The organism is Brevibacterium aurantiacum, from assembly GCF_007558825.1.
In the GTDB taxonomy this organism is placed as follows: domain Bacteria; phylum Actinomycetota; class Actinomycetes; order Actinomycetales; family Brevibacteriaceae; genus Brevibacterium; species Brevibacterium aurantiacum_A.
On record NZ_VLTK01000016.1, the window covers coordinates 1 to 57,671 of the forward strand.

Annotated in this window: 48 protein-coding genes, 1 pseudogene and 1 riboswitch (1 of these 50 running past the window's edge); of the genes and pseudogenes, 16 read left to right on the forward strand and 33 right to left on the reverse strand. The window is 63.3% G+C overall.

What is annotated here, in order from left to right; translation table 11 throughout:
• From FO013_RS22675 to FO013_RS19700, 15 genes and pseudogenes are all read right to left on the reverse strand, one after another.
• Window positions 1-279, reverse strand: a pseudogene (locus FO013_RS22675) (hypothetical protein); the annotation flags it as partial.
• 872 nt (window positions 280-1,151) lie between these two features.
• On the reverse strand, window positions 1,152-1,883 hold the full coding sequence (locus tag FO013_RS19635) for a TenA family protein (RefSeq protein ID WP_143924255.1): 732 nt from the start codon (window positions 1,881-1,883) through the stop codon (window positions 1,152-1,154).
• A gap of 94 nt (window positions 1,884-1,977) precedes the next feature.
• Complete coding sequence (gene thiD, locus FO013_RS19640) at window positions 1,978-2,844, reverse strand: bifunctional hydroxymethylpyrimidine kinase/phosphomethylpyrimidine kinase (protein ID WP_143924256.1); 867 nt, start codon at window positions 2,842-2,844, stop codon at window positions 1,978-1,980.
• A complete protein-coding gene (thiE, locus tag FO013_RS19645) occupies window positions 2,841-3,611 on the reverse strand; it encodes a thiamine phosphate synthase (protein WP_143924257.1) in 771 nt (256 codons plus the stop codon). Before thiE ends, thiD begins: the two co-directional genes overlap by 4 nt.
• On the reverse strand, window positions 3,608-4,489 hold the full coding sequence (thiM, locus tag FO013_RS19650; RefSeq protein ID WP_143924258.1) for a hydroxyethylthiazole kinase: 882 nt from the start codon (window positions 4,487-4,489) through the stop codon (window positions 3,608-3,610). The genes thiE and thiM overlap by 4 nt, the downstream gene beginning before the upstream one ends.
• Window positions 4,477-4,580, reverse strand: a riboswitch (TPP riboswitch). (Overlaps the previous gene by 13 nt.)
• A gap of 230 nt (window positions 4,581-4,810) precedes the next feature.
• The gene (locus tag FO013_RS19655) at window positions 4,811-6,022 is read right to left on the reverse strand and encodes a sugar ABC transporter permease (protein ID WP_143924259.1); all 1,212 of its coding nucleotides are present in this window, start codon (window positions 6,020-6,022) and stop codon (window positions 4,811-4,813) included.
• Window positions 6,019-6,843, reverse strand: coding sequence for an ATP-binding cassette domain-containing protein (locus FO013_RS19660; protein WP_143924260.1), 825 nt, complete (start codon window positions 6,841-6,843; stop codon window positions 6,019-6,021). Before FO013_RS19660 ends, FO013_RS19655 begins: the two co-directional genes overlap by 4 nt.
• 90 nt (window positions 6,844-6,933) lie before the next feature.
• The gene (locus FO013_RS19665) at window positions 6,934-8,043 is read right to left on the reverse strand and encodes a substrate-binding domain-containing protein (protein WP_143924261.1); all 1,110 of its coding nucleotides are present in this window, start codon (window positions 8,041-8,043) and stop codon (window positions 6,934-6,936) included.
• A gap of 120 nt (window positions 8,044-8,163) precedes the next feature.
• Window positions 8,164-9,186, reverse strand: a complete 1,023-nt coding sequence (locus FO013_RS19670; RefSeq protein ID WP_143924262.1) for a LacI family DNA-binding transcriptional regulator — start codon at window positions 9,184-9,186, stop codon at window positions 8,164-8,166.
• A 242-nt stretch (window positions 9,187-9,428) separates the two neighbouring features.
• Window positions 9,429-11,945, reverse strand: coding sequence for a GNAT family N-acetyltransferase (locus tag FO013_RS19675; protein WP_143924263.1), 2,517 nt, complete (start codon window positions 11,943-11,945; stop codon window positions 9,429-9,431).
• Window positions 11,942-13,414: a lysine N(6)-hydroxylase/L-ornithine N(5)-oxygenase family protein gene (locus tag FO013_RS19680; protein WP_143924264.1), complete on the reverse strand. Its 1,473-nt coding sequence runs from the start codon at window positions 13,412-13,414 to the stop codon at window positions 11,942-11,944. The genes FO013_RS19675 and FO013_RS19680 overlap by 4 nt, the downstream gene beginning before the upstream one ends.
• Window positions 13,411-15,093 carry a pyridoxal phosphate-dependent decarboxylase family protein gene (locus tag FO013_RS19685; protein WP_143924265.1) on the reverse strand — a complete coding sequence of 561 codons (1,683 nt, stop codon included), beginning with the start codon at window positions 15,091-15,093 and terminating at the stop codon, window positions 13,411-13,413. The genes FO013_RS19680 and FO013_RS19685 overlap by 4 nt, the downstream gene beginning before the upstream one ends.
• Before the next feature lie 368 nt (window positions 15,094-15,461).
• Window positions 15,462-16,988, reverse strand: a complete 1,527-nt coding sequence (gene guaB / locus FO013_RS19690) for an IMP dehydrogenase (RefSeq protein ID WP_143924266.1) — start codon at window positions 16,986-16,988, stop codon at window positions 15,462-15,464.
• 148 nt (window positions 16,989-17,136) lie between these two features.
• A complete protein-coding gene (locus FO013_RS19695) occupies window positions 17,137-17,799 on the reverse strand; it encodes a GntR family transcriptional regulator (protein ID WP_143924267.1) in 663 nt (220 codons plus the stop codon).
• 98 nt (window positions 17,800-17,897) lie between these two features.
• The gene (locus FO013_RS19700; RefSeq protein WP_143924268.1) at window positions 17,898-18,896 is read right to left on the reverse strand and encodes a pseudouridine synthase; all 999 of its coding nucleotides are present in this window, start codon (window positions 18,894-18,896) and stop codon (window positions 17,898-17,900) included.
• A gap of 105 nt (window positions 18,897-19,001) precedes the next feature.
• On the opposite strand from FO013_RS19700, the gene FO013_RS19705 reads away from it, so the two are divergent.
• The 4 genes from FO013_RS19705 (at window position 19,002) to FO013_RS19720 (ending at window position 23,697) form a co-directional block, all read left to right on the forward strand.
• On the forward strand, window positions 19,002-19,448 hold the full coding sequence (locus tag FO013_RS19705) for a hypothetical protein (protein WP_143924269.1): 447 nt from the start codon (window positions 19,002-19,004) through the stop codon (window positions 19,446-19,448).
• Window positions 19,449-19,498: 50 nt separating this feature from the next.
• Window positions 19,499-19,894 (forward strand): SRPBCC family protein, encoded by a 396-nt coding sequence (locus FO013_RS19710; RefSeq protein WP_143924270.1) that lies wholly within the window; start codon window positions 19,499-19,501, stop codon window positions 19,892-19,894.
• 67 nt (window positions 19,895-19,961) lie between these two features.
• On the forward strand, window positions 19,962-21,029 hold the full coding sequence (locus FO013_RS19715) for a lysophospholipid acyltransferase family protein (protein WP_143924271.1): 1,068 nt from the start codon (window positions 19,962-19,964) through the stop codon (window positions 21,027-21,029).
• A gap of 52 nt (window positions 21,030-21,081) precedes the next feature.
• Window positions 21,082-23,697: a PEP/pyruvate-binding domain-containing protein gene (locus tag FO013_RS19720; RefSeq protein WP_143924272.1), complete on the forward strand. Its 2,616-nt coding sequence runs from the start codon at window positions 21,082-21,084 to the stop codon at window positions 23,695-23,697.
• Window positions 23,698-23,755: 58 nt separating this feature from the next.
• Here the strand turns inward: FO013_RS19720 and FO013_RS19725 are convergent, their stop codons facing one another.
• The 12 genes from FO013_RS19725 to FO013_RS19780 form a co-directional block, all read right to left on the reverse strand.
• Window positions 23,756-25,177 carry an FtsX-like permease family protein gene (locus FO013_RS19725; RefSeq protein ID WP_143924273.1) on the reverse strand — a complete coding sequence of 474 codons (1,422 nt, stop codon included), beginning with the start codon at window positions 25,175-25,177 and terminating at the stop codon, window positions 23,756-23,758.
• The gene (locus FO013_RS19730; RefSeq protein ID WP_260848286.1) at window positions 25,174-26,016 is read right to left on the reverse strand and encodes an ABC transporter ATP-binding protein; all 843 of its coding nucleotides are present in this window, start codon (window positions 26,014-26,016) and stop codon (window positions 25,174-25,176) included. Before FO013_RS19730 ends, FO013_RS19725 begins: the two co-directional genes overlap by 4 nt.
• Window positions 26,017-26,272: 256 nt before the next feature.
• Window positions 26,273-27,862, reverse strand: coding sequence for a chaperonin GroEL (gene groL, locus FO013_RS19735; RefSeq protein ID WP_143924274.1), 1,590 nt, complete (start codon window positions 27,860-27,862; stop codon window positions 26,273-26,275).
• Window positions 27,863-27,898: 36 nt separating this feature from the next.
• On the reverse strand, window positions 27,899-28,192 hold the full coding sequence (groES, locus tag FO013_RS19740) for a co-chaperone GroES (RefSeq protein WP_009883265.1): 294 nt from the start codon (window positions 28,190-28,192) through the stop codon (window positions 27,899-27,901).
• A gap of 398 nt (window positions 28,193-28,590) precedes the next feature.
• Window positions 28,591-29,826 carry a resuscitation-promoting factor gene (locus FO013_RS19745; protein ID WP_143924275.1) on the reverse strand — a complete coding sequence of 412 codons (1,236 nt, stop codon included), beginning with the start codon at window positions 29,824-29,826 and terminating at the stop codon, window positions 28,591-28,593.
• A 240-nt stretch (window positions 29,827-30,066) separates the two neighbouring features.
• The gene (locus FO013_RS19750) at window positions 30,067-30,987 is read right to left on the reverse strand and encodes a TatD family hydrolase (RefSeq protein ID WP_143924276.1); all 921 of its coding nucleotides are present in this window, start codon (window positions 30,985-30,987) and stop codon (window positions 30,067-30,069) included.
• Window positions 30,987-32,582: a methionine--tRNA ligase gene (gene metG / locus FO013_RS19755; protein ID WP_143924277.1), complete on the reverse strand. Its 1,596-nt coding sequence runs from the start codon at window positions 32,580-32,582 to the stop codon at window positions 30,987-30,989. Before metG ends, FO013_RS19750 begins: the two co-directional genes overlap by 1 nt.
• A gap of 318 nt (window positions 32,583-32,900) precedes the next feature.
• On the reverse strand, window positions 32,901-33,152 hold the full coding sequence (locus FO013_RS19760) for a DUF559 domain-containing protein (protein WP_143924278.1): 252 nt from the start codon (window positions 33,150-33,152) through the stop codon (window positions 32,901-32,903).
• A gap of 1,134 nt (window positions 33,153-34,286) precedes the next feature.
• Window positions 34,287-35,321, reverse strand: a complete 1,035-nt coding sequence (gene rsmI / locus FO013_RS19765) for a 16S rRNA (cytidine(1402)-2'-O)-methyltransferase (protein ID WP_260848287.1) — start codon at window positions 35,319-35,321, stop codon at window positions 34,287-34,289.
• The gene (locus tag FO013_RS19770) at window positions 35,321-35,791 is read right to left on the reverse strand and encodes a DUF4190 domain-containing protein (protein WP_143924279.1); all 471 of its coding nucleotides are present in this window, start codon (window positions 35,789-35,791) and stop codon (window positions 35,321-35,323) included. The genes rsmI and FO013_RS19770 overlap by 1 nt, the downstream gene beginning before the upstream one ends.
• A gap of 88 nt (window positions 35,792-35,879) precedes the next feature.
• The gene (locus FO013_RS19775; protein WP_260848288.1) at window positions 35,880-36,347 is read right to left on the reverse strand and encodes a DUF4190 domain-containing protein; all 468 of its coding nucleotides are present in this window, start codon (window positions 36,345-36,347) and stop codon (window positions 35,880-35,882) included.
• Window positions 36,348-36,605: 258 nt separating this feature from the next.
• Window positions 36,606-37,238, reverse strand: a complete 633-nt coding sequence (locus FO013_RS19780) for a DUF4190 domain-containing protein (RefSeq protein ID WP_260848289.1) — start codon at window positions 37,236-37,238, stop codon at window positions 36,606-36,608.
• Between the two features lie 183 nt (window positions 37,239-37,421).
• On the opposite strand from FO013_RS19780, the gene FO013_RS23020 reads away from it, so the two are divergent.
• From FO013_RS23020 to FO013_RS19800, 3 genes are all read left to right on the forward strand, one after another.
• A complete protein-coding gene (locus tag FO013_RS23020; protein WP_260848290.1) occupies window positions 37,422-39,500 on the forward strand; it encodes a dolichyl-phosphate-mannose--protein mannosyltransferase in 2,079 nt (692 codons plus the stop codon).
• A 166-nt stretch (window positions 39,501-39,666) separates the two neighbouring features.
• Entirely contained in the window at window positions 39,667-41,046 is a 1,380-nt protein-coding gene (locus FO013_RS19795) for an acylneuraminate cytidylyltransferase (protein ID WP_143924282.1), read from the forward strand.
• Window positions 41,043-41,930 (forward strand): N-acetylneuraminate synthase family protein, encoded by an 888-nt coding sequence (locus FO013_RS19800; RefSeq protein ID WP_143924283.1) that lies wholly within the window; start codon window positions 41,043-41,045, stop codon window positions 41,928-41,930. Before FO013_RS19795 ends, FO013_RS19800 begins: the two co-directional genes overlap by 4 nt.
• A gap of 198 nt (window positions 41,931-42,128) precedes the next feature.
• On the opposite strand, the gene FO013_RS19805 is transcribed toward FO013_RS19800, so the two are convergent.
• On the reverse strand, window positions 42,129-43,958 hold the full coding sequence (locus tag FO013_RS19805; protein ID WP_143924284.1) for a polysaccharide pyruvyl transferase family protein: 1,830 nt from the start codon (window positions 43,956-43,958) through the stop codon (window positions 42,129-42,131).
• A gap of 226 nt (window positions 43,959-44,184) precedes the next feature.
• On the opposite strand from FO013_RS19805, the gene FO013_RS19810 reads away from it, so the two are divergent.
• The 4 genes from FO013_RS19810 to FO013_RS19825 are packed head-to-tail and all read left to right on the forward strand — an operon-like array spanning window position 44,185 to window position 48,980.
• The gene (locus tag FO013_RS19810; protein ID WP_143924285.1) at window positions 44,185-45,156 is read left to right on the forward strand and encodes a glycosyltransferase family 2 protein; all 972 of its coding nucleotides are present in this window, start codon (window positions 44,185-44,187) and stop codon (window positions 45,154-45,156) included.
• Window positions 45,156-46,574: a polysialyltransferase family glycosyltransferase gene (locus FO013_RS19815; protein ID WP_143924286.1), complete on the forward strand. Its 1,419-nt coding sequence runs from the start codon at window positions 45,156-45,158 to the stop codon at window positions 46,572-46,574. Before FO013_RS19810 ends, FO013_RS19815 begins: the two co-directional genes overlap by 1 nt.
• Window positions 46,571-47,728 carry a hypothetical protein gene (locus FO013_RS19820; protein ID WP_260848291.1) on the forward strand — a complete coding sequence of 386 codons (1,158 nt, stop codon included), beginning with the start codon at window positions 46,571-46,573 and terminating at the stop codon, window positions 47,726-47,728. Before FO013_RS19815 ends, FO013_RS19820 begins: the two co-directional genes overlap by 4 nt.
• Entirely contained in the window at window positions 47,715-48,980 is a 1,266-nt protein-coding gene (locus FO013_RS19825) for a DUF6716 putative glycosyltransferase (protein ID WP_260848292.1), read from the forward strand. Before FO013_RS19820 ends, FO013_RS19825 begins: the two co-directional genes overlap by 14 nt.
• A 127-nt stretch (window positions 48,981-49,107) precedes the next feature.
• Here FO013_RS19825 and FO013_RS19830 read toward each other — a convergent pair whose 3' ends face one another.
• Window positions 49,108-49,887, reverse strand: coding sequence for a TetR/AcrR family transcriptional regulator (locus FO013_RS19830; RefSeq protein ID WP_143924287.1), 780 nt, complete (start codon window positions 49,885-49,887; stop codon window positions 49,108-49,110).
• Between the two features lie 77 nt (window positions 49,888-49,964).
• On the opposite strand from FO013_RS19830, the gene FO013_RS19835 reads away from it, so the two are divergent.
• Both FO013_RS19835 and FO013_RS19840 read left to right on the forward strand, forming a co-directional pair.
• Window positions 49,965-50,945 carry an ATP-binding cassette domain-containing protein gene (locus FO013_RS19835; protein WP_143924288.1) on the forward strand — a complete coding sequence of 327 codons (981 nt, stop codon included), beginning with the start codon at window positions 49,965-49,967 and terminating at the stop codon, window positions 50,943-50,945.
• Window positions 50,942-51,724, forward strand: coding sequence for an ABC transporter permease (locus FO013_RS19840; RefSeq protein ID WP_143924289.1), 783 nt, complete (start codon window positions 50,942-50,944; stop codon window positions 51,722-51,724). Before FO013_RS19835 ends, FO013_RS19840 begins: the two co-directional genes overlap by 4 nt.
• 113 nt (window positions 51,725-51,837) lie before the next feature.
• Here FO013_RS19840 and FO013_RS19845 read toward each other — a convergent pair whose 3' ends face one another.
• From FO013_RS19845 to FO013_RS19860, 4 genes are all read right to left on the reverse strand, one after another.
• Window positions 51,838-52,200 (reverse strand): iron chaperone, encoded by a 363-nt coding sequence (locus tag FO013_RS19845; protein WP_143924290.1) that lies wholly within the window; start codon window positions 52,198-52,200, stop codon window positions 51,838-51,840.
• A gap of 68 nt (window positions 52,201-52,268) precedes the next feature.
• Window positions 52,269-52,781, reverse strand: a complete 513-nt coding sequence (locus FO013_RS19850) for a GtrA family protein (protein ID WP_143924291.1) — start codon at window positions 52,779-52,781, stop codon at window positions 52,269-52,271.
• Window positions 52,782-52,851: 70 nt separating this feature from the next.
• The gene (locus FO013_RS19855; protein WP_143924292.1) at window positions 52,852-54,399 is read right to left on the reverse strand and encodes a hypothetical protein; all 1,548 of its coding nucleotides are present in this window, start codon (window positions 54,397-54,399) and stop codon (window positions 52,852-52,854) included.
• Window positions 54,396-55,412, reverse strand: coding sequence for a glycosyltransferase (locus FO013_RS19860; RefSeq protein ID WP_143924293.1), 1,017 nt, complete (start codon window positions 55,410-55,412; stop codon window positions 54,396-54,398). The genes FO013_RS19855 and FO013_RS19860 overlap by 4 nt, the downstream gene beginning before the upstream one ends.
• Window positions 55,413-55,787: 375 nt before the next feature.
• On the opposite strand from FO013_RS19860, the gene FO013_RS19865 reads away from it, so the two are divergent.
• The 3 genes in view from FO013_RS19865 to FO013_RS19875 are tightly spaced (at most 56 nt apart) and all read left to right on the forward strand, a layout consistent with a single transcriptional unit that may run on beyond the window.
• The gene (locus FO013_RS19865) at window positions 55,788-56,783 is read left to right on the forward strand and encodes a methionine ABC transporter ATP-binding protein (RefSeq protein WP_143924294.1); all 996 of its coding nucleotides are present in this window, start codon (window positions 55,788-55,790) and stop codon (window positions 56,781-56,783) included.
• On the forward strand, window positions 56,783-57,457 hold the full coding sequence (locus FO013_RS19870) for a methionine ABC transporter permease (protein ID WP_143924295.1): 675 nt from the start codon (window positions 56,783-56,785) through the stop codon (window positions 57,455-57,457). Before FO013_RS19865 ends, FO013_RS19870 begins: the two co-directional genes overlap by 1 nt.
• Window positions 57,458-57,513: 56 nt before the next feature.
• Window positions 57,514-57,671, forward strand: partial view of a MetQ/NlpA family ABC transporter substrate-binding protein gene (locus FO013_RS19875; protein ID WP_143924296.1) — the 5' end (the start) only. The gene runs 679 nt beyond the window's last position; the window shows 158 of its 837 coding nt (coding positions 1-158); it begins with the start codon at window positions 57,514-57,516; the stop codon falls past the right edge of the window.

Below are 57,671 nucleotides of genomic sequence, written 5' to 3' on the forward strand. Positions count from 1 at the left end.
GTTGGCACCGCCAGTTTCGCGGGATCCGTTGGCTTCGCTTGATTCGCTGGCTTCTGAACCACTGGCTTCCGAAACACTTGTTTCCAAAGCGCTGGCGGCCGGCTCGACATCCTCGCTCACCTGACCACGATCATTCGACTCACGTGGATCATCCGTGGGTACGGCAGCGAGGGATTCGAATTTACCCGCGAGTGGGTGGCCGGTGAGGTCGAGGTTGGAGTCTTTGAGCTGGTCGAACAGAGACTGCTGTCCCCATGTCGACGACGACGGCTTTCCCACAGAAGACAAAGCATCAGTCGTATCTTTCCCCGCCACAGCATCATCGGGTCCGGGGCGTGGGTCACGCTCTTCTGNACTCAAAAACCGGACAGGACGCGCAACACCCCAGGTCAGGACGTAGAACCACAATCGGTCGAAGTATTATCGCGGCCACACGGTCGCTTCCGACTTGGGTGGGCGGGTGATGGCTGCAACTGCGCCCGCTCACTAAAACCATCAATGCCACTGCCAGCACCCCCATCCAGGATTGACGATTTCACCGGCATGACCGGCGAAACTTCCTGCTCCTGCTTCCAAAAAAATGGACGAAGATCTCGTGGGCAAACGTACATAAGGAACCGAGTGCGGCACGCAGGCCACTTCTTGCAAGGTGGCCCTATCTTTCTCTTCTACCCGGGTGGAAAATGGAGACATGAATTCGATACGGGCGTGAGGAGGCCGTCATGGATCTGCTTATTCTGTTTGTCATCGGGGTGTGCTTCGCCACGATTGTTTTCTTCGTCGGACGAATTGCCTGTCCGAGGCACGACCGCGTGCCCCTGATGGAAGTCGACCATGTTCTCCTGTGGACCACTCTGCGTCGCGGATGGCACGCAATGGGTTCGTTGGGTCCCACGGCCCCGGGCAGAAACGGACCGTCAGGAAACCACCCAGCCTGATCTGACTTAACGGGATTGCCGATGCCTGCTAACCGGAAGTCGACGCGCGACACCCCGCACCCGGAACCCCACAGCTTTGCAATGTGTCTTCCTCAACGAAGCCGGACCCGAGCCGACGCCCTGGAACCGCCGCCTTGCTCTTAGGAGTTACGTCGCTCTTGGTCCTCATCGGCGTCGCTTTCTGGTTCTGGTTCAACGCACCCGACCAGGTGCTCAGCACTGCGGCACGAACACTCCGGCGTCCCAGTCCTGCAGCGCATGCGCCGAGGCCCAGAAGTGAAGTTCGTACACACAGGCCTGCTCGAAGGTGGCACGCATCTGTGCGGCCACCTCGGCGGGGGCATTGGTGAGCTCCTGCTCAAGCAGCTGGACAGCTTGCCGGGTCGATTCGTCGAACTCGGGTGAGTCATAGGTCTGCACCCAGGTCCGGTACGGGTGGTCCGCGCTCATCGCTCCGGCCCGCTCGATGAGCACCTTGCCCATGTGCGCGTACACCCAGAAGCACGGGAGCACTCCGGCCACACCCTCGCCGTAGGAGCGGCTGGCGGCGGTGGCGACGAGGTAGGACACATATCCCATGGTCGTCGGTGAGGCTCGGAATCCGGCTCCGCTGTTGACCAGGTCCTCGTGGGCTGCGGCCAGGCGGGAATCGGCGAGCAGCTCTCCGTGCATCTCCTCTTCCACCGAGATCGCTTCAGCGGCGGAGCTGGCCCAGAATCGTGATTCATCACGGTCGTTGGCGCGCGCAGCGAGGAACGACATCGCCTTGGCATAGCCGTTGAGGTAGATGCCGTCCTGGATGATGTAGTTCGTGAACGCCTTCACGTCCAAGCTGCCGTCGGCCAGCTGGCCGAGGAAAGGCAGCCTCTCGATCTCCTCAACTATTGGCCGCACTCGGTCCCACAGCTGAGTGGTCTGTGGCCCTGCGGAAAAGTCTGTCGTCATTGATATCTCCCATGTTCAAGGGACCACAGCGGTCCCGAAGCGACATTGTGCGGTTCCCGGATGGCAAGCTGATCTGGGTGTGCAGCTGGTTGTTCTAGCGGCGGACGATGTCGACCTGGTGGTCGACGGGACCGTGTGCGCCCTTCGGATCCAGGCTGACCTGCCAGTTCGCGGCGGACTCCAGCGCCCGAGCCAGATAGTTCAGGGCATTGTCGACGGCTTCGTGGAGCAGATCCGAGCCCACCTCGTCAACTGCACGTTCACGTTTGAGCACAGCCACCTCGGCGGTGATCGCGGCCGACAATGTGCACCCGGTGCCGTGGGTGTTCGGGGTCGCCACTCGCGGGTGGGTGAACTCGGTGACCGTGCCTTCGGCGGTGACGAGTACGTCAGCGACGTCACCCTCGATCGCGTGCCCGCCTTTGAGCAGCACCGCGCGAGGCCCACGGTCGACAAGTTGTCTGGCCTGGGCCAACATCTCCTGCGGATTCTGCGCCACCGGCTCATCGTCACCGATCAGCAGCGCTGCCTCGGGCAGGTTCGGGGTGATGAGGTCGGAGACCGGCAGCAGGTGGTCACGGACCGCGGCCACGGCATCGACCTCAAGGAGGCGGTGCCCGGAGGTCGCGACCATGACCGGGTCCACGGTGTAGAAACCCAGCTGACTTTGGGCCGCTCGCGCGACGACGAGTTCCACGAGGGACCGTGAGCCGAGCATCCCCGATTTTGTGGCGTCGACGGGCATATCGTCCAGGACGCTGTCGAGCTGATCCGAGACGAAATCATCGTCGATTCCGTAGACCCGCGAGACGCCGTGAGTGTTCTGCGCGACCAGAGCCGTGATGGCCGTGGTGCCCAGCACCCCGCGGGCCGTGAAAGTCTTGAGGTCGGCGTGGATGCCGGCTCCCCCGCTGGGGTCGGTGCCGGCGATGGACAGTGCGATGGGTGGACGCGTAGTCATCGCGTCGCCTCCGCACGTCCGTCACCGAATTCCGCGAGCAGTTCCTCGGCTGCAGCACGCGGATCCTCGGCACGGCAGATGGCAGAGACCACGCAGATCCCCACCAGTCCCCGGCCGCGCAGTTCGGAGGCACGAGCAGTGCTGATTCCTCCGATGGCGACCGCCGGAAGTCCTGCTTCACTCACCAGTTCGCCGAGGCGGTCCGGCCCGATCCCATCGGGTGCATCGGACTTCGTCGTGGTGTCGTAGACAGGTCCGATTCCGACGAGGTCGACAACGCCGGAGTCCCGGGCAGCTGCGAACTCGGTGCTGTTGGCCGCCGAGAGCCCGATGAGCGGTTCGGAGCCGATGAGTTCGCGCACTTGTTTGACCGGAGTGTCCGACTGACCGACGTGGATGTGGACGCGCGAACCTTCGCCAAGGAGGCGCTGGGCGACGGCGACGCGGTCGTTGAGGACGACGGGCACCCAGCGGTCCGTGCCTGCCGAAGCGGAGTCGACGCTCGCACTGTCGGCCACCGCGCTGTCGACGGCAGCGATGACCTCGCGGGTCAATGTGTAGAACGCATCGTCGTCGATGTCCTTGTCTCGGACCTGCACGATCCCCACTCCCCCGGCCACGGCTTCGCGGACGGTGTCGGCAACGCTGCGTCCGGCTTCTCGGCACTGGGCCGAGTCTGTGACGAGGTAGAGCCGAGTATCGATTCCGGCCAGGCGGGCGTCGATTCCGGTCAGGCGGGAATCCACCTCGGGAATCGAGGGACTCATGACTGTGCTCCGTCGATCACGTCGGCCTCGATTCTGCCTGTAGCGGCCGCGCCTACTTCGGCCGTACCTACTTCGACGTGGAGTCCAGCCAGCTGCTCACCCATTACAGTGTGCAGCGCGTCAAGGAAGTTCACGGAGAAGCTGCCGGGTCCGCGTGCTCCCTCAGCGGCAGCTTCACCAGCAATCTTGAAGTGAGCGTGGGCGGCAACGACAGCCTCGAACCTCGCCGAGGCGGTCGTTGCGCCCACGAGGTAGGCGGCGGTGACTGCGCCGAGAGAGCACCCTGTGCCGATGACCAGTGGCATATAGGAGTAACCCCCGTTGAGACGGACGACACGATCGGCACCGTCGATGTGAGCGACGATTGCGTCCCTTGGTCCTGAGACGGCAACGATCGCACCGGTCGACCGGGCCAATGCGGCCGCGGCGGGAATCACCGCATCAACTTCGTCTGTGGAATCCACACCTCGACCGCCCAAACCCATGCCGGCCAGGGCTGCGATCTCTGAGGCGTTTCCGCGGATGGCTGTGGGTGAAGAGTTCGCTGCCCGGCGGATTCGAGTGGTGCGGAAGTCGACGGCTCCGATGCTCACCGGGTCCAGCACCCATGGCTTGGAGTCTTCGTTGGCTGCGTCGATGGCGGCGTCGGCGGCGAGGAACTGCTGGTTCGTCGCGGTGCCGAAGTTGACCAGCAGTCCACTGGCGATACGGGTGAACTGTGCGGCATCGGCGTCGTGGTCGAGCATCGCCGGAGCGGCGCCGATGGCCAGGAGCACGTTGGCACTGAATTGCTGCACGACTGTGTTCGTGATGCATTGGATGAGTGGATTGTTCGCACGCAGTCGTGCATTGGCAGAACGCAGGTCGAAGTCAACCATGACGATCCCTTCGCTAGTATGGCCCAGATCAGGTTCGATGGGTGTTCTCTCAGCCTCACGCGAATGGCGTCAGGCACCCCATGTCATTGCCCACGACTGTATCAGTTCAGTCCCAGCACCGCCGATACCGGCGCCCGAGGAGTGCCGAAGCGGCGCCCCCGGGAGCGCCGGGCTGGAACCTCGGCCCCACCTCGGCGAGGGACAGGTTTCATCGACAGCAGAGCTGAGCCTCGAGAGCAGACTCCAGGGAGTGCGCTCTCGAGGCTCAGCTCTGCTGTCGACGTTTCGCTACCGCATCGGTGAGATGTGACGAATCGCCAGCTAGCCGCGTCCGACGTAGCGTTGTCCGCGGCGGCTCAGGGCGTCGATGACGACGGCGGCGAGCAGGACGAGTGCGGTGATGATCTGCTGCGCATCGGAGTTGAAGCCGATGAGGTAGAGACCGTTGTTGATCGCGCCGACTACCAGGGCACCGAGTACAGCGGCCCAAGCTGAACCGCGACCGCCGAACAGCGAGGTACCTCCGATGACCGCCGCCGCTATGGCATTGAGCAGATCCTGGGTGGGGACAAGAGTCGATCCCGCGTTAGTCGTCACCCCCGCCTTGATGAAGCCGAAGAGCGCGGCCAAAGTGCCCGCGGCCATGAAGACACTGATGCGCACCCACGTCACCCGGATGCCGGCTCGACGAGCCGCCTCGACCTTGCCGCCGACGGCGTAGATCGACCTGCCGTAGCGGGTCTTGCGCAGCACCAGATCAATGACGACCGCGATGACGATCATGAGGAGGAAGGGCATCACGAGCCCGAAGTCCTGGTTAATGAGGATGAGGAAGCCGAACACGACTGCCGCCAGCAGTGCAATGCGCACGATCACCGAAGTCCAGCTCGGCGCATCAAGGCCCTCGCCGTGCCGACGCAGCTTCGAGTAGATGATTCCGGCGGCGAAGCCGATGACCGCGATCGCACCGAACACATAGGCCCAGATGGCTGGGAAGTAGAAATTCGCGAAATCGAAGGCGAACGTGTCCGACATCGACAGATTCTTCTGCGTGCCCAACGTCGTCAGCGTCAGACCGGTGAAGGCGAGCAGTCCCGCCAAGGTCACGACGAATGCCGGGATGCCGACGACCGCGAAGAACCACCCTTGGATTGCTCCGACGACCATACCGAGCAGCAGCATGATGACCAGCGCCACCAGTGGGTTCACTCCCTGCCTGACCACGAGTACACCGAGCAGCGACGCGGCCAGCCCACCCAGCTGCGCCAGGGACAGGTCGATCTCGCCGAGCAGCAAGATGAGGTTGATGCCCAGAGCCAGGATCGCGATGTAGGCAACCGTTGATGAAAGGTTGACGAGATTAGCCGGAGAGAGGAAGTTGCTGTTCGCCGTCTGGAAGACGATAACGATGACGACGAGCGCGAGGATCACGGGAAGCGAACCGAGCTGGCCCTCCTTGACGCGGCGGAGGAACGTGGCGAAGAGGCCCTCGTGGGAGATCCGTTCGTCGGTGATGAATGAGTTGCGGGTCATCGGCGCTCACCCCTGCGCGTGGCCCTTTGGGTCACGACATTGTCGCTGGCCCCGGTGATCGCGGCAACGAGCACGTCCGTGCGCTCGTCTCCGGGGAAGTCACCGGCGTCCTTGCCCAGGCGCAGCACATGCACCCTGTCGGCAACTGCCTGCACATCGGCCATATTGTGACTCACGAGCAGCACACCCAGATCGCGTTCCTTCAAACGTTCGATGAGATTGAGCACCTCGGCGGTCTGAGCCACGCCCAGGGCCGCCGTCGGCTCGTCGAGCATGACGATGGACGGCTCGCCGAGGAGGGACCTGGCGATCGCGACCGTCTGACGTTGGCCGCCGGACAGAGCTGCGATCGGCACCCTCACACTCGGGATCTTCGCTGAGAGGCTGCGCAGCAGTTCCCAGGATTTGGCCTCCATGGCCACCTCGTCGAGAACACCGCCGCGGGTCTTCTCGTGTCCGAGGAAGAGGTTGGCCACGACGTCGAGATTCTCACACAGTGAGAGATCCTGAAAGACTGTGGCGACCCTCGCGTTCTGCGCGTCCTTCGGCGAAGCGAACTTCTGCGTGGTCCCATTGATTATGAGTTCGCCCTCGTCGGCCGAGTGGACGCCTGCAATGACCTTGATCAGCGTCGACTTGCCAGCGCCATTGTCTCCGACGAGGCCGACGACCTCGCCACGGCCGATTGTCAGGTTGATGTCAGTCAGAGCCTGAACGGCTCCGAATCGTTTGTTGATCCCGCGCAGTTCGAGCACAGTTTCGCTGCTGTCATCCGGTGCCCGCGAGGAGGCGGGCGCCGGTTCAGGTGTCTCAGGAGTCATCTGTTCCTACTTGTCGATGTCGATTCGCGGTGCCGGAGCCCGTGCGCTCCAGATGAAACCTCACGGGTTCCGGCACTGAGCAGCGTGCTGTTATTTCACGCCTGCGTCGTCGCAGAGCTTCTTCACACCGCCGGTGCAGATGTCTTCGGCTTTGATCTGATCCCCGACGATGTCCTTCACAGTGTCTTTCGTGACGACCTTGGCCTCGACGAAGTCCGTCGGGGTGTTCTTGTAGGTTGTTGACCCTTCTGGTTCCTCGCCTCCAGCCAGGGCGACGGCAGCCTTGGCAGCGAACTCCGCCTGGGGCGGGATCGACTTGTAGATCGTGGCGTACTGGTCACCTCTGAGGATGTTCTGCAGACCGTCGACCTCCGCATCCTGACCGGTGACGACGGTTTCGACCTTCGCCTTCTTTGTGGCCGCGAGAACACCGCCAGCGGTGCCGTCATTGGCCGCGTAGATGGCGATCGGATCCTCATCAGCGCTCTGCAGCTGGCCTTCGACCCACTTACGGGCATCGTCCGGGTTCCAGTCGAGCGTGTCATGGCTGCCGGCGATTTCGACACCTGCGGCCTTGAGCGTCTCCTCGGCACCGGCCTTGAAGTCAGCGGCGTTCGGGTCCTTCGGATCGCCGTTGACCATCCACACCGGGCCTGACTTCGGGTCGACGCCCTCGGCCTTAAGCCCGTCGAGGACGGCTTGACCCTGGAGGTTGCCGATCTTCTTGTTGTCGAACGAGGTGTAGTAGTCGGCACCCTCGAAGAAGCGATCGTAGGAGATGACCGGAATCTTCTTGGCCTCGGCCTTCGACAGAGCCGATGACACTGCCGAGGCGTCGACCGGGTCAAGGACGATGGCGTCGACTCCCTCGGTGACTGCCGCTTCGACCTGCTGTTGCTGCTGGGTCGCATCTTGGTTGGCGTTGCTGTATTTGACCTTCGCTTCGGGGTTGGCCTCTGCGACGTACTTCTCGAAGTTCGGCTTGTCCAGAGATTCGTAGCGCGTGGTCTTGGACTCTGGGAGTAGCAAGGCGATGGTCACCTCGCCGTCTGAACCAGAACCGCTCTCGGCTTCGGCGTTGCCCTGGCCCTTCTGGCTCCCACAGCCGCTGAGCGCGAGAGCGCCGATGGCAACCGAAGCACCGAGGAGCGCCAGCTTCTTTCGGGACTGCTTGTTACGGGACTGCAGGTTGTACCTCATAATGAGCCTCTCAATCTTTCTGACAACGTTGTCAGGCTGAACAATATGATTCGCCCATCGACGCTCCGTGTCAACTGTTTCACCGAAAAATTCTTCTCGGAGTGATCTCAACGGACAGTCTTACTTGCCAGATGCCTCTTCGCCGCTGCCGCGCGCGATCACGTGCACCGGCACCTCGAACGATCCTCCGTCCGCACCCTGTGCGGTCGCGGAACTCGGCACCTGCCGCAGACGGCGGACCGCCTCGGCGGCCATGGCGCTGACGTCACGATCGATGACGGTCACGTCTAAGAGGTCCGCGGCGGGGAAATCGTCGATGCCCACCAGCGCCGGCCATTCATCGAGGCGCCGGCAGGCGTCGATGGCCCCCTGAGTCAGGGTCGCGGACAGGGTGATCAGTGCGCTGGGCGCGCTGCGTGAACCCAGCCAGGCCGCGACGACGTTCTTCGCGCTGGCCAGATCGTGGGCATCTTCGCGCATGTAGGCGCGCCACCCGATGTCCGAGCGTCCGGCGAAGGCAGATTGGATTCCGGCGAGCCTGGCGGTGGTGATGGGGCTGGTCGAATGATCGCCGATGACGCCGAGGCTGATATGCCCGTGATTGAGCAGTTGAGTCGCCGCCAGACGTCCGGCACGTTCCTCATCACCGGCGATGAGGTCCACGCCCGGCCCTGCTGTCGATGGGTCGAAGGACACGATCTGCACAGCAGCAGACGCCGCATCGGCGTAGAACCGTGCGGCGTCCGGATGCGATCGGATGACGCAGATTCCGGTCATGTCATTGGCCAGGCACTCGTCGAGGAAGCCTCGTTCACGGTCGAGATCGTCGGCGGTGACCGTCACGACTGGGCGCAGTCCGACCCTGCTCAGCTCGGCCTCCAACAGGGTGAAGAGGCGAGCTTGGAAGGGGTCATCTCCATCGCTCATGACCACGCCGATGTAGGGCGAACGGCCACCGGCACGCAGGCGCCTGGCCGTGGAGTTGATGCGGAATCCGAGCTCGGCGGCGGCTTCCTCCACTTTCTCAGCGGTCCTCGCGGCCACATGCTTTTCGCCGTTGAGCACTCGGGAAGCGGTTTTGATGCTGACTCCTGCGCGCGAAGCGACCGTGGCCAGGGTCGGCCGATCGTTCTGCTTCGCCATGACCACACCTTTGAGTCGGGAATCCTACGGACCGCTTGCGGTCTGCGCGCGGGCGACCGATAGGAATGATGATAGCCGCTGGCGCTCGCATGGTCGCAGACGGTCCGGCGATTCGGCCCGCACCCCACATCCACGCCGAGGTGGCCGCTGGGTTCCAGCGGCCACCTCGGTGGGTGTAGCGCACTTCGGTGGGTGCGGTGCACTTCGGTGGGTGCGGTGCACTTCGCGATCGTGCGGTGGGCTCAGCGCGCCACAGGGTTCCTCATCGTTCCTGCGTAGAGCAGCGATTCGGCCTGGTTGCCGATGTCGACCATCTGCACGGTGTTACGCAGCTGCAGACGGTTGAGGCAGGAATGGGCGAAACGTTCGGCTCTCAGGTCCACATCTCCGGCCAGACCATGGGCGAGTTCCGGATGCTCGGCCTCGTAATGATCGAGCACCTCGGCGACCAAGATCCAGAACGCCTCCGAACTCAGCACACCATCGGCATCGAGGATCCCGCCGAGGTGGCGCAGCACTCCGTCGAACATGTCCGTGAACACGGACAGGGCCTTCTCCTCGCCGGGAACCAGCGCCCGGATCCGCTCGACGTCGCCCGGCAGGTCGCGGTGGCCGAGGACGGCGACCTCCTCGCCGATGTCCTTCATGAAGGCACCGGTCACGACGTGGTCGTCCAGGATCAGGATGAGGTTCTCCCCGTGGGGCATGAACACCAGATCGTGGGCCAGCAGTGCGTGGACGAGCGGGTGCAAGTAGGCCCTCAAGTAGGACCGCACCCAGTCCTCGGGTGCCCGACCTGAGGCACGGATGAGTTCGCTGGCGAAGGCGACTCCCCTGTGATCTCGGTGCAGCAAGGACGCCATGGTGACGACCTGCTGACCAGGTTCGAGTACGGTCAAAGGGTTCTCTCTCCACAGGGCGGCAAGCATCTTGCGGTGCGGGTTCGTCTCCTGCGTTCGGTGGTAGACGTCTCCGGTGTAGCCGAGCGCGGTGCGTTCCCGCAGGACCCGGAACCCGGCGTCGCCGAAGACGGGATCGGTGCCGATCAGCTCGGCGACCCAGTCATTGATGGCCGGAGTATCGCGCATGTACTTCGGGGACAGTCCGCGCAGGAACCCCATGTTCTGTACGGCGAGCGCGACCTTCACATAGGGGGCATCGGCCCGTGTTCGGTTGAAGAAGGTGCGCAGGGACTGCTGCGGCTGATGCTCGTCGAGGCCAGCGCCCAGGGGCAGCAGATCTCCGCGGGCGATGTCAGCGGCGAAGCTGATCGCAAGTCGGTGATCGGCCTGCCAAGGGTGGACAGGGAGGAGGTGGAAGTCTTCGGGATCGCGGCCGGCTGACCGGATTCTGGTGTCGAAGAGTTCGCGCTCCTCGGCACTGAGTGCCCAGTCGGTGTGCGCGGCCTCGTCGAATCCTTGACCGAGTGAGAGCTGGCTGTGCTCGCGGGTCGCTGCCACCCATTCGATGCGGGTGGTGCGCCCGTTCTCTGGGGCCCACTTCCGATAATCGCTGAGGGAGAATCCGATGCGTCCATTGTTCGCAATGAAGCCGGGATGGCCCTCGGTCATAGCTGCCTCGGTGGACTGGAAGTCAGAGGTCAGGAGATCTGTGGAGTCCGGGCGGCGACCCTTGACCGCCTCGGCGAGCTTGAAGGCGCTGCTGGCCAGGGTCGACGCGAGCTCCTCGAGGTAGGTCGACATCAGGTTCTCCGGGATGTCGAGGGCATCCTGGAGTTCGACGACGAGTTCCTGCGCGTCGAGTCCCAGCTGCGTGTCACCTCGTCGGCGGGTGATGCTGACCTCGTCGATGACCCAGTGCTCGAGCGGCAGGACTCGGGCAGTGAACGAGTACGTGACACATCCGCCATCCGGGAACTCGGCAGCGTCCTCGGACTGACCTGCGTCCTTCGGTCCGGTGTCCTCGATCTTCAATATCCAGTCATTAGGCCCAGCATTCTGGCCGGTGGCGGGGACCGGGGCGATCAGCCGTTCGTGGGCGAACTCGGACAGTGCCTTGGCCACAAGGTGTCGTTGGGCGATCGCAAAGGTGTCGGGATTGAGATGGGAGTATGTGTCGGGAGTCGCGGCGAGCGAGGCGAGGTGTACGTCATCAGAGCTGACGACCTCGACATCCTCACGGTTGAGAAGTGCAACCAGCTCGCTGGCTTCGAAGTCCTCACGATCGCACACGCTGACCAGGGCGCGCTTCCGCTCCTCCCCCATCATGATGGTCGCCTCGCTCACCGGACTGAAACCAGCTGCCCGGTTCTTCTCGAGGATGGCGGTGTTCCGCACGTCGGGTTCGACGATGACTCGGCGACCGCCGCGGCCGCCTCGTTCGATCGGGCGCAGGCAGAAGTCGATGACCTCGGCCATGATCTGGTTCGTGAGTCCGCGGACTCCATCGCCGTCAGGTGGGGCGACGAGCAGGTGCATTCCGATGTCATCGGGTCCGGTGGGAACAACATCGTGTGGGATCAGAGTGGAGGGCAGATAGGTTTCGACGTAGAAGCAGTCGACGCCGTCGACCGATCCCACCCACCCGTTCTCGTCGGCGGAGTCGAGGACGGCGCCGAGGTAGTCGCGGACTCCGGACTCGTCGAGGTGGGTCATCTGCCAGTAGTGAGCGCGCGGGTGGGTCAGCCACACGTGGATGTTCTTGCTATCGCGGGCTGGATCCACGGCTCGGATGTCCACGGTGAGCGCTGAGCTTGCCATTGCGGGTGTGGGTGCGTCGTTGATGAGGTCGGTGGTCATACGTGTGACATCTCCCTGTCGTCTACGGGCTGGGATTCGGAATCGGTGTCGGTGTCGGCGAAGTCGAAACGCGATTCGAAATCGCCCTGAGTGCTCAGAGGAGTCGCGTCGAGGGCTCCGTCGTCGATCACCCCATCGTCGAGTGCCCCGTCATCCGGAACTCCGAAGGTCTGGAAGGCGATGGCCTTCTCGATCGGGTACGGTTCGCGCCCGGTCACGTGTGAGAGCACGACCGATGCTCGCCAGGGCCCGAAGCCAAGATCGGGTGCGGTGACTCCGTGGGTGTGCTCTTCGCCGTTGAGGACGTGGATGGTGCCTGCGTCGTTGACCGTGTAGTGGCGGCTGACCTCGAGGCGGCCCTTGGCGTCCAGGCGGATCTCGTCTCCCAGCGGCGCGAGGAAAGCCGGGACCTGGGACTTGTAACCGGTGGCAGAGACAACCGATCCGCTGCGTCGGTCGAAGCACCTGTCCAGTGACGTGTTGCGGAAGCGCAGAGCATAGTCGCCGGTGCCCGCATCGTGGTCGGCGGCAATCAGCTCTGATTCTGCGAGGAGGTTGGTGCGCAGCTTCCTGCCTCCGCGGCTGAGCCGGTAGAGGGTGTCGTGGATGTCGTCGACGAGCTCGGCGCTGATGCCCTTGTACAGGGTTCGCTGTTCACGTCCAAGCTGTTCGCGCAGGTCATCGGGCAGGGCTCGGAAGTGATCCGTGTACTCCGGGGACGTCATCTCCAAGGTCAGCTTCGTGTACTCCATCGGGAAGAAGCGCGGTGAGCGCGTCACCCAGTCGAGTCGCACGTCACGGGCTTCAGCTTCGTCGATGAGATCACGGTAGATCTCTGCCGCAGACTGTCCGCTGCCGACGATGGTGATTGATCCGCTCTCGAGCAGTGCGTCTCTGTGGTCGAGGTACTTCGAGGTGTGGATGACCGGGCCTGTGCTCTCGGCTTCCAGGTTCTGCAGGGCCTGTGGCAGGACCGGTTCGGTGCCGACACCGAGGATCAGGTGGCGGGCGCGGTAGGACTCAGTCCTCAGCGTCTGACCGAACTGATCGGCCACCTCGGCGGACACGGTGTAGATGTCATCATTCCTGGTCACCGAGGTGACCGTGCGGTTCCAGCGCAGAGTGTCCAACTGAGCGGCGACCCATCGGCAGTATTCATCGAATTCGGCGCGCAGAGGGTAGAAGGATTCGCGGATGTAGAAGGGATAGAGCCGGCCGCTGTCCTTGAGGAACTGCAGGAAGGAGAAGCGGGAGGTGGGATCGGCCATGGTCACGAGGTCAGCGAGGAACGGAACCTGGACAGTCGCGCCTTCGATCATCATGCCCGGGTGCCAGCGGAATTCCTCACGTTGGTCGAGGAAGACGGCGTCGACGTCGGGCAGGGGGTCGGACAAGGCGGCCAGTCCCAGGCCGAAGGGTCCGATGCCGATGCCGACGATGTCGTGGATGTGTGACTCGGGCGTGCTCATGCTGCGCCTCCTTCGAGGGTCGTGCTCTCCAGGTGCCGGCCGGCGAGGATACCGTGGCCTGTGGCGCGGACGAGGTCGAGCACGGCGGTGATGTCTGCGACCGTGGTGTCGGGGTTGAGCAGGGTGAGTTTGAGCCAGGGGGTGCCGTCGATGGTGGTGCGGGCGATCGCTGCGCGCCCGGAGCGGAAGAGCACGCGGCGGATCATCGGCACCAGTTCGTCGGCGGTGGCAGCCTCGGCGCTCGCGGGGGCGAACCGGAACAGGACCGTGCTCAGGTCGGTTGCTCCCAGCACCTCGAAATCCGGCTGTGCGTTGAGGAGCTCTCGGACCTCAGCGGCCAGATCGCACACGGTGTCGACCATCGAACCGATCTCTGTGGCACCGCGGGCGCGCAGAGTCGTCCAGAGTTTGAGGGCGTCGAAGCGTCGGGTGGTCTGCAGGGATTTGTCGACCTGGTTCGGTTCGGCATCTGTGCCCTGGGCCTCGGCCTCCGGGTTGAGGTAGTCGTTGTGATGAAGCGTCGGGTCGAACAGGGCGAGGTCGCGCACCAGCAGTGCGCTTGAGGACACCGGTTGGAAGAAGGTCTTGTGGAAGTCGATGGTCACCGAGGTGGCACGGCCGATTCCCTGCAGCAGGTGTTTGCGACGTGGTGCCCACAGCAGTCCCCCGCCGTATGCGGCGTCGACGTGCATCCACACGTTCGCACCTCCGCAGATCTCGGCGATGGCGTCGAGCGGGTCGATGACGCCGAGGTCGGTGGTTCCGGCCGTGGCTGCGACGGCCATGACGATGCCCCCGGTGTCGTCGATGTCACGCATCAGCTCGGTCAGTGCCTCGGCGTCCATGCGTCCGGCGGCGTCGGTGTCCACGGTCACGACAGCCTCGGCGTCGAGGCCGAGGATGTATGCGGCGCGGGATATCGAGAAGTGAGTCTGGGAGGTCGTGAGTATCCGCAGCCGAGACATGATCTCGCGGCGTGATGGCTCGCCGCAGCCGGACTGGGCACTGCCGAGCACCTGTGGCTGCTGTGCGCGCTGTGCCTGCTGTGCGCGCAGAACGTTCTCGCGGGCCAGGAACAGTGCCTGCAGGTTCGACTGGGTGCCGCCCGAGGTGAAGATTCCGTCTCCACCGGAGAATCCGACGTGCCTGCAGGCCCACTGCACCAGGCGGCGCTCCATGAGTGTGGCGACCTCGGACTGGTCGTAGGTGTCGACGGAGGTGTTGATCGCAGCCAGCATCGCCTCGGCCGCGACGGCTGGCACAGCGACGGGGCAGTTGAGGTGGGCGACATAGCTCGGGTGGTGGAACCAGACGGCGTTGCGGGCGTAGAGGTCATCGGCCTCGCGCAGGGCTGCGATGTTTCCGATCCCCTGTCCGTCGAGGTCGAAGTCTGCGACCTCGGCTTCCAGGCTGGTCCGGTCATTCGCAGAGGTGGGCGCATCGACGCTCGTGAAACGCTGGGCAAGTGCATCGACGACCTCGTGCATGAGCTCGGCGTAGGCATCGGCACTGTGCGACCCCAGCAGGGCGTCCTCAGTGCGCAGCGAGGTGTTCGGCAGTGGAGCTGCACCGGGCAGCGATCGTGCCTCGCTCGGCGGGGCATCGGGCAGCGATCGTGCCTCGCTCGGCGGGGTCGCCTCGGTCAGTGGAGTTGGGGTGTCAGAGAGCAGTGAAGTCATAGCGGTACGGTTGCCTCCTTCGGTTCAGGGTCCGGTAAGGCCGGACTACATTAGGGAAACCTACCCTAAGTAAAGAAAGAAGCAAGGCGAGTGGTGGCGCCGGAGAGCACTACACAAGTAACCTCAACCCGACACAAGGAGTGCCTTCGTCAATCCTCGCGCGGCCAAGCCCGCGATCGACTACAGGCATATACGGCCCAAAAAATCGCACGTGGCCTTCATCACATCCGGGCGATTCGTCTGACATCTTGAGACAGCGAAAACGGCCGTAGTTCCTGCCCAGGAGGCAGGAGCTACGGCCGTCGGCAGTCGTGGGACAAGCAGAGGTCGGTCGCGACGCGCTGTCAGAGAGCGGTCTCCACAGAAACCTATTTGACGACGTAGTTAGGTGCTTCGACGGTCATCTGAATGTCATGCGGGTGGCTCTCCTTGAGGCCCGCTGTGGTCAGGCGAACGAACTTGCCCTTCGCCTTGAGGTCCGCGATCGTGGGGGCGCCGACGTAGAACATCGACTGGCGCAGACCACCGGTGAGCTGGTGTGCGACCTGTTTGAGCGGTCCGCGATAGGCGACACGGCCTTCGATGCCCTCCGGAATGAGGTCGGTGTCGGTGTCGATGTCGTCCTGGAAGTAGCGGTCCTTCGAGTAGGACTTGCCCTGACGTGGGGCCATGGCACCCAGTGAACCCATGCCGCGATAGGCCTTGTACTGCTTGCCGTTGACGAAGATGAGTTCGCCGGGTGATTCGCTGCAGCCGGCCAGCAGGGAGCCGAGCATCACGGTGTCCGCGCCGGCGACCATGGCCTTGGCGATGTCGCCGGAGTACTGCAGTCCGCCGTCTGCGATGACCGGCACACCAGCCGCGCGGGCCGCCTGAGCGGCGAGGTAGACGGCGGTGACCTGTGGGACGCCGACGCCGGCGACCACACGGGTGGTGCAGATCGAGCCCGGCCCGACTCCGACCTTGATGGCGTCGGCACCGGCGTCGATGAGGGCTTGTGCACCCTCCTTCGTGGCGACGTTTCCGCCGATGATCTGGACCTTGTCGAACGTCGAATCGGCCTTGATCTTCCTGATCATGTCGGTCACGCCGCGAGCGTGTCCATTGGCAGTGTCGACGACGAGGACGTCGACGCCCGCCTCGGCGAGGAGGGTTGCGCGTTCATAGGCATCGCCGTGGAATCCGACGGCCGCACCCACGCGCAGGCGCCCTTCGTCATCCTTCGTGGCCAGGGGGTATTCCTCGGTCTTGACGAAGTCCTTGACGGTGATGAGGCCCTTGATGACGTTGTTCTCATCGACCAGGGGCAGCTTCTCGACCTTGTGCTCGGCGAGCAGTTCGAATGCCTTCTCCGGGGAGACGCCGTCCGGGGCGGTGATCAGCGGCATCCGGGTCATAGTCTCGGCTACGGTGCGGGTCGGGAATTCACTGCGGGTGACGAAGCGCAGGTCGCGGTTGGTCACGATGCCCAGCAGCACATTGTTCTCATCGACGACGGGCAGACCTGAGATCCGGTATTTTCCGCAGATCTCGTCGAGTTCTTCAAGAGTCTTCTCGGGGGTGATCGTCAACGGGTCGTTGATCATCCCGGATTCGGAGCGCTTGACGTAGTCGACCTGTGCGGCCTGGTCTTCCATCGACAGGTTGCGGTGGATGATGCCCAGTCCGCCGATGCGGGCCACGGCGATGGCCATGCGCGACTCGGTCACGGTGTCCATGGCGGCCGAGACCAGGGGGATATTGAGCTCGATCTCTTTGGTCAGACGGGTCGTAGTGGAGGCATCTGAGGGGATGACATCGGTGTCACCGGGCAGGAGGAGGACATCGTCATACGTGAGGCCCGTCAGCGAGAACGGATCGTTTGCGGCCTGTGTTTCCTGCTCGGGAATCCCCATGGGTACAGCCTTTCGACGCGGTGAGTTCGGTGGCTCAATGCTATCGAAGTCATACACCGCTTATCTAGCGTTTCAAGTACCGAGCACTGTGAGACTGCCGACATCAATACTCAGGAATGTTCGCCGAGGCGGTCCTACTGTTCCCTGGTCAGCGGCCTTCGCCGACGGAGCGTGCCAGGTCGAGCGTCGAGGCTTCCGAGTCATCGAGATGGATCCGCAGCAGGCCTTCGGCTCCGTGTCGGTCCCCCGAGCGCATCTTCTCGAGGATGTCGCGGTGCGGGTTAGCCCAATGGGAGTGGTATTTGCCTGGTTCCCGCGAGCGGGCGAACGTCGTCGACAGGCGGGCCATGAGGTTGACGTAGAACTCGTCAAGCATCGGAGAGCCGAGCAGGCCGACGATCGCCCTGTGGAATGAGGCGGAGTGCTCCTGTGCGTCGGTCCAGCTCTCGTTGTTCGGAGCAGTCTCCGCACGGACGACCGATGCTTCCACACGGTTCATCGCCGCCTCTGTGGCGTCCTGTGATTCCTGAACGGCACGGATCTCGAAGACACGTCGGGCCTGGTAGAGGTCCTTGAGTTCGTCGAGGTCGAAGGTACGGACGAAGAAGCCGCGGTTCGTCTCCTGTGTCAGCAGTCCGGCGTAGCGGAGCAGGGACAGGGATTCACGGGCAGTGTTGCGCGAGACGTTGAATTCCTTCGCCAGCGCACCATCCCGGACCGGAGAGCCGGCAGGGTACTCGCCGGTCGTGATTCGGGACCGGACCAGGGCAACGATCGCCTCTGAGGTACATCCGGGTGCGTTTGGGCTCATATCACCAGGCTACCGTGTCCCCACCGCTCGTGGGCAAAGCCTGGGCACAGCCGTCGGCGATGATACCGAGTCGAGACACACGATACGTCTGCACCGGTCTACGGCGTCGGTCCCAGAGTGAGCTCGGATTCGAAGCGTCGCGGGCGCCGCGTCAGCGGATCGTCGAACTCGATCGACGCCGCCAGCAGCTGCAGCGGTGAGCTGAAATCGTAGGGGTCCGGAGACAGATCGACAGGATAGACCGGATCACCGAGGATGGGCAGCCCGAGCGAGTTCATGTGCACCCGCAGCTGATGTGTCTTGCCCGTCAACGGATGAAGTTCGTACTCGCCGATCGACGGACATTCCTCCACTGATCGCCGAGGCGGGGGCACGGTTGCCTCGGACCGCCTCGGCGAGGTCGGGGTTCGTTCACCCAGCAGGCTGATCGTGCTGAAGGCGTTGGGCTCACCGTCGACTTCGAGGACCTGTCTGCCGCCGCGCGGTTTGACCAGCCTGGACTCCTTGCTGAGCGGGAACTCCATATCCGTCGGCGGCATGGCTGCGAGGGCGCGATAGGTCTTGGTCACCAATCGGTCCTGGAACAGACTCTGATATCGACCACGGGTCTCGGGTCGTTTCGACAGGATGAGCAGTCCCGCCGTGATGCGGTCGAGACGGTGGATGGCCACCAGATCGGGCTGGTTGAAATCCAGGCGAGCCCGGGTCACGACGCATTCGCGCACGAACCGCCCATTGGGAGTGCTGGCGAGGAAGTGGGGTTTGTCGACGACGAGCAGATCGTCGTCTTCGAAGACGACGCTGATCTCGAAGGGAATCCTCTCCTCGGCCGGAACAGGTCGGTGGAAGAAATAGAAGCCGCCGGGGATGACGGAATCATCCCAGTTCACTGGCTCTCCCGTCTCATCGCGCATATCGCCCGTGCTCAGCAGGCTACGTCGCGCTTCATCGTCGGCTTCGGGGAACTCTGCCTCCAACCACCCGCCGATCGTGTCCGGGACCGGAAGATGGTTCTTATCGTGCGTCGCCTTCCCACCAGGTGCGCGCAGCGACGTCGCGGAGATCCCTTCTCGGGGTGAAAGCGGGCTGCGTGGCATCGGATCAGTCTAACTGCCGACGTGATGGCGCACTCGGCTCTGAACTTGCGGGACCTGCCGTGGGCTTGCGAGAAATCTGGAGCGTGGAGTCCTATGGTGGGAGGTATGGACAACACCGAATTGACGGAAGAGTTCCTCCTCAACAAGGTCATCGCTCCGGTCGTTCTCGGCATGTTCGCCAACGACGAATGGGACAGCTACGGCATGAATCACGACCCGACCGACGCACGAAAGTGGATTGTCAGGGTCGTCGCCAAATGGGAAGCCGTCGACATCCCCCTCGAGTACTCGGAAGGCATCGAGTCGGTCAACGACCTCCAGCTGAAGCTCATCGCCGAGCTCCAAGCGTTCATCGACCGGTCGGAGATCGGGCAGCGCCGCGACGAGGAGTGGGAGGCCGACGAACACAAGGCTCCTCTCCCAAGTCTCAGACATGCGATTCGCCCGACCTTCAGCGGACCTCCGGACTGCGCGACGCGCCTGCTGAGGATCCGCTCGCGCAATCTCCGGCTCGATCGGCGCCGATGCCGATCCGCCCACCGCAGAGACTGACTCGACTGCGGCCTCTGGCCCGATCGTGACAGCTGTGGTGCACTTGGTGCATGAGCTTCGACGCACGCCACATCTCGCAGACGATCCACACAGACCCCTCCGACATCGCGGTCTTCGCCGGCAATCCGGCCAACCTCCCACAGTGGGCGGCCGGTCTGAGCGAAGGCATCCGCAATGAGGCCGGACGCTGGATCACCGATTCGCCGATGGGCGAAGTCGAGGTCAGCTTCCGGCCCGGAATCGAGTTCGGGATCCTCGACCACGACGTGATCTTCCCCGACGGCACCACCGTGCACAATCCGCTGCGTGTGCTCCATAACGACGATGTCAGCGAGGTCGTCTTCACCGTCTACCGCCTTCCGAACGTCAGCGATGAGGAATTCGCCCGCGACATCGAAGCCGTGCGGAAGGATCTGGAACGACTCCGCGATGTCCTCGAAGGCTGACCATTCGAATGCTCCCCTAGCCCCTGTTGCATCCCTAGGGTGGGGGCACCGGTTCATCAATGCCGCCATGCGCACTGTGTATTTCGGTCGCATCCGCGTCCACGACGTCAGTGGCGAGCCCGCCGCCCGGCACAAGTCCGCCGACCGCGAGGAATCCCCGAGCGGCACCACCACACGAGCGACCCCTCGCCCGCGCCTCATCATCTCCAGCCACCGCAATGGAGCCATCGACGGTCATCAGGTGCTCGCCGCATTCCCGCGAGCGCAGTTCCTCATCTCGATCCAGCTCATCCGCAGCTGGTTCCTGCGTCTCTTCATCGCCGGCATCCCCGTCGTCCGACCCAAGGACGTCGAACGCTACAACCTCGATCCCACATCGGTAGCCAGCCCGGTCGAAGCCGGCACTGCACACCTTCGCCGGGGCGGTGACCTGGGAATCTTCCCCGAAGCCAGCAGCGAATGGGGCCACCGACCCCAACCCTACAAATCTGGTGCTGCCCGCATCGCCTGCACCCTGCGCGAGGAGGGCATCGATCTCGAGGTGATCCCGGTGGGCCTGTTCTACTCGACTCCTGACAGGTTCCGCTCCCGCGCCGAGGTGGTCCGCGGAAAGTCGATCACGATTCCGGCCCGCAATGGCCAGGAGCGATCCGTATGGGAGGCCGAGGTCGCCTCGGCGATGGGATCGGCCCTTGATGAGATCTCGGTGAACTGTCCCGACGAAGAGACCTTCGAGCGGATCCAGGCGAAGGCGCTCAATGTCGCCCGCAGCACACCGGGCAGAGCGGCCACGTTCGCGAAGGCGTTTCTGGACCTGCAGGGTGACGCCTCCACTGCCGCAGCCGACGGGCCACCCGCCGCGGCGGGCCCTGCGATCACGGTGCTGCGCTGGGTCGGGATCGCGCTCATGTGGCTCTTCGCCCCCGTACTCGCGGCAGCTGCCCTTGCCGGATCGCGCGCGGACGGTCGCAATACTGTCACATTCTTCCGCCTCCTCGGCGGCTTCGCAGCGGTTATGGTCTGGGTACCAGCACTCATCGTTGCTGTGTTCTTCTGGCCCCTGGTCATAGGAATCGGCATCGTCAGTGCGGTCTGCGGCTGGCTGCTTCTGGGCCTGCGTCGCTTCCGTCTGTGACCCGATCGACCACCGCCCCTTCGGCCCATCTGAGACATCTCTAGGAGCTCTCGTGACACTCACCCTCGGCTTCACCGATCCTCTCGCCACCGAACTTGCGACCAGCGGCGGCAAGGGCGCCAGCCTCGCGAAGTCCGCGCGGAATCTGCCCGTGCCCGGCGGCTTCATCGTCACCGCCGACGCCTACACACAATTCGTCGCACCCCTGCAGTCGCGGATCAGTGAGCTCATGGACACAGACCACCCCGCCGAGGCGATCGGCGATCTCATCCGGCGCACCCCGGTCCCCGATGCCTGGCTCGCCGACTTCGCGGCGGCGGCCCAGGCTGCCGGCCTGAACGGCAAGGCGGTGGCGGTCCGTTCCTCGGGGACCATGGAGGATCTGCCCGGGGCGGCCTTCGCCGGGCAGCACGACACCTACCTCGGGGTTCGCGGAACGCAGTCCATCGCCGAGGCGGTGCGCGACTGTTATGCCTCCCTGTGGAATCCGCACGCCTTCCGCTACCGTCAGCAGCTCGGCGTCGAACAGCTGGAGGCGAAGATGGCCGTCGTCGTTCAGCTCATGGTCGCAGTCGGGGCTGAGGAGGCTGCCGGGGTCGCGTTCTCCGTCGACCCGGTGCGCGGCAACACGGACGAAGTCCTCATCAATGCGGCGTTCGGACTGGGCGAGACCGTCGTCGGCGGGGAGGAACCCGTCGACGAATTCCGGATCGCCCGCGCCGACGGAACCCAGATCGCGGCTGAGATCGCGGACAAGCCGAAGGCCCTCGTCATGCGTGAGCCTGCGGAAGCCGACGATGTTGACGACGACGGGCGCGGGGATCACAACGGACAGGACGAACACGGCGATGCGCGGACGAGGGAGGTCCACCTCGGCGACGATCAGCGGACCCGTCCGGCACTGACTGCGGAGCAGGCTCGAACGGTGGCCGAACTCTCCGTGCTCGCGGAGGATCATTTCGGTTTCCCGCAGGACATCGAGTGGGCCTTCAGCGGTGACGACCTCTTCCTCCTGCAGTCGCGGCCGATCACTCGCGTCGCACCCCGCTGGACCCGTGACGAATCCGCCGAACGATTCCCCACCCCGGTCACGCCTCTGACCTGGGACCTTGTCGAGGCAGGATTCCACTGCTCACTCAACCACAGCTTCGACCTCATGGGTCTGCCGCCCTTCGACGACAAGTGGTTCGTGATGCGTGACTTCTACATCTACGGCAACCAGACGGCCGTCGATCTCTACGCCGGGAGACTGCCGACGAAGATGCTCTCCAGCGTGGAGACCATCACCGAATCGCTGCCGGAGATCGCTTCTCAGTTCGGTTGGGTGCAGGAACTTCCTGTGCGGTGGATGCGGGACCTCGACACGTATCTCATGGGCATCGGCAAGCTCTCCCACGAACCGCTCGAGGACAAGTCGCTGGCCGAAGTGTGGAAGCACGTGATCGCCATCAGCGACCTCGGCACGGAGTACTTCCGCCCCAACATCGCGATCTCCCTGACTCAGCAGACACTTTACGGTGCGCTCTCGCACATGCTCGAGATGGCATTGGACAAGGAGACCGCGCGCCTCGTATTCGAGCGACTGCTGGCATCGACGGACACGAAGACCTCGCAGGTCAATGCCGAAATCTGGGAGCTCTCACGCATTGTGCGCGGCAATCCCGAACTGTCGTCGACGCTGCGCAGCCACACTGGCGAGGACGGGCTGGCGGTCCTCGGTGACTTCCCCGAGTTCTTCAATGAGTTTGCGACCTTCCTCGCCAAGCACGGCCATCGGGAACTCGACTTCGACGCCTACCATCCGACTTGGGTCGAGGCACCGCACATCGTCCTGGATCAGGTCCGTCTGCTGGCCGATCGAGCTGAGAACGCCTCGGCGGACTCCGATCTGGAGCGCAAGGTCCTGCAGGCCGAGACCGAGCGGGCCGTGGTCAATGCCGCCCCGGAGAAGCTGCGCTATCTGGTGCAGGAGGTCATCCGCCTGGCACGTTCGTACACGGCGCTCGATGATCTGGAGCACTACCAGACCACACGCCTGACGCTGCCGATGCGCAGGGCCCTGCGCGAGCTGGGTCAGAGACTTGTCGACCAAGGTGTCCTCACCGACCCCATGGACGTCTACTTCATCGATTTCGAGCCTCTCGACGCAGCGATCCGCGCCGGTGACGGGCAGTACTCCCCCGCCGGAGATTCCGCTGACCCCGGCAACGGGCAGCACTCCCCCGCCGAGGCTCTGGCCGGTCTGACTGCGATCGCGAAGAAGAACAAGGCCGGGTATCAGGAAGCAGTCGAGAGAACCCCCGAGTGGGAGCACGGACGTGCGCCCGAGGCCGGTGATGACACGGACGGCGACTTCATCAAGGGAACTGCCGGCAGTCCCGGCGAGGTCACGGGCGAGGTCTTCGTCGTCCACAGTCCCGAGGACTTCTCATCCTTCCCTGACGGGGCGATCCTCGTCGCCCGAACCACGAACCCGGCCTGGACGGCTCTGTTCTACCAGGCCAGCGGCGTCATCACGGAAAGCGGCGGTGCGCTCTCCCACGGTGCGGTCACGGCCCGTGAGCTGGGCCTGCCCGCGGTCATGGCCGTCCGGGATGCCACCAGCCGCTTCACCTCGGGACAGACGGTGAGCGTCAACGGCAGCAACGGCACAGTGACACCGAGCTGAGGCCCGCCTCGGCGAGGTCGGCTCGCGAGTGCACGACCGCCTCGGCGAGGGCCATAATCTATACCGCCTGGAGAGCGTCCACGGGGCTGATCGACGTGGCCGCGCGAGCCGGAGCACGGCTGGCGGCGAGCACGGCCAGAAGCGAGCCGGCGACGACGGAGATGATGACCCACCAGGGCACGGACGGAGCGAAGAATCCGGTCAGCGGGGACAGCAGAACCAGGGCACCGATCCAACCGAATGCGATGCCGAGGGGCACCGCGACCAGGCAGGCGGTCACGCTCAGCTGCATGCCCTCGGCCACGATCATGCGTCGGACCCATCGCGGCGTCTGACCGAGGGCCATGAGCAGACCGATCTCCTGTGTGCGCTGCCGCACGGAGAGCGTGAGCGCGTTCGCGACTCCGATGACGGCGATGATGACGGAGAAGAGGACCATGCCGAGGAAGAACATCATCGTCTGGTCGATGATGGTCTTCAGCACATCCTCGAAGCCGCCCCACCCCTCGTCCCCGAGCGATTCAGCGTAGTCGAGAAGCTGGTCTCGAAATGTCGTCATGGCCGTGGCGAACATGACGATGAGGGTGATGCCGATGACGAGACCGATCACCGTGCGCGCATTGCGAGTGGGGTGACGAGCGATCGTCGAGGCAGCCAGACGTGCGGTTGCCGTTCGGCCGAGCAGCCACCCGGTGAGCGCCTGCAGCGGAGGCAGGATCCAGGGATTGCCGACGATGACACCGACGAAGGTCAGAGCGGCACCGACGGCGACGAGGAGCACGCCGAGGACACTCACCGTGTTTCCGCTGGCACCGATGACGCCGCTGATGAGAAGGGTAATTCCCATGGACAGCAGGATGAGTGCACCCGCCAGGGCCCCCATCGATGCACGCGTATCCTCGGGCCGACGCTCGACAGCCTGCGAGGTGGCCTCGATCGGTGAGATGCCGCTGATGCGTTGGGCACCCAGATACGCTGAGAACCAGGTCACGACGATGGTCGCGGCCCCCGGGAGGAACATCATGGGACTGAGAAGATCTGGCTCCACGGTGATCTGTCCGCCGAGGAAGGCCGTCGTACCCTGCGCGAGAGCGGTGGAGACGAGGAACGCAGCGATGGCGCTGGGTATCGAAACGAGCAGCCCCTCCACCGAGGCGGCCCGGCGCAGCCGTCGCGAGGACGCTCCGATGAGACGCAGCAGTGCCAGTTGACGGCTGCGACCGGCGATGATGATGGAGAACGTGTTGGCAATGACGATGCTTGAGACGAACAGCGCGATGACGAAGAAGAGCAGCCCCACCGTTGTGAGCAGCCCCTGCGCCGTGTCTGACTCGGAGACGATCTTCGCAGAGGACATCCAGGCTGTGAGGATTTCGATGCCCTGCATGATGACGGTGCCGAAGAGAGCAGCGATGAAGACGACGAGGAAGCTGGGTGCGAACTGGCGCGGGTTGGCCCGGAGCTCCCGCATAGGGTTCATCGGCGCCCCCCGGTCTCCGAGGCATACTGCGGGGACCGTGCGGGATCCTGCAGGGACCCGGCGGCTGCGTTCTCCGCGGCCTCGGCCTTCGCGTCGAGATCGAGCATCGTCTGTGCAATCACCTCGGCGCTGATCGAGTCGTTGAGCTCTGAGACGGGAGTGCCGTCGGCGATGAACACGACGCGGTCGGCATAGGCGGCCACGATCGGATCATGAGTCACGAGCACGATCGACTGTCCGAGCTCGCGCACGGCCTCGGACATGATGGCCATGACCTCGCGCCCCGACCGACCGTCGAGGTTGCCGGTCGGTTCGTCGGCGAAGAGGATGTCTGGTCTCGTGGCCAGGGCACGGGCGATGGCGGTGCGCTGCTGCTGTCCGCCCGAGATCTCACTGGGCCGATGCTTGAGCCGCTCGTCGAGACCGAGCCGCTTGATGATGCTGGAGATCCAGGCGCGTTCATCGGAATTGGGCCTGCGATCATCGAGCTCGAAGGGCAGCACGATGTTCTCCCTGACAGTGAGGGTCGGCACGAGGTTGAAGGCCTGGAACACGAATCCGATCCGCCGCCGACGCAAGGCCGTGAGCTCGTCCTCGTGCAATGCAGTGATCTCACCCTCACCGATGTGCACTGTGCCCGAGCTCGGCCGGTCGAGTCCGGCGAGAATGTGCATGAGCGTGGATTTGCCCGAGCCCGAGGGCCCCATCACGGCCGTCAGCCGAGCGGGGGCGATATCGAGGGAGACCTGGTTGAGAGCGACCAGCGCTGCCCCGTCGGGATCAAAGATCTTCGAGACATTGCGAAGCTGAGCGATGGGCATCGGTGAGGCGGTCGTCATAAGGTCCCTACATTGCTGCGTCAAACTGTCTCATCCAGACTAACGACCCGCAACGACAAGAAACATAGGATCTGACTGATCAGTAGGTGTGAGCCGCCTGTGCAATTCGCGTAGTGTGTGAGCTTGGATGTCGACCAGCTTGCCGGCCGGCTCACCAGCTGATCGTGAATACACGTGTGGCCCGGAACAGTGTTCCGGGCCACACGTGTATCAGTTCAGCGCAGTCGCTGCGCGCCGATGCGAATCAGATGGGGACTCAGTCCTCTTCTTCTTCCTTCTTCTCGACGACCAGTGTCTCAGTTGTGAGAACCAGTGCGGCGATCGAAGCGGCGTTGCGCAGTGCCGAGCGGGTGACCTTGACCGGGTCGATGATTCCGGCGCCGATGAGGTCGCCGTAGGAATCGGTGGCGGCGTTGTATCCCTGGCCGGAAGCGAGCTCCTCGACCTTGGACACGACGACGTAGCCGTCCTGGCCGGCATTCTCAGCGATCCAGCGCAGAGGCTGGACGACGCCGCGCTTGACGATGTCAGCACCAGTGGCTGCATCGCCGGTCAGGCCCAGGTCGTTTCCGGCCAGAACCTTGGATGCGTGGATCAGAGCCGATCCACCGCCGACGACGACGCCCTCTTCGATGGCTGCACGAGTAGCCGACACAGCGTCTTCGACGCGGTGCTTGCGTTCCTTGAGCTCCACCTCGGTGGCGGCGCCGACCTTGATGACTGCGACACCGCCGGAGAGCTTAGCCAAGCGCTCCTGCAGCTTCTCGCGGTCCCAATCGGAGTCGGTGTTCTCGACCTCGCTGCGGATCTGGGCGACCCGACCGTTGACGTCCTCGTCGGAGCCAGCACCATCGATGATGGTGGTGTTGTCCTTGGTGACGGTGATGGTGCGGGCGTTGCCGAGCTCTTCCAGAGTGACCTGGTCGAGCTTCATGCCCATATCAGCGGTGACGACCTGGCCACCGGTGAGGACTGCGAGGTCCTCGAGGATCGCCTTGCGGCGGTCACCGAATCCGGGAGCCTTGACGGCGGCAACGTTGATGATGCCGCGCAGCTTGTTGACGACCAGCGTCGACAGAGCTTCGCCTTCGATGTCCTCGGCCACGATGAACAGAGGCTTTCCGGCCTGCTGCACCTTCTCCAGCACGGGGAGGAGCTCCTGGATGTTGGAGATCTTGCCCTGGTTGATGAGGATGAGCGCGTCGGAGAGCACAGCTTCCTGGCGATCAGCGTCGGTCACGAAGTGCGGCGAGAGGTATCCCTTGTCGAACTGCATTCCCTCGGTGATCTCGAGTTCCACAGATGCAGCCTGGGACTCGTCGATCGTGATGACGCCGTCCTTGCCCACCTTGTCGAAGGCATCGGCAATGAGCTTGCCGATCTCTTCGGACTGAGCGGACAGACCGGCGACGTGTGCGATCTCCGAGGAGTCGGCGACATCGCGAGCGATGGTTCCGAGTTCGGTGGAGACAGCCTCGACGGCGGCTTCGATTCCGCGCTTGAGGGCACCTGGTGCGGCGCCGGCGGCAACGTTGCGCAGACCTTCGTTGACGAAGGCCTGTGCCAGGACAGTCGCGGTGGTGGTTCCGTCACCGGCGATGTCGTTGGTCTTGGTGGCAACTTCCTTGGCCAGCTGAGCGCCGAGGTTTTCGTATGGGTCGTCGACCTCGACCTCACGAGCGATGGTCACACCATCGTTGGTGATCGTGGGTGCGCCCCACTTCTTGTCGAGAACAACGTTGCGGCCCTTGGGTCCCAGCGTCACCTTGACGGTGTCCGCGAGGATGTTCACACCCTTTTCGAGTGCACGACGGGCCTCGTCGTTGAATTCCAGATTCTTAGGCATTCGTCCTCCTGTCAGTGAAGTAGTTGTTCAGGGGATTCAGCCGATGACGGCGAGCACGTCACGAGCCGAGAGCACGAGGAACTCTTCTCCTGCGTACTTGACTTCGGTGCCGCCGAACTTGGAGTAGATGACCTTGTCGCCGATGGCCACGTCAACTGGGACGCGGTTTCCGTTGTCAGCAACGCGGCCTGGGCCCACTGCGACAACTTCGCCTTCCTGAGGCTTTTCCTTGGCGGTTTCGGGAATGACCAGACCACTGGCGGTAGTCTGCTCTGCTTCGACCTGACGGATGACAATCCGATCTTCGAGTGGCTTGATGGAGACCGACATATCGGGCCCTCTCCCTTCGCTGGGGTTCAATTCTTCTTTGAGTCAGACGGCGGCGTATGCCATGATCCACTCGTCGTCGCGGGTGCCGAGCGGATCGACCGTCTCATAAAACTGGCACTCAATGAGTGCTAGTGCTAATTCGACTTTAGAACGCTCTTAGCACTCGGTCAACTCGAGTGCCAAGGATTGTCCACGCTCTGGGCGAAACTCCGAGAAAGGTGCTCGAAGACGGCCCGGCGACGTTAAAGCTGGACCACTTTCCCGTGCAAGATGGCCCTCTCGTGAATGCAAGTACGGACCCGGGAGGTGGTCTCCCGGGTCCGTACTTTTGGCTGCCGCCTGTGACTTGATCGCTTCAGGTCAGCGGTGGCACTTCAGGCCAGCGCTTGCGCTCTGGATCAGGCGCAGGCCCACTGTCCCCAGCCGGCTTCAGCCTGCAGCTTCTTGGCACGATCGAACTGCTCCTGTGGGCTGGCATCGATCGGGTTGCCGCTGCCGCCCATGGCCTCCCATGTAGCTTGCTTGAACTGGAACAGGCCGAAGTGGGCGTTGTTCGACTTGTTCACTGCGCGCGGGTTGAACTGCGACTCGCACTCAGCAACCTGGTACCACTTGGATCCCGGTCCGCCGAGCATGTCCTTGATCTCCTGGGTGCTCATGTCGCCACCACCGGAGCCGCCGCCGGTGCTCTTGTCACCGTCGTCGGAGCCTCCCGAACCACTGTCAGAGCCGTCACCTGTTCCGGCGTCCGAACCGTCGGAGTCGTCTGGCTCTTCAGCAGGGGCTTCCTTCTTCTTGGTGCCCTCGATGACGACCTTGGCTTCAGGCTTGGAGAGGACCTTCTCGCCCTTCTTCTCCTTCTTCACCTCTTCGCCGTTGACGGTCTTGACCTTGTAGGAGACCTGCTTCTGGCCCACCTTGCCTTCGTCTTCGACCTTGGTCTCGCCTTCGAAGAGGGAGTCCGACTTCTTGGTCTCAGTCTTAGGCTCGATGGCCTCCTTCTCCTTGACCGTGTCGTTCTTCACGCGGTTCAGAGTGAGGACCTGGCCGTCGGAGACCTTGGAGCTGAGAGGCACAGACATGAAGTCGTCCTTGTCGAGCTTCAGCTTGGTCTCAGCGAGGGCTTCCTTGGCGGTCTCTGCTGCGGCCGAGACCTTGTGGTCCTTACCATCGGCAACGATTGTGAGATCCTTGGCGGTCGTCACATCGATGTCGTTGCCTTCATCTTTGAGTTTCTGATTCGGCTTGGTGTTGAGATCCGCGTTCTTCGCGTCCACACCGAGGTCGGCCAATGCCTGACCGACGGTGTTCGCATGCGTCGTCTCATCGCTCTTCTTGCCGTCGACGGACAGTGAGATTTCCTTCGCGGTGTTGACGGTGATCGTCATATCCCGCGAGATCTTCTTGTCTACGCCCGGCTTGATCTGGTCGTTCTTCTGGATGTCGAGGTCGCGGCTGTCGAGGACGTCCCCCACGGTTCCACCGAAGGTCCGGACTTCCTCGGACTGACCATTGACATCCAATGTCACTGGCTTGTTCATGGTGACCACGGCGCCCGTGCCACCCACGAGTCCGGTAATCACGACCGCCTGTGCAGCAATTTGCACTTTGCGGTTCTTGAGAAAATCAATCACAAAAATATCCCTGAGGCAGAGGTCATCAACTCATCCACTGTAACCGATTCGTTACAAGATACGCAAAACATTACGAACATGTAACAGAGAGGGTGCCTGAGCTGGCGCTCTGACCAGGACTTCCCCGTGTTTCCGGGCTTGGTCACAATCGTGACATTTGCCCGCCGAGGTGGCTGATCGAGCGTCAACCCCACCCCCGCCGAGGCTGTCGTTGAGTCACCGCCTCATCGAGTTCGTCGTTCAGTCCCAGCCTCCCAGCGCGGTCTCCGCGTTCTTCCACACTGCGGCACAGAGGTCCTCTTCGCTCATCCCGCGCACCTCGGCGAGCTTGCGTGCCGTCACCGCGGCCAGATACGGACCGCCCGGCTTGCCGCGGTGCGGGTGCGGGGTGAGGAACGGAGCGTCGGTCTCGGTCAGCAGTCGATCCAGCGGAGCCGCAGCCGCGGCACGTCGGAGCTCATCGGCGTTCTTGAACGTGAGGTTGCCGGCAAAGGACATGTAGTACCCGGCGTCTGCGCACTCGCGGGCCATCGCCTCGTCACCGGAATAGCAGTGGAAGATCGTGACCTCGGGGGCACCTTCCTCACGGAGGATGCGCAGCACGTCGGCGTGGGCCTCACGGTCGTGGATCTGCAGGGCCTTGCCCGTGCGTTTGGCGATCTCGATGTGGGCACGGAAGGAGCGCTGCTGCTCGGCGACACCTTCTTCACCGGTGCGGAAGTAGTCGAGGCCCGTCTCCCCCACCACACGCATACGGTCATCGGAGGCCACGAGCGACTCGATCTCTGTGAGGGCGTCGTCGAGCATACCTCGTTCGGCCAGCCTCGGCGCCTCATTCGGGTGCAAAGCCACACCACCGAGCATCCACGAGCGGCCCTGCTGTGACTGCTGCGTGACCAGCTCGGTCGTCCACCGTGCGGCCGGCAGGTCACAGCCGATCTGCACGATGCGCTGGACTCCAGCAGATTGGGCGGTGTCGAAGAAGAAGTCGAGGCTCGGGAACTCTTCGTCCTCGTCGGGCCGGACCTCGGGCTCGGGTTCGCCAGCGCCCAAGGGCAGTCGCACACCCGTGCAGATATCGAGATGCGTATGGGTATCGACGACGGGGTGGGCCAGCGGCTCAGGCACCGGAGGATAGGTTCCGGCGGCGCGAGAGGCCATTATTCGGTCTCCTCCACGAACTTGGGGAACACCGGGACCGGCTTCGGCAGTGGAATGCCCGGCTCCAGCGGGAAGTCGATCGCAGCGAATGAACGAGGATCCACCTCGGCGCCGGCATCACTGTCAGTCGCAGTCGGCAGCACCTTCGCACCGGCTTCACCGATGCCCTCGGGCACGCCGAGGAGGTCGAGGATCTTGCCGGCGGAATCGGGCATGACCGGCTGGATGAGGATCGAGATGATGCGCACGACCTCGATCGTCACCCACAGCACGGTGGCCATGCGATCGGCATCTGTCTTCTTCAGCTTCCAGGGTTCCTGGGCGGAGAAGTAGCGGTTGGCTTCGGAGAGCACCTTCCAGCAGGCCTCGACGTAGAGATGGAGGGCCTGTGTGTCGACGTGGCGGCGGGCGGTTTCGGGGACCGCGCGGGCCAGCGCCAACAGCTTCTCGTCATCTTCGGTGAGCTCACCGGGACGGGGAACCTGTGCCTCGCAGTTCTTCGCGATCATCGACAGCGAGCGCTGGGCGAGGTTGCCGTACTCGTTGGCGAGGTCGGAGTTCTTGCGGGTGATGATCGAGTCCTTCGTGTAGGACCCATCGTTGCCGTAGGAGAACTCGCGGAAGAGGAAGAAGCGCAGGGTGTCGAGGCCGAATGCGTCGACGAGATCGATGGGGTCGACGACGTTTCCGACGGACTTCGACATCTTCTCACCGGCGTTGAAGAGGAACCCGTGGGCGTGGACGCGCCCCGGCAGCTCGATGCCGGCGCTCATGAGGAACGCGGGCCAGTAGACGCTGTGGAAGCGGATGATGTCCTTGCCGATGATGTGGACATCGGCGGGCCACCACTTCTTGAACGACTCCTCGTCGTTCGGGTATCCGGCGGACGTGATGTAGTTCGTCAGCGCGTCGATCCACACGTACATCACGTGCTTCTCGTTGCCTGGCACGGGCACACCCCAGTCGAATGTCGTGCGCGAGACGGAGAGGTCCTTCAGACCCGAGGCGACGAAGGAGGCGACCTCATTGCGGCGCGAATCGGGGCCGATGAACTCCGGGTGCTCTTTGTACAGCTCGAGCAGCTTGTCCTGGTACTTGGACAGACGGAAGAAGTAGGACTCCTCTTCTGTCCAGGTGACCTCGGTGCGGGTCTCCGTGGACAGGCGAACACCGTCGACGACCTCGGTCTCGTCCTGTGTGTAGTAGGCCTCGTCGCGGATCGAGTACCAGCCGGAGTAGGTGTCGAGATAGATGTCGCCAGCTTCTTCGAGCTTGCGCCAGATCGCCTTGCACGACTCGTAGTGGTCCTCGTCGGTGGTGCGGATGAACCGGTCGAACGTCGAACCCAGCGCGAGCTGTGTGTCGCGGAAGTTCTTCGCGTTGTCGTCGGCGAGCTCCTTGGGCGTGATCCCGAGCTTGTTCGCCGCCTGCAGCATCTTCAGCCCATGCTCATCGGTACCGGTGCTGAAGAACACATCGTGGTTGTCGAGGCGCTTGAAGCGCGCGATCGTATCGGCCGCAATGTACTCATATGCGTGCCCGATGTGGATGGCCCCATTGGGGTAAGCGATAGCTGTCGTCAAGTAATAACCCATAGGTCACTCAGTCTAAGGGACGCCAGCGCGCAGGCGCGCAAGGGTCCTCGGGAGTCGACCCCCGAGCGTGCACGGGTGGGTGCGCTGGGGCGCAGAGGCGGTGCGCAGCCGCGCGGTGCAGCCGCGGGGTGGTGCGCAGCCGCGAGGTGGTGCGCAGCCGCGGGGTGCAGCCGCGGGGTGGGCGGAGTAGGGGCCGCGGGCTGGGCGGAGTAGGTGCCGTTCTCCAGTCGAAGTCAGGTTGAGTTGGTTGCAACCAACTCAGCCTGGCTTCGACTGGGGAGTCCCACACCCGACGCCTCTCCTGCACCTGCAACGACCTCAGAGAGCCGTCTTCTTCTGACAACTCTTCTTCAGCTGTGGTGCTTGGGCAAACAGTTTCCGTGAAAAGGTCGCCACGTCGAGAACCTCGTTGAATTTGAAGCGGACCACTGTGTATCCCATGGACAGCAGACGGTTGTGCTGGTGGCTCTCCTTATTCATCCGGTCGAATCCGGCACCGACGTATTTCTGGGTCCCGTCCACATACAGTGCGACCTTGGCAGTTCTGAAGAGGAAGTCCAGTCGAGTCAAGGTTCGGTACCCCTCCTTGACGTCGAATTGCTGAATGAAATCGTGTAGCCCTAGCAGGTGCAGATTCAACGAAGCACGACTCTCCGCGTAGCTTTCTGACAGCGGCGAGACCAACCCGCACAGAGTCAGTGCGCGCTTCCGCCCGGCGGCCATTCGAGCTCTCGCCGGACCGAACAGCTCGGAGACTTTCTCGGGCAGGTGGTACATGAGGTCAGGCGGGTAACCTCTTCGAAAGATTGCTTCTTCGTCGTCGCCTAGCATCGAGGCGCGGAGCACCTGCTCCATAGCAGCGAATCCCCCTGCCGGACCGAGGACACCAATGAGATCGAGTGCAGTTCTGGCCCGGTTCGTCACAGCAACCCCGTCCAGGATCTCTACATCCCCAGCTACGATCCGACGTTGAAGGCGAACGAGCTCACCGCTTCTCGAACCGGCCCGTGGATTGATCACAGATATCGGATGAGAGTCGATCCCGAACATCCCGAGTTTATGAAGTCGCGCAGCCGATACGCCCCAGACCACATCACCATCTCGATACGACGGATATGTGAGGACCCGTAGGCGATCGAGGTGTTCGAGGTATCTGGGTCTCTGCGTGCGCTCCAGGTATGTGCCTTCTTCGTGATAACGAATCCACTCGTCATTCTCTGCGAAGATCAGGAAGACGCTGTGGGCAGGAACGCCACACCGCCGGACCACCGAGTACACTCCTCGGCATAATTTGAGCAGACAGCAGCCCAGTGACGAACGGATGAGCGTCGTCGTCGCACCTGCGGCTCTGAGATCACGAAAATAGACAATGTTGTACATCACGCCATAGTCGGCTGACGGAACCCACATTCACCAGTCCGAAAACGAGCCCTGTGCACGAGCTGCATTCGTCCACCGGACACTTACGCCGAGGTCATTCGTTCCTTCACAGGGCTTCGCACGTAAGTGGCTGATCCCCATCTGAGCAGCTGCACGGACAGCCTGCTGGCTCGGCCGCGCTGTTTCCAGAGAGCCGTGCCAGCACATACACAGTCGAAGTCAGATTGAGTTGGTTGCAACCAACTCAATCTGACTTCGACTGTGGAACACGGTGCTCGGATCTATCCACACCCTCATACGCGCAACTCGGAGGGCCCTCGGGCCTCACTCCCGGTGCAGCCAGGCCTCGTAGATCTCACGTTTGGACAGTCCGAACTGCTTCGCGACCTGCCCCGCGGCATCTTTCGCGCGCACTCCTGACTCCACGAGTTCACCGACGGCGTCGAGGTGGTCCTCTGGTGCCGTCTCGACCGCGGTTGCTCCGGCGAGTACGAGGGTCAATTCCCCGCGCAGTCCGTCGGCTGCAAGTTCGCGCAGCGAGGACACGGTGCCGCGCAGGGTCTCCTCGTAGGTCTTCGTCAGTTCGCGGCTGATGCTCATCGGTCGATCTGGCCCGATGACCGTGAGGAAGTCACCCATCGTGTCGGCGATACGGTGGGGGCTTTCGAAGAACACCATGGTCCGCTTCTCACCGCGCAGCTCCTCGAGGAGGTTCTTGCGTGCCCCGGATTTGCGCGGCAGGAAGCCTTCGAAGCTGAATCGGTCGCTGGGCAGCCCGGATACTGCCAGCGCCATGAGCACGGCCGACGGTCCGGGTGTGGAAGTGATAGGAAGTCCGGCCTCCGCGCATGCCTTGACGACGCGGTACCCGGGATCTGAAACGGCCGGCATACCAGCGTCGCTGAGCAGGACGACGGTCTGGCCGGAGCGGATGAGCTCGACCAGCTCGGGCGCGCGAGATTGTTCGTTGTGGTCGAAGACACTGATGACACGTTTGGTGTGCGTGAGTTCCAGACGCTGCGTCAGCGACAGAAAACGGCGAGTGTCCTCGGCTGCGATGACATCGGCGCCGGCGATGGCGCGTTGCATGCGCTCGCTCGCATCGCCGAGGTTGCCGATAGGAGTCCCGACTAGGACGAGTTTGCCGCCGGCTGAGGCTGAGGCTGGGTCAGGACCCGTTGGGTCGAACTCAACCTGCACCTCGTCCGCGTCGTCCTGCACAACCAGGGATGAGTCTGCATCATCGGCGGCGTGATCGTCGGCGGCGGCGTGGTCACCGGCGGCGGCGTGATCGTCGGTGGCGTTGTGATCCTCGGCGGCGTGGTCATGAGTGGCGTCGGCGTCCGGTCTTCCGGACATCAACCGGCCGACCCCGCACCGATCATAGCGGCCCCGAAGACGAGAACCATGATTCCGACGTAGCCGACCCAGAACAGCACCCACAATGCGGTGCCGACGTAGCCGACCCACAGCGCGGCTACGGCCATACCGTCTCCGCGTTCACCTGACTGCCGAATCTGCTTCCGGGCGATATGGCCCATGATGATTCCGGCGATGCCCGCGAGGAAGATGCTGCTCATCACTCCGAAGATCGAGGCGACGAGGGCAATGATCGCCAGAGTGTTCGTAGGAGGAAGCGGCTGATAGGCGTAGGTCGCCCCTGGTGCCCCACCGGTGTACTGGGCGTTGGGGTTATATGCGGCGTTGGGGTGATAGCTTGCAGCGCCGTAGTTGGCATTCGCATTGTTGTAGCCGCTGCCCGTTGCGGGGCCCGACTGCGGCTGTTGGTAATACATGTCTGGATTGTTCCAGTTGTTCTGACTGCTCATGGCGCGATCTCCTTGCGTATGCCTACAACGGTACCGAGTCGTTCTCTGGGACAAAAGGTGAGGTTGTTACAGATGCGTCTCAGTTCAGTCAGTAGGTCGCTTCTTCAGCAGCAACGCCCGCCATGATTGCCAGCACCATGACCCCGATGTAGAGACCCCAGAAGATCAGCCAGAATCCAGCACCGAGGTAGCCTGCCCAGAGTGCGGTCAGCGCCATCGCGTCTCCGCGTTCGTCCCGCTGACGTATCTGTCTGCGAGCGACATGGCCCATGACGATCCCCGCGATGCCTGCGGGGACAAAGGATGTCATGGCCCCTGCAAGTGACAGCACCATGGCGATGATCGCCACCGTGTTGGTCGGCGCGATCGGCTGGTAGATGTACGTGACGGGGCCCGCGAACCCCGGGGTGGGTCCGAATCCTGGATTAGGTCCGAACCCTGGCTTGGGTCCGGATGCGGCTGACTGCGAGTAGGCGGAATAGCCTGAGTAGCCACCATTTGCCGAATGACCCGAAGCTGCTTTGCTGCCGCTGGCGGACAGTTGCCGAGTGTACATATCTGGTTCGCTCCTGTTGCTGTGGCTGCTCATGGGATGAGCCCTGTTGAAGGGATGCTCCCCTTGCGTCTGACTACAACGCTATCGAGCCGCACAGTTCCGACGGGGGCGAACCTGTTGCAATCCTGCACCACCGGTGTCAGGGCAGAAAATGGATTCTAATGAGCTGCGCCTCCAGAAGCCGGTTTCCCAGCACTTGGTTCTCCAGAAGTCGGTGTCCCAGCACTTGGTTCTCCAGAAGACGATCCTGACGATCCCTCAGTAGCCCATCCCGGCAGCGAGGAATCCGAGACCCAGAACGCCGACGAAGACGACGATCATCAGCAGAGCGAAGCCGATGCCGATGTAGCCCATGACCAGCCCTGCGGTGGCCTGGCCTCGGCCGTCTTCGCCGGTTCTCTTGATCTGGCCGCGAGACACGTGGCCGAAGATGACGGCGAGGATCGGGGCGATCCATAGGAACATCGCCACGATTGAGAACAATATGCCGATGACAGGGACCAGGGAGAGGATGCTGCAGACCAAGCCGCCGCCGAGCCCGATGATGCCCATCCACATCGCCCAGCCCGACAGGGTGTTCACTGCTGGCCGCACCATCATCGGTGCCCCGTAGGTCATCGGCTGGCTGTATCCCGCCGGCTGGCTGTACCCGTACGCGTCCGGCTGGCTATAACCATACGTGCCCGGCTGGCTGTAGACCGCTGGGCCGGACTGGGTCTGCTGATACGGGTTCGGGTTCGAATACTGGTTCGGGTTCGAATACTGACCCTGGCCCTGATACTGGCCTGAGCCGTACCCCGTCTGCGGCTGTGACGCGCCGTACCCATTGTTGAACTGTTGGGATCCGACCTGTGGTGGATCGCTCGGGCGATAGTTCGGGTTGTATGACACGCTCTTCACCGTTTCATTCGTTTGCCGCCTGTTGATGACTACCCTAGTCGTCCCAAGGGCCCGAACGACAATACACCGACGTCCCCAACCCGCCGCTCGCGCCGATCTCCCGGCCCACATGAACGACTCACCCTGAGGACCAGATGGGAAGAAGCGTCTCCCCGGACCTTAAACTTGACGATAATGACTCAACCCGAAGATCCCCAGGCGCCGAGGTGGTCCACTGACCCCGCGGATGAGTCCACCGACCCCACACACTCCCAAACCGACTCCCCCTCATCCCCGACGACTTCGGTAACCGACACACCCTCGACTGCAACGACTTCGCCTGCCGCCAGGCTCATCGCCCGGGAACGTCGTGCTGACCGGCGCGAATCGATCCGCGCCAATGCCGCTGCCATCCGCAGGCGCACCTTCAGCGCCGGAATGTGGGCGACTCGCGCACCGGTCTGGATGTGGCCGGCCCTGCTGATCATCACAGCTATCGGTGGTGTACTCCGACTCTTCAATCTCGACTTCCCTCACCGTCTGATCTTCGACGAAACCTATTACGTCAAGGACGCCTACTCCGTCTTCAGGTTCGGCTACGAACGCTCCTGGCCGGAGAATGCCGATGACTCCTTCAACGCCGGTGACCCGAGCGTCATCGAGTCCACTCCTGAATATGTCGTCCACCCGCCGTTGGGCAAATGGATCATCGGTGCCGGCATCCACCTCTTCGGCGCCGACGATTCCTTCGGCTGGCGGTTCTCCGTCGCCATCGTCGGCACCCTGACGATCTTCCTCATGGGCTTCATCGCGTGGAAGCTCTTCCGCTCCGCGTTCTTCGCCTGTGTGGCCGCTGGCCTGCTTTCGATCGATGGTGAGCACTTCGTGCATTCGCGCACGAGTCTGCTCGACATCATCCTCATGGCCTTCGTCCTCCTTGCCTTCGCCTTCATCGTGCTCGACCGAGAGTTCGTCACGAAGCGCCTCGCCCGTTTCACAGCATCGGCCGCTCCCCCGGACCGATCGCGCTCATATTCTCTGACTCCCGCCTCAGAACGGCGCATCCCCGCCGAGTCGGTCGAAGCCTCGCCGGCAGCCCCGAACGCTGAGTCCTCCGAGGCCGCCGCCCGGCCCCCTGAGTCCGCCGAGTCGCCAGCCGCCTCGTCCGGCGACTCGTCGGCAACCTCTTCGGCGGGACTTCCCGTCCGCGGTCGCGACCGTCACCCATCGCGACGCAAGGACCTGATCAACTTCGGGCCCCGCCTCGGCGTGCGTCCCTGGCTCATCGCCGCAGGCATCAGCCTGGGTCTGGCAATGGGAGTGAAATGGTCGGGGCTCTATGCCGTTGCCGCATTCGGGATCCTCGTCGTCGCCTGGGACGCGCATTCGCGCCACCGCTCCGGGACCGTCCACCCCTGGCTGGGCATGCTCATCCGCGACAGCATTCCTGCGTTCATCAAACTCGTGCCCGTGGCGCTGCTGACCTATGTCGTCACGTGGTCCGGGTGGATCCGATCCGATGATGCCTGGGACCGGCAGTGGGCGTTCGAGAACGGCGGCTGGTGGAGCGCACTGCCGGACTGGCTGCTGTGGCTGCCGTCTCTGGCCCACTACCACTACACGGCATATTCGTTCCATGTCGGCCTCGACTCGGAACACCCCTATATGTCGAATCCGTGGGGGTGGATCGTCCAGTGGCGGCCGACCTCCTTCTACTACGAATCCCCTGACCAGGGAAGCATGGGCTGCGCCGTTGAGCACTGTTCAGCGGCGATCACCTCGCTCGGCAATCCGGTCATCTGGGGGCTGGCGCCCATCGCCATCCTGGTCGCGCTGATCACTTGGATCATCCGCAGAGATGTTCGCGCCGGAGTCATCCTGGCCGGACTCGCCGCGACTTGGCTGCCCTGGTTCGCCTACCAGGAACGCACAATCTTCACCTTCTACACGATCGTCATGGTCCCCTTCGTGGTCCTCGCGTACACCTACTGCCTGACGCTGCTGTGGGGCCGAGTCCCCACCGCTGCGAATGCGGCCCCGACGGCGGCGGGTAACCCTGCAGGCTTCTTCGACTCCGCGCCCAAACCGCGGGGCCTCGTGTTCGCCGGTCGCGGCACGCGAATCCCCTGGTCCTTCTTCGGTCGCCGGATGGCCGTGGGGCTCATCCTTGTGGCCGCGATCATGGCCTTCGCCTACTTCTGGCCGGTCTACACCGGCGAAGTCATTCCGTTCGACGCCTGGAACAACCGCATGTGGAACGTCACCTGGCGCTGACCGCTCCCAGCTATTCCGGCGTCACCTGGCGCTGACCGCTCAGTCCCGCCTCGGGCGACAAACCCGGCCCCACGGCACCTCGACACACACCCGCCACGAAGGCGTCGCCTGTGCGACATTGATCGTTCACCTGGGGGCCACATGCCGTCGTTAGCGTCGAATCATTGTGAACTACCAATCGACTCTGACTCCCCCAGCGCCCACCGATCGCGTGGCCACAGCGCCCGCTGACAATGAGAGCGCAGCACGGCCGCATCGGGCCGTGGCGATCATTCCCGCCCGGGGCGGCTCCAAGGGAATTCCGCTGAAGAACCTGCAGAAGGTCGCCGGGGTCTCGCTTCTTGCGCGCGCGATCAACGCAGCCAATTCAACACCGAGCATCGACCGCGTGGTCGTCTCGACCGATCATGAGGGCATTGCCGCAGAGGCGATTCGCGCCGGCGCCGAGGTGTGCCACCGTCCCGCTGACATCGCCGGTGACACCGCGACCAGCGAATCGGCCCTGATCTACACGCTGGCCAACCTCGGCGAGGAATTCGACACCACCGTGTTCATGCAGTGCACCTCGCCGTTCATCGACTCAGCCTCGATCGACAACGCGATCGCCGCCGTGCGAGACGGGGACGCCGACGTCGTGTTCTCCGCCGTCGAGGACCACTCGTTCCTGTGGCGCCTCGATGACGGCAATTCGGCAGTCGCCGTCGGTCACGAAGCCAGCTTCCGGCCCCGCCGCCAGGACCGTGCCAAGCACTACAACGAGACCGGCGCGTTCTACGTCATGCGCACCGAAGGCCTGATCGAACACGAGCACCGCTTCTTCGGCCGCGTCACGATCGAAGAGGTCCCACCCGAGCACGCCCGCGAAATCGACGACATGTCCGACCTGTCACTGGTCCGCGCGATCGCCTCCACGCAGGAGACCGCGCAGGTCATCGACGTCGACGCCCTCGTCACCGACTTCGACGGAGTCCACACCGACGACGGTGCCTATGTCGACGAGGACGGCAACGAACAGGTCCGCGTCCATCGCGGCGACGGCATGGGAGTCTCACGCCTCGTCAGATCAGGACTGCCTGTCATGATCCTGTCGAAGGAACGCAACCCAGTCGTCACCCGCAGGGCGGAAAAACTTCACGTGGACGTAACCCAGGGCGTCGACAATAAATCGAAGGTCCTGCAGTCGTGGATCGAGGAACAGGGCCTCGACGCAACCCGAGTGGCCTACGTCGGAAACGACATCAACGACCTCGAAGCCTTCGACGTCGTCGGCTGGCCCATCGCAGTCGCGGACGCCCACCCCAAGGTGCTCGCAGCGGCTCGAGTGGTCCTCGATCGGCCGGGTGGAAAGGGAGCTGTCCGCGAAGTCTGCGACCTCATCCCCGTGCCTGACCAGGCAACGCAGCAGCTGCCGTCGCGGGGCCTGACATCCGTACTGGACTCCGACTCACACCACACCAATGCTCACCGACCATCCATCCAGCAGCAACAGCCGTTGCTCACGAATCACGCAGCAAGTCTGCATACCAATCGAAAGCAGGTTTCATGACTGATCAACTCGCCCCCGTGGCCTTCGGAGATCACCTCGTCGGCCCGAATCAGCCCGTGTACATGATCGGCGAAATCGGCATCAACCACAACGGCGACGTCGAGATCGCGAAGCAGCTCATGGATGTCGCCGTCACCGCCGGTGCCCAGGCCGTGAAGTTCCAGAAGCGCAATCCCGATGTGGCTGTGCCCGAACACCAGAAGTCGAAGATGCGCTCGACCCCTTGGGGCGAGATGACTTACCTCGACTACAAGTGGCGCGTCGAGTTCGGCCAGGAAGAATACGCCGAGATCGACCGCTACGCCAAGGAAGTCGGTCTGCAGTGGTTCGCCTCCCCCTGGGACACTGACTCCGTGGACTTCCTCGAAAACGAGTTCGACGCACTGACCTACAAGGTCGCCTCAGCTTCGCTGACCGACTTCGAGCTCCTCCGTGCGATCGCCGCCACCGGCAAGCCCGTGCTGTGCTCCTCTGGCATGTCCGACTGGGCAACGCTCGATGCAGCCGTCGAGGTCTTCGACCGCGACAAGCTCGTCCTCATGCACGCCACCTCGACCTACCCGCTGCCTCCCGAAGAGGTCAACCTCAAGGCAATCCCGGCAATGCGTGAGCGTTACGGTGTGCCCGTGGGCTACTCCGGCCACGAGCTGGGCCTCGAGATCTCCTTCGCCGCCGCGGCACTGGGCGCCGTGACCATCGAACGCCACATCACCCTCGACTCCTCGATGTGGGGCTCGGACCAGTCCGCCTCGATGGAACCACGCGAGTTCACCTCGCTCGTCAAGGGCGTGCGCGTCCTCGAAACCGCCTTCGGCGACGGCGAGAAGCGCGTCATGCCGGGCGAAGAGTCGAAGATCGATTCCCTCCGCAAGGTCAGCGTCTGAGCAAGGTCAGCGTCTGATCTGACCTGATCCTCGGCTGGTCTGATCGCGCTCTGACCTGATCAGCTGATAACGGCCCCACCACCTCGGCGAGGTGGTGGGGCCGTTGTCGTGTCCGCGCCTCTGCACCGGGTTCCTTGTCAACGGGAGCCTAGGCCGGGGCGATGATCGCCGGCTCCGCCTTCCGAGGCGCGCCGTTCTTCAGCGCTTGAATGCGCGCTTGATTCTCCGCGCTCTCCAGGCCAGCCCATGCGCCGTCTTGTCGATGAGGACCTTCGCTTCGGCGGTGGCCGTACGATCCGTGACCGACCTGAGCTGGGTATCAGATTTCTCGAGCCGCTTCCGCAGTCCGGCTGCCTCGCCGGCGTGACGGTTCTTCTCAGCTGTTCGAGCATCGAGTTCTGTGGTCTGGGCGGCGAGCTCAGCAGATTGCTGCTCGAGCTGAGCTTCTTTCTGATTGAGGTCATGTCGAAGGTTCTTGCGATCAGCTTCGAGGTCCTTACGCTGCGTGGCGGCGTTGTCGAGCTTCTGCTTGTGCTCGCGACGGATCTTCGAGAGTTCTCGCGTCTGAGCGGTGCTGAACTCCTCAGCCTCGGCGACTGCCGCGAGGTGGAACTCCTCGGCTCGGATGTCGGAGCCTGTACGCAGATCCACGTCTGCGCCCGGGCTCCCGGCATCCGCGGGAAAGTGCCCCACATCCGCACCGACACCGACACCGACACCGACACCGGAGCTTTCCGCATCTGTCCCCTGTCGTCCAGTGCCCGACGCGGGCCGCAGCGTATCGTGGATATCGGCGTGGTTCTCTGCCGTGATGTCGAAGAGCTTCTGCCGCGTCGATGCGAGGTCATCTTGCAGGTCATTGCCCTGCGCGTAGGCGTGCTCGATCGTGTCGACGATCCCCTGGGCCAAAGCTTGTACTCGCCGCGCGACGTCGCCGCTGACAGCGTCGCCGCTGACCCCGGTGCCATCACTGTCCGCGCCCGCACTTTCCGCCGTCATTCCTTCCTGCCCCACCGGCACGACGAATTCCGGGTGCCCGATGTCGTGTGCGAAGTAGCCCAGCTTGGCGTGCAGGTCGAGGGAGATCGGGATCGAGCCGACTCCGAAGGGGATCATCTGCGCGTGGCCGCGACCGCCCAACACATAGGGGATTGTGGCGAACAGGTCGAAGCCGGCGAAGAACCCGACGTCGGAGCCATATAGCCTGACCTCCTCGATTTCGGGCACCTCGGCAACCAACTGCCGCGACACCTCGGCGTCATCAGGATGGAAGGGAACGCTGAGGATGGTCCACCCCTTGGCCACAAGCGTGCGGGCGGCTTCGATCGTTGCCCGGTGGATCACCTCGGCGTCATAGCCAGCAGCCTCTTGGCGCGGATGAACGAGCATCTGGATGGCCAGGACCTTCTGGCTCGGATCGGGACGTCGACCAAGCAGAGGTTCGTAGAGCAGACCCGCGATGGTCGTCGGGCAGGGTTGGAAGCGAATCGAGTCAGTCCTCGAATTCGACGACTCCCCCATACCGTTCTCTTCGATACCGAGGAACCGGGACATCGTCTCGATGCTGCCGGTGTTACGCAGGCCGAAGAACACGGACTGGTCGAGGACCTGGCTGACATGGGTGCGCATCAGTTCGTCGAATTCGGGCTGGCCGGGAAACCGGTTGTCGCCGAGCGCATAGACGATCAACGGGACCTCGATGGCGTCGAGCGCCTCGGCGGAGATCTTCCACTGCCAGCCAGAGAGCCGATTCGGGTTCGTGTCCTGGAGGAACAGCCCGCCGCCGCCGATGACAACAGCATCGGCCGATGAATTGATCCGCTCGACCAGGGCCATGTCCACCTCGCGTCGCAGGGCCGCCGCCGAGGTGAAATCGACCTCACCGACCGACTGCCCCGAGGAACCAGAGGCGGCCGAACCACCCGTGCCCATCACTCGGAAAGCGTCTCTGACCACGGGGAACAGGGCCTTGTCGCCATAGTTTCCCCAGGTCGGGATGTCGAAGTGGAACAGCTTCAGGTTCGGCATCACATCAGGCTATGAGTGGTCGACAACGTGACCGTGGGCGGCAAGCGAACGCCGGGTGAATTCGCGCTGTCTGAACCGTCAACCTCGGCGCAACCCACCGTTCGCTTAGGAATTCTACGATCAATCGAATGCGAACCACACAGCCCGTCCGCACAGGAGAACACGTGCATGCACCAGCGCACGCGACGAGCTCCATGACAGAAGAGCACCACCGCGAAAGGACCCAATGACAGTCCCAGTCGTCAGTGTCATCATCGCTGCGAAGAACGCCGAGGAAACGATCGGCGGGAGCCTGAAGAGCCTGGTCAACCAGCGCTTCACCCGTGACGAACTGGAAGTCATCGTCGTCAACGACGGGTCCACAGATGACACCGCGGGAGTCATTGCCGAATTCGCCGACCTCCTCAACCTGGTGACCATCCACAACACGGAGTCACGCGGCGTCTCCACAGCACGCAACAGCGCGCTGGAAGCTGCCACAGGTGAGACGATCACCTACCTCGACGGCGACGACTGGTACGCCCCGGGCCATCTGCGCTCCCTGACAGATTCGATCACAGGTCTGGGCGTGGACTTCGTCAAGACCAACTACCTCATCGTCAACGGGTTCAAACGCAAACTGCGCACAGCCCCCTGCCTCACCCACAACACGGCACTCAATCCCAGGGACTTCATCCTCCCCCACGATGCCTCGACGATGGTCGACTTCCCCGAGTGCTGGACCGGCATCTACTCCCGGTCGATGGCGCAGCGGGGCCTGCTCGAGTTCAACCCGGCACTGCGGACCTGCGAGGATCGCCCCTGGACCTGGCGCCACCACCTCGAGACCGACAGCTTCGCCGTCGTCGACACCGCCGGACTGTGCTATCGCAAAGGCAGCGCCACCTCGTTGACGGCGATCTTCGACGAACGTCAGCTCGACTTCATCCCCGCCTTCCGCTCCGTGTTCGCGATGCTCGAGGAGAAGCCGGAGTTCCGTCGCTTCGAACGCAAGGCCGTCCGCAACTTCCTCTCCATCCTCTACTTCCAGATCCATAACCGCGGCTCCTCGATGAGTCACGAGGTCAGGTCGAAGCTCAACGTGGGTGCGGTGAACACCTTGCAGGGCGTCGACAACGACATCATCGACCAGGCCCTGCACAACTACGGGGAGCACCGACTGCCCGTGATCGAGTCGATCGTCAGGAGGGCCCGCTGATGACCCAGATCATCCAGATCTCCACCCAGTACCAACTCGCGAACATCGTTGCCCTGATCCGCGCCGGACGCCTCGGTGAAGCGAAGGAGCGACGGATCCTCGTCATCGCCAACAACTCCTTCGCCCCCGAGCTGACCCCGGCCGCCGATGACATGCCCGGCTCGGCCGGCCTGCTGACCCACTTCGATCTCATCATCGACTGGAACGCCACCATCTGGCCCAACCATCCGAAGGCCTTCGGCATCTCCGGCGAACGTGCCCCGCTCATGCAGCGCTCGCTGCGCTCGGGATGGGCGATCGCCGATGACGAGCCCATCGATCTCATCGTCGAGTCCCTGCCCGGTCATCCGGCCGGTGTGCTCACCCAGATCTTCACCACGGCGAGGATCTCGGTGCACTCCGATGGGCTGATGAGCTACGGCCCGATCCGCAATCCGCTGTCCCTGCCGCAGTACCAGCGGCTGTCGACGATCTACTACACGGATCTTCTGCCGGGCATCACCCCACGTCAGCTTGCCGAGCACTCCCCCGATCGTGTGGTCCTGCCGGCTGCGGATCTGAAATCGGTCATCGAGGACATGGCCGCCGAGGTGGCTCCGGACCTGGCGGCGGCGGATCTCGCCGATCCGATCCCCGACGCTGCCATGGTCCTCGGCCAGTACCTCGCTCAGATCGACCTCATCACCGCCGAGGAGGAGCTGGATCTGCACCTGCAGATGATCGATGAGGTCAAGGCTCGCGGACTCTCCACTGTCATCTTCAAACCCCACCCCACCTCGGCGCGGACGACGATCGAACCATTGCGCCAGCGCAGCCACGAACTGGGACTGGAATTCGTCCTCGCCGATGTCTCCCTGCTGGCCGAGATCGTCATCGCCACCACCCGACCGCAGCTCGTCGTGTCCTGCTATTCGACGGGACTCGCGACCGCTCGTGCCCTGTTCGGGACCGCCACGGCCGCGATCGGCACCTCGATGATGCTGGAGGTCCTGGCTCCGTACCAGAACAGCAACCGGATCCCTCTGACGATCGTCGATGCCCTGCACTCGGGCGGATATGCCCTGAAGGACCTGGGCCCGCTCATCGACGCCGTCACCTACTGCATGCAGTCCGAGACCGCTTCCTACCTGCGGGACAACGCGATCGAGTTCCTCGAATCGGCCGTCGGCGGTGAGGACATGAAGTACTTCAAACGCAAGCGCCTGTCGAAGCTGGACCTGCCCGGACAACTGGAGATTCCAGCGCATCGCAAGGGGCTCAGCTCGGCCAAGCGGCGTCTGCGCACGCAGGCGAAGCGCGCTCAGCACACCCTGAAGACCTACGGGATCTCCATCGACGCCCCGAAGCTCGTCCCGAAGGTGAAGTCGACGCTGAACTCGAAGCTGAGTATGAAACTCAGATCGGAGCCGGACCGATGATGTCCAAGAAGGGTTCGGCGAAGAAGGACTCTAAGAAGAAGCCGAGCAAGAAGCAGTCGGATAAGCAGAAGTCAGCTGAGAAGAAGTCAGACCCGAAGGAAGACGAGGTCACCATGACTATCACGCAGGATGCGCAAGCGCCCGCACAGAGAACGAAGAAGGCGAAGGAGATTCTGTTCGCTTCGATCGCCTTCGTCGAGTCTCCCCTGCAGTTCCTCTCCGCACTCGAGGCCCACGACCCCGCCGAGGACCTGCTGATTCGGGCCCGCGCCAATGCGAAGGGCATGACCTCGTTCCTCGACGCCTTCGACTCCGCATGGCTGCCGGAGAACATCACCCTCGAACGTGTCGGAGCCAAGCCCGGAATCCTGCGCAGACAGAATTTCGACCGCATCTACATCGGCGACGCGTGCTCAGGGCAGGTCCACAAGGCCCTTGCGCTTGCCTACCTGGAGCGTCGCATGCCTGAAGTCGTCATCCTCGATGACGGTCTGGCCACCTATTCGACCATCGAAATCCTCACCGCCAGACGTGGACCCCTTGTGCGTCCGAGGCAGAAGCTCAAGGCCTCCCGCGCGATCATGTCCGCACATGTCGCGGACCGTCTGCGCGGGCTGGCACCGGTAGGCAAACTGCGCTGGCACACCGCACTGCCGGTCTCGAAGGCCATGCGCAAGGCCTTCCTCAAAACTGGTGCGGAGATCACCCGCCACAAGTTCGAGCACCTGCAGACCCTGCCCACCGGCGGCAGCCACCCGCGGGACAACCCTGTCATCGGCTCGGCCCTGGTCGCCGACGGGCTGATCCACGCAGATTCCTACCGTGCCTGGCTCGAGGAACTGATGGCCAATGGTCCGATCACCTATTACCCGCACCGCCGCGAGACCGACGAGTTCCTCGCCGAGCTCAGCCGTGACGAGCGAGTACGCATCAAACACGTCGGTCTGCCGATCGAACTGCGCCTGGTCAACCTGCCGCCGAACTCCACCATCCGCAGCCTGCCCAGCACCGCAGCGATCTCCCTGGCAACGCTGAACCCGGACGTGACGATCTCCGTCACCGAGATTCCGGCAGAATGGTGGACCGGTGCCTCAGCCGATAGTCTGCGTAAGTCCCTCAACGCCCAATCGGTCAAGGCAGATGTCGATACCTGAACCACCATCGCGCTCAGACGCACCAATCCGAATCGTCTCCATCTCCGACAGCGAGTCCTACCTCAAATGGGCAACTCAGCTGCTGAGTTGCCTGCCCGGCGTCGAGGCCCACGTCTATCTCATCGACAGCCCGATCCTGCCCACCCCAGAGCAGATCACCCATGCCATCGCCGGCACCGCCTGGGCCGGTCGCACGATCCCCGTCGTGACACGCACCGACCTGGCCCGCATCATCGCCGACCATCACGCCGACATCGTGCTCGGGGCTGCCACCGGACCGATCGTCGCCCAGCTCTTCCTCACCGCGCATATGCACGAGCACCGCCCGGCACTGATCTCGGGCCTGCCCGGCATGGGGCTTCCAGCCAGCACCAAGGGCATGAACTATCGCCGTCTGATGGATGGGTTCATCACCCATTCCTTCGCCGAGGTGGCCCAATACACCGAGGTCAGCGCGCTCACTCAGGTGCCGTGCGAGATCTACCTGGCCCGCCTGCCGATGCTGCGCTCACCCGAAGTGCCTCAGCGTGCCGCCGCAGCTGCTTCCCCCGTCATTGCTGATGGTTCTGTGCCACTCAAGCGCACCGAAGTCCCCCAGACACTGGTGTTCGCTCCGCAGGCCAAGGTGCCCGAGTCGCTGGAAGATCGCGAGGCGATCATTCGCGCCCTCGCCGAATTCGCCTCCCGTCACACAGACTCGAGCGCGGTCATCAAGATGCGCTCGAGGCCCGGTGAACACGAAACTCATCACGAACAGCACTCCTACGTCGACATCCTCAACTCCCTGCGTGCACAGGGTGTGCCTGGCGCAGAGCGCATCGGGCTCGGCTATGGTCCTCTCGATGAGTTCCTCGTGCCAGGTGCCGCCCTGGTCACCGTGTCATCGACGGCCGCGCTGGAGTCCTTCGACCGGGGCGTTCCCACCCTGCTGATCTCCGACTTCGGCTACGACAGAGATCTGCTCAACGAAGCCTTTGCCGATTCCGGTGCCACCGGCACCCTCGCCGAGGTTGCGGCCGGGTCCATCGGATTTCCCACCTCGGCGTGGTTGGCTCAGAACTACTTCCATTCCGATGACGGGAGACTCCGTCACCATCTGGAGCTGCTGGCCACGCGTGCCCGGGCATGTCAGCTGCCGAACCGGCGCAGCGCCGTATGGAAGCAGAAGCGTCTGCTCATCCGCGCCGAGCTGCGCACCTTGGCCCCCACCTCAGTCGTCCGCGCCTACCGGAAACTGCGTACGCTGCGCTGACAGGGCCACCTGGCGCGGGGCCACCTGGCCACTGCGCGTCGATACGACGGTGGAGCCCCCACAGCACTGTGCACGCACCGGAGTCTCGAAGCTCCGCCGTTGCGTCGATGGCACCAGCGCGGCAGGTTCAGGCACGTTTCTGCAACTGAGTCTCCACACCGAGGATGATGGTCTCGAGCCCGTATTCGTAGATCGCTCTGTGGCTGGTCACCGCTTGGTACTTCTCCCCCACAGCTGACCCCACCCTGCTCGATATGGGAAATGAGCCTGCGGGCATCACCTGTTCCAGCAGTGGAGCATTGGCGCTCCACCACTCGAGGTCGCTCACACCCGAACCGGCCATGAGCCTCTGCGCATTGATGCTGCCGGCCGCGCTGGCCGAGGCAAGCGATTCGATGAGCGAGACCGTGTGGTCCATGGCGATGTCGTCGAGTCCGGTGCCCTCGAAGGCCTCGAGCGCCCATTCATAGCGGGCCGAGATCCCGGGTCCGATCCACGGCCGGTGTGACTGTGTATCGACCAACCACGGATGCCGGTGATACTCGTCCCAGAGGATCCCCGAGAAGGTGCGCACCCGGTCCGCCAGCGACCCCGAATGCTCAGGCTGCGGACTGAGCCCGATGACCTTGTCGACCATGAGCCCGATCAGACCGGATCTGTGCGGCACGTAGCTGTACAGGGTCATGACCGAGACTCCGACCGCCTCGGCGACCTTGCGCATCGAGAGCGCCTCAAGTCCTTCCGCGTCGGCGAGGACGATCGCGGCATCGATGACCTGATCAACGCTGAGCTTCCGCCGCGGACCGCGCCGGCCTTGCTCCACGTCGAGATGCTCACGCCACAGCAGGCGCAGGACCACGTCGGCACTCTCCGGATCGAACCGTTGCGAGTCGGCTTCGGAATTCATTCTTGCAGTCTACTCCGTGCGGTGTACAATGTTTCAACCAGAACAATTCCGTACAGTGTTACTAGTTAGGAATCGGAATGCGCCAAACAGGCGAACGACACCTGGGAAGTCCGGCAGTGCGAGCCTCGGGGCTGATAAAGACCTACGGCAAGATGCGTGCTCTCGACGAACTCTCGATTGAGTTTCCAGCAGGACGGATCCATGGCCTGCTCGGACCAAATGGAGCTGGGAAGTCGACACTGATCAACATCCTGAGCACGCTCGTCGACGTCTCCGAAGGCAGCGCAGAGGTCGTCGGCTTCGACGTCAGCGCCCAGGCGACCGAGGTACGCCGGCGCATCGGACTGATCGGCCAGAGCGCAGCCCTCGATGAAGTCCTCGGCGGCCGCCAGAATCTTGTGATGTTCGGCCAGCTGTTCGGACTCTCTCGCCGTGACGCCAGATCGAGGGCCGATGAGCTGCTTGAGAAGTTCTCCCTCACCGAGGCGGCGGACCGTGCTGTGAGCACCTATTCGGGAGGAATGCGTCGACGCCTCGACATCGCCGTGGGAATGGTCCTTGACCCCGAGATCCTCTTCCTCGACGAACCGACCACCGGTCTCGATCCGCGCGGGCGCACAGATGTGTGGAACTCGGTGCGCGAGATCGCCAGCCGCGGCACGACCGTACTGCTGACCACCCAGTATTTGGAGGAGGCAGATGTTCTGGCAGATCGGATCTCGATCATGAAGTCGGGCAGGATCATCGCCGAGGGCACCCCGAGCGAACTCAAACAGCAGCGCGGAGGTGACCGAATCGAGATCACCGGAGGCGACGCGGCCAAGGCCCGGGCCATCCGCGATGCACTGCGCACCGGAGCAGCAGACGACGAGGCTGGCGAGATTGATCTGAACGAGGAGACCGGTGTCGTCACCTACCCTGCGACACGCGGCTCGCGTGATCTCAGCACGGTCATCCGCCGCCTCGACAATGCAGGAGTCATCGCAGACGACATCATCCTGCGCCGACCTACTTTGGACGAGGTCTTCCTCGCCCTGACCGAGAAGGAGCATGCATGAGCATTGTCAGAGAAGGCCTCATACTCACCCGCAGAGACCTCGCCCATTGGGTGCGTCAACCGTGGTCACCGATCTTCGGCCTGCTGTTCACCATCATGTTGCTGCTCATGTTCGCATTCATCTTCGGCGGATCCATCCAGTTGCCCGGTGGTGGCGACTACATTCAGTTCCTGCTGCCGGGCATGATGACGCTGGCGATGATGTTCGGACTCGAATCCACCATGACGACGATGGCGGCTGATGCGAAGAAGGGGATCACCAACCGCTTCCGGTCGATGCCCATCAGTGACGCATCTGTCTCGCTGGGACGAGTCGGCGCAGACATGGTCAGTTCGATGGTCGAGATTGCGATTCTCATCATCGGCGGTCTGCTGCTGGGGTGGCGGGCGACGAACTCGCCGCTGGCGGCACTGGTCGCAGTGGCACTGCTCCTGTGGCTGCGCTTCGCCGTTCTGTGGGTCGGCATCTTCCTCGGGCTCACTGCGGGGCGGAATGAGGGAGCGACCGTGCTTGTGCAGGTTCTCGTCTGGCCGGTCGGGTTCCTCTCGAACGTCTTCGTCGCCCCGGAGTTCATGCCCGCGTGGCTTGGAGCGCTGTCGACATGGAATCCGATCTCGGCCACCTCGACCGCTGTTCGCGAGCTGTTCGGCAATCCCTCCGGAATGACCGGCGGGTGGCTGGCCGACTACGGGATCGTGGCAGCCATCGCTTGGCCGTTGGTGATCACTGCCGTGTTCATGCCGCTGTCCGCTCGGGCCTACCGGCGGCTGAGGAAATGATCGTCAACGAACCACCAGCGTTCAGCTTGTCGCGTCGCGACGATCTCCACCGAGATGGTGAATTTCATGGGACGGCCTCCGGGTCCCGCAGTCGTCGGCCCTCCAGGACTTGATCACCGCCGGTCCTCATCAATCTGGCGCTTATGGAAGATAACGAGATCCTCGATCAGGTCGGTCGGCAGCGGCTTTGTCAGTGTGAACTGAATCGCGTGGACAGTGGTCTTGTAGTCCTCCAGTCGGTCCTTGAATTCTTCGATCGCCCACGATGAGGGGAACAGGCTCATGTGCTTCTTCGAAGCAGTGAAGTACACCAATGCACGATCTTTGTACTTCAGGGTCGGCATGCGGTAGCTCATCGATTCTTCGACACTCGGCACGAGCTCGGTCACGAGCGCACGAATTCGCTCGAGCTCCGCTCGGAACGCCGGATCAACACCATCAAGATACTCGTCGACGGTCATCGCCTTTTCACTCATCACAGATTCCCTCTGGTCGTTGTCAGCCCCGCAAGCAACGATGCGTCAGTGAAGTCAGCACTGCAACCCTACTGACGATCATCGGGAACGGTGCTCGGTTCGTCCATCTCCACGACCACCTCGGCGGCCGGCGTTGCTTCCTTGAATACCCAGGTCCGGTAGGCGTAGAAGCGGAAGATCATGGCCAGGCCGACGCCGATGATGTTGGTCGAAATGTTGTAGGTCAGCTGATCACGCATGTCGAGCAGGTACCAGGTCACGCCCAGCGGGATGACGGTGATGATCATTCCGGCCATGTTGACGGCGACGAAGAGCAAGACGCCGCGCAGATTCGAACCGGTCGTCCGGTCCCCGTAGGTCCAGAGTCTGTTGCCCATCCATACGACGGCCATCGAGATGATGGTGGAGACGATCTTGGCCTTGATCGGGCTGCCCTCGAGTAACGGGGGGATCGATCCCAGGCCGTAGGCGAGGACGTTGGAGAGTCCCACGTCGACGATGTATCCCAAACCACCGACAGTGAGAAACTTGAACGCTTCCGCCGCGAGGCGCCGCACACGGGCGGACAAAGACTCTTTCATTACAGTCACCGAGTCTAATCGGCCAGGTTTCGGACTCGCTGAATGTCCTTGATCGCGGCGTGCCCGACGATCACGGGGCCTTCCCCTGATCCGAAGCATCTGTGGCTGCAGGTGACTGCCGGGCTGCCGGTGCTCGCTGGGCTGCCGAACCTCGCCGAGTCCGCCACATCGCCAGGACGAACAGCAGTGCGGTGGTCACGGCGAGCGCCGGCCAGAACGTGTACCGGAAATGGTTCGACGGGACGATCGGAAAGTATCCGAACACATAGAACAGCGCCGAGGTGGACAGCATCGTGATCTCGGGCCAGAAGGTCCGTACCCCGGCAGCCTTCACCGACGTCGCATGCCGGGCTCGAGCGCGGTAAGCGAAGACCAGGAGGAGACCTGCAAGAAGGGTCCAGAACCAGGGTTTGAACAGCATCGGGAACGTGTCGAGTGCGAAGTCCTCGACATAGGGCCTCACGATGTAGTCGGCCTTGACGTCCCCCTGCTTGAGACCAACCTTAGCCGCGTCGAAGTGCCACTCGGCGGGCCAATACTCGAGGGCCGAAGAGAAGAAGTAGAAGGAGAAGACGGCGAATCGGTACTCGACATAACGGAGTGGGTGGGTGATGACCTCGCTCAACCACAGGTCCTTCAGCTCATCCTGGTGGGCGATCGGTTCGAAATCTTTCCCTGTTGCGCCCTTGCCGTAACAGTTCCAGTAGGCGTCCCAGATCTCGCCCTTCTCCAGACATTTGTCTCGGGCTGTGCTGATCTTGTCCTTGAGCTCGGCTGGCGCGTCCGAGGCTTGGAGATCGCCGTCGGGCACGGAGAACATGACGTCGTCGAGGAAGATCTGCGAGATCTGACCGGTGGCCGCCACGTCCTCCTGCGATTCGATGGCCGCATCCGTGGCCTTGAGTCCCGCGCCCAGGACGATGAGGACCAGCACAGAGGCCACAGCCGTGGCCACGCCTCGCCGTGCGGCGAACCGGGCACCGGCCCCTCCTGCGAACGTGGCGAAGCGTCGACTGCTGCGCAGCCGCTTGACCAACAGATAGCCGAAATAGACGGCGATCGGGACGATGGCGAAGACGGCGTTCTTCCGCAGTCCGAACGCATACACGAGCAGCACCAGAGCCGGAATCCAGAGCAGCCACGTCTTCGGGATGAACCGAGTGATGATGAGGATAACCACGGCCAGCAGCATGGCCACAGCCATCTGCGTGTCCTTCCACATCGTCGTCATCTGCGACACCACCCACGGGGTGGCCATGATCGCCGGCCCGACCAGCGACACCCACCGAGGTGCTCCCCACCGGTGCACGATCACGCCGAGGGCCCAGCAGGCGAGCGCAAGGATGACGACCTGCAGGACGAACAGGCTTCCGGCTGCACCGGTGATGCTGATGAGCGCTCGCCACACGGCGCTCATCACCGGTGGGTGCCAGTCGGAGAAAGGGATATCGCCCGTGGCTTGTGCATACTGGTTGCCGATATCGACATTGGCACGCCCCGGGAGGAAGAGCTTGATGAAGACCAGGGAGGGCACGAGTATCAGCAGCGCGAGGAAGACATCCCAGGCAAGCGCCGAGGCGAAGAAGCCTCGCAGCTTCGGTGGTTTCGGTGCCGTCATGAGGCGAGCGAAGTCCTCGTTGCTGGCGACTGACGAACAGTTTGACGCGGCAGGTCAAGCTCCGAGGTGCTGGCTTCAGGCACACTGACCGCCGGTAACCCCAGGTAGGCCAACCGCGAAGTCTCACGCCTGGCACGGCGCAGACCGTCCAAGGTCAGTCCCACACTGCCGAGCAGGAAGGCCAGTCCCATGAGGGCAGCGGCGAGGATGGCCGTCGGGAACCTGGGCACCAGTCCGGTCTGCCAGAACTCCCAGACCACGGGCAACCCGAACAGCAGTGACAATGCGGCCAAGATCGTGGTGATGACACCGTAGAACAGCCTCGGCCGTTCGTGTCTGACCAGGGCGGAGATGAGGCCGAGGATGCGGAACCCGTCCTTGAACGTCGAGAGTTTGGACTCGCTGCCATCGGGACGGTCACGGAAGTCGATGGGCACCTCGGTGCTGGGCAGACGCAGCGACATCATGTGCACGGTCAGCTCCGTCTCGATCTCGAAGCGCTTGCTGATTGCGGGGAACGACTTCACGAACCTGCGGGAGAACACCCGGTAGCCGGAGAGCATGTCGGTGACCTGGGATTGGAATAGCCACCCGGTGAGCCGATTGAACATCATGTTCCCGGCTTCATGCCCGGGCCGGTAGGAGGTGGACTCCTGATTGTCCTGGCGCACCCCGAGCACATGGTCATACGGCCCGGAGACCAGGGTCTCGATCATCTCGGGAAGGTGGGAGGCCTCGTAGGTGTCATCGCCGTCGATCATCACGTAGATGTCGGCCTCGATATCGGCGAAGGCACGCCTGACGACGTTGCCCTTGCCCGGGGAATTCTCCTTGCGAACGATCGCGCCCGCCTCGGTGGCTCTCTGCGAGGTCAGGTCGGTGGAGCAGTTGTCGTAGACGTAGACGGTGATCCCGGGGACAGCCTTCTTCAGGTCGTTGACCACCGTCGCAACCGTGATCTCCTCATTGTGGCAGGGGACGATCGCAGCGATCCTGGTGGTGTCCTCGAGCATGCGGTATTCCCATCGTCGTCCTCGCCAGACCACCGTGCCGAGACAGCAAGCGGCCATGAGCCTTAGCTACTCAGGGATACGGGCGCGAAGTGACGGTGAGGTTACGAGAACGCGAACTGCGCCGCTGCTTTCCCCCAGCTTCCGCCAACGTTCACACTCCCGTCACTTCCCCACCGAGGTTGACCATCGATCCCGCGAAGGTGGGGCGAATGCACCCAAACCGCGTGTCCTTGGTCACGAACGCCCGGTTGTGCGTCTTTTTATGACGCCACTGCCCGAGGCAGAGCGGACTCCTTGACATGCTGAATCATCGGCACTACTGAACCGTAGGTTCATGTCGCCATTCCCCCATCCCACCCACAAGAGGAGACGCCTGTGATCGAGCTGCGCAGTCTGCGGAAGGTGTTCGGAGACACCGTCGCTCTGGAGGAGATCGATCTGTCGGTCCCCGCCGGAGAGATCCATGGCATCGTCGGCCGCTCCGGTGCCGGCAAATCCACGCTCATCCGGTGTCTGACCGGACTCGAACGCCCGAGCTCCGGCACTGTCTCCATCGACGAGGTGGACATCACCGACCAGTCCGGTTCGGGACTGCGCGAGGCTCGCCGCAGCATCGGCATGGTCTTCCAGCACGTGAACCTCCTCGATTCGCGCACCGCCCTGCACAATGTGGCCCATCCACTCCAGATCGCCGGCGTCTCCAAGTCCGAACGTCTGGCCAAGGCCCGTGAGCTGCTCGAGATCGTGGGCCTCGGCGACCGTGCCGACAACTACCCCGCCCAGCTCTCCGGCGGACAGAAGCAGCGAGTGGGCATTGCCCGGGCGCTGGCTGCCGAACCCAAGGTTCTGCTGTGCGATGAGCCCACCTCGGCGCTGGATGCCACCACCACGGACCAGATCCTGGGGCTCATCCGCTCCCTGCGCGATCGCCTGGGCATCACCGTCCTCATCATCACCCACGAGATGTCCGTCATCCGCGAGATCTGCGACTCGGTGACTCTGCTGGCCGATGGTCGTGTGGCTAAGACCGGCAAACTCGCCGAGGTGATCTCCGAACCCGGCTCAACCCTGGCCAAGGATCTCGTCCCCCTTCCGCCCATCGGCCTAGATGACAAGGGTGCGGCTGAGGGTTCCGAGTCCGGGGCTGCCCGACTCGTCGAGGTCTCCCTGGCCGGCACCAGCCTGCCGGATGTCCTCACCCGCGCCCAGTCCGTGGGAGTCAGTGCCGATGCGATCCTCGCCGGTGCCGTCGAGACCATCGAGGGCAGACAGGTCGGGCGGATCCGCTTCACGGTCGGCTCGGCCGCTGCGTCGAAGGAGCTCATCACGGCCTTGGAAGCAGACGGAATCTATGCGGAGGAGGCAGCCTGATGAACGATCCGACTTGGTTCGACAACCCGGCGATCACGCAGCAGATGCTGCCGGCGACCATCGAGACCCTGCTCATGACCCTGTGGTCGACCGGGCTGGCCGTCCTCATCGGACTGCCGCTGGGGATCTGGCTGTTCACCAGCTCAAAAGGCGGGCTCAAAGCACGTCCCGTGCTCTACCGAGCACTGTCGATCATCGTCGACATCACGCGCTCAATACCCTTCATCATCCTCATCATCGCCCTCATTCCCTTCGCCCGCTTCGTCGTGGGCTCAGCCCTGGGCTGGCAGGCGACCGTGGTGTCGCTGACCATCGGTGCGATCCCCTTCTATGCTCGCCTGGTCGAGAACTCCCTGCGTGAGGTCTCGGAAGGCAAGGTCGAGGCGGCGCTGATGATGGGGGCGTCGAACGGGCAGGTGGTCCGGCAGGTCTACGTCCCCGAGGCGAAGCCCGGCCTGATCGGAGCGGCAACTGTCACCTCGGTGACCCTGGTGTCCTACACGGCCATGGCTGGTGCCGTGGGCGGAGGCGGACTCGGCGCGCTGGCGATCTCCTACGGCTATCAGCGCTACCAGGCGGACACGATGATCGCCTGCATCATCGTCCTCGTCGTCATCGTCACACTCATCCAGTTCATCGGCGACCGCATCGCCCGCGCCGTCGACCACCGCTGAGGCTGCACCACCTGAAATCTCGTCACTTCGACGAACCACATCACTCAAGGAGAACCATGAAGACCAAGCTCATCGCCATCGCCGCGAGTGCGACCCTGCTGCTATCGGGTTGCGGCCTCGTCGGCGGCGGATCCGACTCCGTCGGCGAGAAGGACGGCGACATCACCAAGCTCACCGTCGGTGCCACCCCGGTGCCGCAGGGCGACATCCTGAA

Coding starts and splice junctions, on each gene's coding strand:
- FO013_RS19635 (WP_143924255.1), bottom strand. CDS start 1,883: ATGACGACAGACTTTTCCGCAGGGCCACAGACCACTCAGCTGTGGGAC.
- thiD (WP_143924256.1), bottom strand. CDS start 2,844: ATGACTACGCGTCCACCCATCGCACTGTCCATCGCCGGCACCGACCCC.
- thiE (WP_143924257.1), bottom strand. CDS start 3,611: ATGAGTCCCTCGATTCCCGAGGTGGATTCCCGCCTGACCGGAATCGAC.
- thiM (WP_143924258.1), bottom strand. CDS start 4,489: ATGGTTGACTTCGACCTGCGTTCTGCCAATGCACGACTGCGTGCGAAC.
- FO013_RS19655 (WP_143924259.1), bottom strand. CDS start 6,022: ATGACCCGCAACTCATTCATCACCGACGAACGGATCTCCCACGAGGGC.
- FO013_RS19660 (WP_143924260.1), bottom strand. CDS start 6,843: ATGACTCCTGAGACACCTGAACCGGCGCCCGCCTCCTCGCGGGCACCG.
- FO013_RS19665 (WP_143924261.1), bottom strand. CDS start 8,043: ATGAGGTACAACCTGCAGTCCCGTAACAAGCAGTCCCGAAAGAAGCTG.
- FO013_RS19670 (WP_143924262.1), bottom strand. CDS start 9,186: ATGGCGAAGCAGAACGATCGGCCGACCCTGGCCACGGTCGCTTCGCGC.
- FO013_RS19675 (WP_143924263.1), bottom strand. CDS start 11,945: ATGACCACCGACCTCATCAACGACGCACCCACACCCGCAATGGCAAGC.
- FO013_RS19680 (WP_143924264.1), bottom strand. CDS start 13,414: ATGAGCACGCCCGAGTCACACATCCACGACATCGTCGGCATCGGCATC.
- FO013_RS19685 (WP_143924265.1), bottom strand. CDS start 15,093: ATGACTTCACTGCTCTCTGACACCCCAACTCCACTGACCGAGGCGACC.
- guaB (WP_143924266.1), bottom strand. CDS start 16,988: ATGGGGATTCCCGAGCAGGAAACACAGGCCGCAAACGATCCGTTCTCG.
- FO013_RS19695 (WP_143924267.1), bottom strand. CDS start 17,799: ATGAGCCCAAACGCACCCGGATGTACCTCAGAGGCGATCGTTGCCCTG.
- FO013_RS19700 (WP_143924268.1), bottom strand. CDS start 18,896: ATGCCACGCAGCCCGCTTTCACCCCGAGAAGGGATCTCCGCGACGTCG.
- FO013_RS19705 (WP_143924269.1), top strand. CDS start 19,002: ATGGACAACACCGAATTGACGGAAGAGTTCCTCCTCAACAAGGTCATC.
- FO013_RS19710 (WP_143924270.1), top strand. CDS start 19,499: ATGAGCTTCGACGCACGCCACATCTCGCAGACGATCCACACAGACCCC.
- FO013_RS19715 (WP_143924271.1), top strand. CDS start 19,962: ATGCGCACTGTGTATTTCGGTCGCATCCGCGTCCACGACGTCAGTGGC.
- FO013_RS19725 (WP_143924273.1), bottom strand. CDS start 25,177: ATGAACCCTATGCGGGAGCTCCGGGCCAACCCGCGCCAGTTCGCACCC.
- FO013_RS19730 (WP_260848286.1), bottom strand. CDS start 26,016: ATGACGACCGCCTCACCGATGCCCATCGCTCAGCTTCGCAATGTCTCG.
- groL (WP_143924274.1), bottom strand. CDS start 27,862: ATGCCTAAGAATCTGGAATTCAACGACGAGGCCCGTCGTGCACTCGAA.
- groES (WP_009883265.1), bottom strand. CDS start 28,192: ATGTCGGTCTCCATCAAGCCACTCGAAGATCGGATTGTCATCCGTCAG.
- FO013_RS19750 (WP_143924276.1), bottom strand. CDS start 30,987: ATGGCCTCTCGCGCCGCCGGAACCTATCCTCCGGTGCCTGAGCCGCTG.
- metG (WP_143924277.1), bottom strand. CDS start 32,582: ATGGGTTATTACTTGACGACAGCTATCGCTTACCCCAATGGGGCCATC.
- rsmI (WP_260848287.1), bottom strand. CDS start 35,321: ATGTCCGGAAGACCGGACGCCGACGCCACTCATGACCACGCCGCCGAG.
- FO013_RS19770 (WP_143924279.1), bottom strand. CDS start 35,791: ATGAGCAGTCAGAACAACTGGAACAATCCAGACATGTATTACCAACAG.
- FO013_RS19775 (WP_260848288.1), bottom strand. CDS start 36,347: ATGTACACTCGGCAACTGTCCGCCAGCGGCAGCAAAGCAGCTTCGGGT.
- FO013_RS23020 (WP_260848290.1), top strand. CDS start 37,422: ATGACTCAACCCGAAGATCCCCAGGCGCCGAGGTGGTCCACTGACCCC.
- FO013_RS19800 (WP_143924283.1), top strand. CDS start 41,043: ATGACTGATCAACTCGCCCCCGTGGCCTTCGGAGATCACCTCGTCGGC.
- FO013_RS19805 (WP_143924284.1), bottom strand. CDS start 43,958: ATGCCGAACCTGAAGCTGTTCCACTTCGACATCCCGACCTGGGGAAAC.
- FO013_RS19810 (WP_143924285.1), top strand. CDS start 44,185: ATGACAGTCCCAGTCGTCAGTGTCATCATCGCTGCGAAGAACGCCGAG.
- FO013_RS19815 (WP_143924286.1), top strand. CDS start 45,156: ATGACCCAGATCATCCAGATCTCCACCCAGTACCAACTCGCGAACATC.
- FO013_RS19820 (WP_260848291.1), top strand. CDS start 46,571: ATGATGTCCAAGAAGGGTTCGGCGAAGAAGGACTCTAAGAAGAAGCCG.
- FO013_RS19825 (WP_260848292.1), top strand. CDS start 47,715: ATGTCGATACCTGAACCACCATCGCGCTCAGACGCACCAATCCGAATC.
- FO013_RS19830 (WP_143924287.1), bottom strand. CDS start 49,887: ATGAATTCCGAAGCCGACTCGCAACGGTTCGATCCGGAGAGTGCCGAC.
- FO013_RS19835 (WP_143924288.1), top strand. CDS start 49,965: ATGCGCCAAACAGGCGAACGACACCTGGGAAGTCCGGCAGTGCGAGCC.
- FO013_RS19840 (WP_143924289.1), top strand. CDS start 50,942: ATGAGCATTGTCAGAGAAGGCCTCATACTCACCCGCAGAGACCTCGCC.
- FO013_RS19845 (WP_143924290.1), bottom strand. CDS start 52,200: ATGAGTGAAAAGGCGATGACCGTCGACGAGTATCTTGATGGTGTTGAT.
- FO013_RS19850 (WP_143924291.1), bottom strand. CDS start 52,781: ATGAAAGAGTCTTTGTCCGCCCGTGTGCGGCGCCTCGCGGCGGAAGCG.
- FO013_RS19855 (WP_143924292.1), bottom strand. CDS start 54,399: ATGACGGCACCGAAACCACCGAAGCTGCGAGGCTTCTTCGCCTCGGCG.
- FO013_RS19860 (WP_143924293.1), bottom strand. CDS start 55,412: ATGCTCGAGGACACCACCAGGATCGCTGCGATCGTCCCCTGCCACAAT.
- FO013_RS19870 (WP_143924295.1), top strand. CDS start 56,783: ATGAACGATCCGACTTGGTTCGACAACCCGGCGATCACGCAGCAGATG.